The organism is Paraburkholderia podalyriae (assembly GCF_014397785.1).
Taxonomy (GTDB): domain Bacteria; phylum Pseudomonadota; class Gammaproteobacteria; order Burkholderiales; family Burkholderiaceae; genus Paraburkholderia; species Paraburkholderia podalyriae.
On the sequence record NZ_VZQQ01000019.1, the window covers coordinates 56,989 to 114,167 of the forward strand.

The 57,179-nt window shown below is 62.4% G+C and carries 50 protein-coding genes, 3 tRNA genes and 1 pseudogene (2 of these 54 only partly in view); 27 read left to right on the forward strand and 27 right to left on the reverse strand.

The window, feature by feature from the left end:
- The 4 genes from F6X42_RS22445 to F6X42_RS22460 form a co-directional block, all read right to left on the reverse strand.
- Positions 1-147 carry the 5' portion of a VirB3 family type IV secretion system protein gene (locus F6X42_RS22445; protein WP_026226266.1) on the reverse strand. 132 nt of this gene lie to the left of the window's left edge, so only the first 147 of its 279 coding nucleotides appear in the window; the start codon lies at positions 145-147; its stop codon lies beyond the left edge, outside the window.
- A gap of 107 nt (positions 148-254) precedes the next feature.
- The gene (locus F6X42_RS22450; RefSeq protein WP_187636301.1) at positions 255-677 is read right to left on the reverse strand and encodes a hypothetical protein; all 423 of its coding nucleotides are present in this window, start codon (positions 675-677) and stop codon (positions 255-257) included.
- Complete coding sequence (locus F6X42_RS22455) at positions 670-1,719, reverse strand: TadA family conjugal transfer-associated ATPase (RefSeq protein WP_187636302.1); 1,050 nt, start codon at positions 1,717-1,719, stop codon at positions 670-672. Before F6X42_RS22455 ends, F6X42_RS22450 begins: the two co-directional genes overlap by 8 nt.
- A complete protein-coding gene (locus F6X42_RS22460) occupies positions 1,716-2,246 on the reverse strand; it encodes a lytic transglycosylase domain-containing protein (RefSeq protein ID WP_187636303.1) in 531 nt (176 codons plus the stop codon). Before F6X42_RS22460 ends, F6X42_RS22455 begins: the two co-directional genes overlap by 4 nt.
- A gap of 649 nt (positions 2,247-2,895) precedes the next feature.
- Between F6X42_RS22460 and mobH the strand changes: the two genes are divergently transcribed.
- From mobH to F6X42_RS22480, 4 genes are read left to right on the forward strand one after another with little or no spacing between them, the layout of a single operon-like run.
- Entirely contained in the window at positions 2,896-5,043 is a 2,148-nt protein-coding gene (gene mobH / locus F6X42_RS22465) for a MobH family relaxase (RefSeq protein ID WP_187636304.1), read from the forward strand.
- Between the two features lie 22 nt (positions 5,044-5,065).
- Positions 5,066-7,213, forward strand: coding sequence for a type IV conjugative transfer system coupling protein TraD (traD, locus tag F6X42_RS22470; RefSeq protein WP_187636305.1), 2,148 nt, complete (start codon positions 5,066-5,068; stop codon positions 7,211-7,213).
- Positions 7,214-7,227: 14 nt separating this feature from the next.
- The gene (locus tag F6X42_RS22475) at positions 7,228-7,926 is read left to right on the forward strand and encodes an IncC plasmid conjugative DNA transfer DtrJ family protein (protein ID WP_187636306.1); all 699 of its coding nucleotides are present in this window, start codon (positions 7,228-7,230) and stop codon (positions 7,924-7,926) included.
- Entirely contained in the window at positions 7,890-8,249 is a 360-nt protein-coding gene (locus F6X42_RS22480) for an SET domain-containing protein-lysine N-methyltransferase (RefSeq protein WP_312892888.1), read from the forward strand. Before F6X42_RS22475 ends, F6X42_RS22480 begins: the two co-directional genes overlap by 37 nt.
- Positions 8,250-8,257: 8 nt before the next feature.
- Here the strand turns inward: F6X42_RS22480 and F6X42_RS22485 are convergent, their stop codons facing one another.
- A complete protein-coding gene (locus tag F6X42_RS22485; protein WP_187636307.1) occupies positions 8,258-8,470 on the reverse strand; it encodes a helix-turn-helix transcriptional regulator in 213 nt (70 codons plus the stop codon).
- 1,023 nt (positions 8,471-9,493) lie between these two features.
- On the opposite strand from F6X42_RS22485, the gene F6X42_RS22490 reads away from it, so the two are divergent.
- The 7 genes from F6X42_RS22490 (at position 9,494) to F6X42_RS22520 (ending at position 17,471) form a co-directional block, all read left to right on the forward strand.
- A complete protein-coding gene (locus F6X42_RS22490) occupies positions 9,494-10,825 on the forward strand; it encodes a TRM11 family methyltransferase (protein WP_246530181.1) in 1,332 nt (443 codons plus the stop codon).
- Positions 10,826-10,834: 9 nt separating this feature from the next.
- Positions 10,835-11,800: a phosphoribosyltransferase-like protein gene (locus F6X42_RS22495; RefSeq protein ID WP_187636309.1), complete on the forward strand. Its 966-nt coding sequence runs from the start codon at positions 10,835-10,837 to the stop codon at positions 11,798-11,800.
- The gene (locus tag F6X42_RS22500) at positions 11,797-13,824 is read left to right on the forward strand and encodes an ORC-CDC6 family AAA ATPase (RefSeq protein ID WP_187636310.1); all 2,028 of its coding nucleotides are present in this window, start codon (positions 11,797-11,799) and stop codon (positions 13,822-13,824) included. The genes F6X42_RS22495 and F6X42_RS22500 overlap by 4 nt, the downstream gene beginning before the upstream one ends.
- Entirely contained in the window at positions 13,817-14,803 is a 987-nt protein-coding gene (locus F6X42_RS22505) for a hypothetical protein (protein WP_187636311.1), read from the forward strand. Before F6X42_RS22500 ends, F6X42_RS22505 begins: the two co-directional genes overlap by 8 nt.
- A gap of 46 nt (positions 14,804-14,849) precedes the next feature.
- Complete coding sequence (locus F6X42_RS22510) at positions 14,850-15,725, forward strand: hypothetical protein (protein ID WP_187636312.1); 876 nt, start codon at positions 14,850-14,852, stop codon at positions 15,723-15,725.
- A 94-nt stretch (positions 15,726-15,819) separates the two neighbouring features.
- Positions 15,820-16,419, forward strand: a complete 600-nt coding sequence (locus tag F6X42_RS22515) for a hypothetical protein (RefSeq protein WP_187636313.1) — start codon at positions 15,820-15,822, stop codon at positions 16,417-16,419.
- Positions 16,416-17,471: a thiamine-phosphate kinase gene (locus tag F6X42_RS22520; protein WP_187636314.1), complete on the forward strand. Its 1,056-nt coding sequence runs from the start codon at positions 16,416-16,418 to the stop codon at positions 17,469-17,471. The genes F6X42_RS22515 and F6X42_RS22520 overlap by 4 nt, the downstream gene beginning before the upstream one ends.
- A gap of 418 nt (positions 17,472-17,889) precedes the next feature.
- Here F6X42_RS22520 and F6X42_RS22525 read toward each other — a convergent pair whose 3' ends face one another.
- From F6X42_RS22525 to F6X42_RS22535, 3 genes are all read right to left on the reverse strand, one after another.
- Entirely contained in the window at positions 17,890-19,173 is a 1,284-nt protein-coding gene (locus F6X42_RS22525; protein WP_187636315.1) for a tyrosine-type recombinase/integrase, read from the reverse strand.
- A 164-nt stretch (positions 19,174-19,337) separates the two neighbouring features.
- Positions 19,338-19,424, reverse strand: a tRNA-Leu gene (locus F6X42_RS22530).
- A 224-nt stretch (positions 19,425-19,648) separates the two neighbouring features.
- A tRNA-Leu gene (locus tag F6X42_RS22535) sits at positions 19,649-19,735 on the reverse strand.
- Between the two features lie 405 nt (positions 19,736-20,140).
- Here F6X42_RS22535 and rnr point away from each other — a divergent pair.
- The 5 genes from rnr to F6X42_RS22560 all read left to right on the forward strand — a co-directional run bounded on the left by rnr (position 20,141) and on the right by F6X42_RS22560 (position 26,907).
- The gene (gene rnr / locus F6X42_RS22540) at positions 20,141-22,636 is read left to right on the forward strand and encodes a ribonuclease R (RefSeq protein ID WP_187636316.1); all 2,496 of its coding nucleotides are present in this window, start codon (positions 20,141-20,143) and stop codon (positions 22,634-22,636) included.
- A 132-nt stretch (positions 22,637-22,768) separates the two neighbouring features.
- On the forward strand, positions 22,769-23,521 hold the full coding sequence (gene rlmB, locus F6X42_RS22545; RefSeq protein ID WP_187636317.1) for a 23S rRNA (guanosine(2251)-2'-O)-methyltransferase RlmB: 753 nt from the start codon (positions 22,769-22,771) through the stop codon (positions 23,519-23,521).
- A gap of 189 nt (positions 23,522-23,710) precedes the next feature.
- A complete protein-coding gene (rpiA, locus tag F6X42_RS22550) occupies positions 23,711-24,406 on the forward strand; it encodes a ribose-5-phosphate isomerase RpiA (protein ID WP_187636318.1) in 696 nt (231 codons plus the stop codon).
- A gap of 352 nt (positions 24,407-24,758) precedes the next feature.
- The gene (locus tag F6X42_RS22555) at positions 24,759-25,988 is read left to right on the forward strand and encodes a glycosyltransferase family 4 protein (RefSeq protein ID WP_187636319.1); all 1,230 of its coding nucleotides are present in this window, start codon (positions 24,759-24,761) and stop codon (positions 25,986-25,988) included.
- A 496-nt stretch (positions 25,989-26,484) separates the two neighbouring features.
- Positions 26,485-26,907 (forward strand): helix-turn-helix domain-containing protein, encoded by a 423-nt coding sequence (locus F6X42_RS22560; protein WP_187636320.1) that lies wholly within the window; start codon positions 26,485-26,487, stop codon positions 26,905-26,907.
- Positions 26,908-27,073: 166 nt separating this feature from the next.
- Here F6X42_RS22560 and F6X42_RS22565 read toward each other — a convergent pair whose 3' ends face one another.
- The 7 genes from F6X42_RS22565 to F6X42_RS22595 all read right to left on the reverse strand — a co-directional run bounded on the left by F6X42_RS22565 (position 27,074) and on the right by F6X42_RS22595 (position 36,263).
- A complete protein-coding gene (locus F6X42_RS22565) occupies positions 27,074-28,459 on the reverse strand; it encodes an undecaprenyl-phosphate glucose phosphotransferase (RefSeq protein WP_187636321.1) in 1,386 nt (461 codons plus the stop codon).
- Positions 28,460-28,495: 36 nt separating this feature from the next.
- Complete coding sequence (locus tag F6X42_RS22570) at positions 28,496-29,230, reverse strand: Crp/Fnr family transcriptional regulator (protein WP_187636322.1); 735 nt, start codon at positions 29,228-29,230, stop codon at positions 28,496-28,498.
- Positions 29,231-29,858: 628 nt separating this feature from the next.
- On the reverse strand, positions 29,859-32,513 hold the full coding sequence (locus F6X42_RS22575) for a glycosyl hydrolase 2 galactose-binding domain-containing protein (protein ID WP_222945677.1): 2,655 nt from the start codon (positions 32,511-32,513) through the stop codon (positions 29,859-29,861).
- Between the two features lie 50 nt (positions 32,514-32,563).
- Positions 32,564-33,637, reverse strand: coding sequence for a DUF1839 family protein (locus F6X42_RS22580; RefSeq protein ID WP_187636324.1), 1,074 nt, complete (start codon positions 33,635-33,637; stop codon positions 32,564-32,566).
- Complete coding sequence (locus F6X42_RS22585; protein ID WP_187636325.1) at positions 33,634-34,707, reverse strand: amino acid--[acyl-carrier-protein] ligase; 1,074 nt, start codon at positions 34,705-34,707, stop codon at positions 33,634-33,636. Before F6X42_RS22585 ends, F6X42_RS22580 begins: the two co-directional genes overlap by 4 nt.
- Entirely contained in the window at positions 34,708-36,015 is a 1,308-nt protein-coding gene (locus F6X42_RS22590) for an acyl-CoA dehydrogenase family protein (protein WP_187636326.1), read from the reverse strand.
- On the reverse strand, positions 36,012-36,263 hold the full coding sequence (locus F6X42_RS22595; RefSeq protein ID WP_187636327.1) for an acyl carrier protein: 252 nt from the start codon (positions 36,261-36,263) through the stop codon (positions 36,012-36,014). The genes F6X42_RS22590 and F6X42_RS22595 overlap by 4 nt, the downstream gene beginning before the upstream one ends.
- 373 nt (positions 36,264-36,636) lie before the next feature.
- Between F6X42_RS22595 and F6X42_RS22600 the strand changes: the two genes are divergently transcribed.
- Positions 36,637-37,170, forward strand: a complete 534-nt coding sequence (locus tag F6X42_RS22600) for a GNAT family N-acetyltransferase (RefSeq protein WP_187636328.1) — start codon at positions 36,637-36,639, stop codon at positions 37,168-37,170.
- 18 nt (positions 37,171-37,188) lie between these two features.
- Here the strand turns inward: F6X42_RS22600 and F6X42_RS22605 are convergent, their stop codons facing one another.
- Complete coding sequence (locus F6X42_RS22605) at positions 37,189-38,658, reverse strand: oligosaccharide flippase family protein (protein WP_187636329.1); 1,470 nt, start codon at positions 38,656-38,658, stop codon at positions 37,189-37,191.
- A gap of 320 nt (positions 38,659-38,978) precedes the next feature.
- Between F6X42_RS22605 and F6X42_RS22610 the strand changes: the two genes are divergently transcribed.
- The 4 genes from F6X42_RS22610 (at position 38,979) to F6X42_RS22625 (ending at position 44,149) form a co-directional block, all read left to right on the forward strand.
- Complete coding sequence (locus tag F6X42_RS22610) at positions 38,979-40,838, forward strand: alpha/beta fold hydrolase (protein ID WP_187636330.1); 1,860 nt, start codon at positions 38,979-38,981, stop codon at positions 40,836-40,838.
- Positions 40,839-40,852: 14 nt separating this feature from the next.
- Positions 40,853-41,899 carry a mannose-1-phosphate guanylyltransferase gene (locus F6X42_RS22615; RefSeq protein ID WP_187636331.1) on the forward strand — a complete coding sequence of 349 codons (1,047 nt, stop codon included), beginning with the start codon at positions 40,853-40,855 and terminating at the stop codon, positions 41,897-41,899.
- 381 nt (positions 41,900-42,280) lie between these two features.
- Positions 42,281-43,000, forward strand: coding sequence for a FadR/GntR family transcriptional regulator (locus F6X42_RS22620; RefSeq protein ID WP_187636332.1), 720 nt, complete (start codon positions 42,281-42,283; stop codon positions 42,998-43,000).
- A 102-nt stretch (positions 43,001-43,102) separates the two neighbouring features.
- The gene (locus F6X42_RS22625) at positions 43,103-44,149 is read left to right on the forward strand and encodes a Gfo/Idh/MocA family protein (RefSeq protein ID WP_222945678.1); all 1,047 of its coding nucleotides are present in this window, start codon (positions 43,103-43,105) and stop codon (positions 44,147-44,149) included.
- A 34-nt stretch (positions 44,150-44,183) separates the two neighbouring features.
- Here F6X42_RS22625 and F6X42_RS22630 read toward each other — a convergent pair whose 3' ends face one another.
- The 7 genes from F6X42_RS22630 to F6X42_RS22660 all read right to left on the reverse strand — a co-directional run bounded on the left by F6X42_RS22630 (position 44,184) and on the right by F6X42_RS22660 (position 49,561).
- The gene (locus F6X42_RS22630; RefSeq protein WP_187636333.1) at positions 44,184-44,843 is read right to left on the reverse strand and encodes an amino acid ABC transporter permease; all 660 of its coding nucleotides are present in this window, start codon (positions 44,841-44,843) and stop codon (positions 44,184-44,186) included.
- A gap of 184 nt (positions 44,844-45,027) precedes the next feature.
- Positions 45,028-45,822 carry a cystine ABC transporter substrate-binding protein gene (locus F6X42_RS22635; RefSeq protein WP_187636334.1) on the reverse strand — a complete coding sequence of 265 codons (795 nt, stop codon included), beginning with the start codon at positions 45,820-45,822 and terminating at the stop codon, positions 45,028-45,030.
- 111 nt (positions 45,823-45,933) lie between these two features.
- Complete coding sequence (locus F6X42_RS22640; RefSeq protein ID WP_187636335.1) at positions 45,934-46,956, reverse strand: quinone-dependent dihydroorotate dehydrogenase; 1,023 nt, start codon at positions 46,954-46,956, stop codon at positions 45,934-45,936.
- Positions 46,957-47,067: 111 nt separating this feature from the next.
- Positions 47,068-47,904 carry an arginyltransferase gene (locus F6X42_RS22645; RefSeq protein ID WP_187636336.1) on the reverse strand — a complete coding sequence of 279 codons (837 nt, stop codon included), beginning with the start codon at positions 47,902-47,904 and terminating at the stop codon, positions 47,068-47,070.
- Positions 47,905-48,005: 101 nt separating this feature from the next.
- Complete coding sequence (gene aat / locus F6X42_RS22650; protein ID WP_187636337.1) at positions 48,006-48,743, reverse strand: leucyl/phenylalanyl-tRNA--protein transferase; 738 nt, start codon at positions 48,741-48,743, stop codon at positions 48,006-48,008.
- Positions 48,744-48,752: 9 nt separating this feature from the next.
- On the reverse strand, positions 48,753-49,298 hold the full coding sequence (locus tag F6X42_RS22655; RefSeq protein WP_035494591.1) for an NUDIX hydrolase: 546 nt from the start codon (positions 49,296-49,298) through the stop codon (positions 48,753-48,755).
- Positions 49,299-49,484: 186 nt separating this feature from the next.
- Positions 49,485-49,561, reverse strand: a tRNA-Met gene (locus F6X42_RS22660).
- Positions 49,562-49,797: 236 nt separating this feature from the next.
- On the opposite strand from F6X42_RS22660, the gene F6X42_RS22665 reads away from it, so the two are divergent.
- Positions 49,798-50,295 carry a heme-degrading domain-containing protein gene (locus tag F6X42_RS22665; protein ID WP_187636338.1) on the forward strand — a complete coding sequence of 166 codons (498 nt, stop codon included), beginning with the start codon at positions 49,798-49,800 and terminating at the stop codon, positions 50,293-50,295.
- Positions 50,296-50,354: 59 nt separating this feature from the next.
- Here F6X42_RS22665 and F6X42_RS22670 read toward each other — a convergent pair whose 3' ends face one another.
- Complete coding sequence (locus F6X42_RS22670; protein ID WP_187636339.1) at positions 50,355-50,735, reverse strand: hypothetical protein; 381 nt, start codon at positions 50,733-50,735, stop codon at positions 50,355-50,357.
- An 89-nt stretch (positions 50,736-50,824) separates the two neighbouring features.
- Positions 50,825-51,016, reverse strand: coding sequence for a hypothetical protein (locus tag F6X42_RS22675; protein WP_187636340.1), 192 nt, complete (start codon positions 51,014-51,016; stop codon positions 50,825-50,827).
- Between the two features lie 285 nt (positions 51,017-51,301).
- Here F6X42_RS22675 and F6X42_RS22680 point away from each other — a divergent pair, with 285 nt between their 5' ends.
- Both F6X42_RS22680 and F6X42_RS22685 read left to right on the forward strand, forming a co-directional pair.
- Positions 51,302-51,589: a hypothetical protein gene (locus F6X42_RS22680; RefSeq protein WP_187636341.1), complete on the forward strand. Its 288-nt coding sequence runs from the start codon at positions 51,302-51,304 to the stop codon at positions 51,587-51,589.
- 198 nt (positions 51,590-51,787) lie between these two features.
- Positions 51,788-52,072: a DUF1488 family protein gene (locus tag F6X42_RS22685; protein ID WP_187636342.1), complete on the forward strand. Its 285-nt coding sequence runs from the start codon at positions 51,788-51,790 to the stop codon at positions 52,070-52,072.
- 34 nt (positions 52,073-52,106) lie between these two features.
- Here the strand turns inward: F6X42_RS22685 and F6X42_RS22690 are convergent, their stop codons facing one another.
- On the reverse strand, positions 52,107-53,081 hold the full coding sequence (locus F6X42_RS22690) for an NAD-dependent epimerase/dehydratase family protein (protein ID WP_187636343.1): 975 nt from the start codon (positions 53,079-53,081) through the stop codon (positions 52,107-52,109).
- A gap of 146 nt (positions 53,082-53,227) precedes the next feature.
- On the opposite strand from F6X42_RS22690, the gene F6X42_RS22695 reads away from it, so the two are divergent.
- Positions 53,228-53,989 (forward strand): TetR/AcrR family transcriptional regulator, encoded by a 762-nt coding sequence (locus tag F6X42_RS22695; protein WP_187636344.1) that lies wholly within the window; start codon positions 53,228-53,230, stop codon positions 53,987-53,989.
- A 44-nt stretch (positions 53,990-54,033) separates the two neighbouring features.
- Entirely contained in the window at positions 54,034-55,182 is a 1,149-nt protein-coding gene (locus tag F6X42_RS22700; protein ID WP_187636345.1) for an enoyl-CoA hydratase/isomerase family protein, read from the forward strand.
- 64 nt (positions 55,183-55,246) lie between these two features.
- On the opposite strand, the gene F6X42_RS22705 is transcribed toward F6X42_RS22700, so the two are convergent.
- Positions 55,247-55,672: a hypothetical protein gene (locus tag F6X42_RS22705; protein ID WP_187636346.1), complete on the reverse strand. Its 426-nt coding sequence runs from the start codon at positions 55,670-55,672 to the stop codon at positions 55,247-55,249.
- Between the two features lie 412 nt (positions 55,673-56,084).
- Here F6X42_RS22705 and ssuD point away from each other — a divergent pair.
- Positions 56,085-57,179: pseudogene (ssuD, locus tag F6X42_RS22710) on the forward strand (FMNH2-dependent alkanesulfonate monooxygenase); it runs 67 nt beyond the window's last position.

Here is a 57,179-nt window from a genome sequence, read left to right on the forward strand (position 1 = left end):
CACGGCGAGCCACAATACGGGATGCGTGACCAGCACCGCGAGCAGTACCCAGCCGTTGCGCAGGCCTGCGGCGAACGTGATGACGATGGCACCCTGCGCGATGCACCATTTGCGGTCGATGCCGAGCAGCAGGAACTGTTCGAGCATGGTCTTTCGAACGCGCGCGGCGAGTGGATCAAGTGGATCCAGCGGATCGACAGAGCCGACGGATGCGTCACGTGCGTCGGGGCGATGCGTATCCATGCCGGACCTCGTCAGATGGTGCCCGTGCAGGCGGCGCCGTGGTTGAACACCTGGGCCCACAGCAGCGGCATGTTCAGGATCGCGAGCGTGCCGAGCACGCCGCGCAGCACATGCGTCTTGATGTTGCTGCGACCATCGTCGAGCAGCCACAGCACGATCGAGCCGACGAGCGCCGAGAGCGACACGACCTCGAGCAGCTCGTTATCGAGAACGTCCTGGTACACGGTGCACAGCCCGCCGTTCCAGATGCCCGCGTGCGCGATGGTCGGAATTGAAGCGAGCCAGAAGGCCGTGAAGAACAGGCGCAGTGCGCTGTGATGACGGGTGACAACGGTTCGCCACGCGTCGCGCAGATCCACACAACGGTTGCGAAGCGCGGTGATGAAGAGACGGGCGGCACGGAGCCACCGGCCCCGTTGACGTGATTCATGCATGGGCCAGATCCTCGTGGGAGGCGAAGCGGGAGAAAAGGCAACGGGTCTGATAGCGGCCGTCCCCTGCACAGAGCACCTCGCGAATTTCGACCGGGCCGCGCACCGCGCCCTGGCGTTCTGCATGCACGAAGAACCGGAACGTGGAGGCGATCTTCTGGCGTAGGTCGTCAATCGACAGGAGCCGCCCTTCGTCGCTCATGCGGATGAGCGACTCCAGCCGCGCGGGGGCGGTGTCGGAAGAGTCGGCATGGAACGAGACGATCGAGCCGGGGTGCCCGGTGTTGAGTGCTTCCATCAGGTCGAAGGCTTCGGCGCCACGGACCTCGCCGACGATGATGCGGTCAGGGCGCACGCGCAGCGAAAAGCGCACAAGGTCGCGGATGGTGATGCCGAGATTGGTCTCGAACGCGACGTGATTGGGCGCGTGCACCTGCAGTTCGGCTGTGTCCTCGATCGTGATGACGCGGTCTTCCTGAGGCATCGCATCGATCATCGCGTTGAGCATCGTGGTCTTGCCAGATGAGGTGCCACCGGAGAACGCGACGTTGATCCGCTCGCGCATGACCCATTCAAAGAACTCGCGCAGCGCGGCGCCGCCCGATGCGAGACGGCTCAGTAGCGCGGTCTTGCGGCGGCGCGCGGCGGGCGACTTCGTATCTGGCAGCACGTCGAATGCCCCGCTGCGCTCGTAATCGGCGAGTCCAATGCGGCGGCGCGTGTGCTTGCGGATCGACATCATGTCGCCATGGACGGCCACAGGATGCCGGGCGGCGGCAATGCGCAGACCCGGCAGTCGGGCATCGAGCAGCGGCGTCTGCTCCTTGGCATTAACGTTGGCGAGAATCGTGATGGCGCGATCCAGTGCGTCCGGATCCAGGTCGCAGCTGGGGACGTACGTTACTGTCCCATTGCGTTCGACAAAGATCGCATCGGCGCGGTTGATCATGATCTCCTGCACGTCCGGATCGGCGAGCATCAGTTGAATCGGGCCGAGGTAGTCGTTCAGTACCTCGATCGCGTATTCGTACGTGAGCCGGCTCATCGTCCAGCTCCCCATGTCGCGTGCCACGTGATCGGCCGGAACAGCTTCTCGATCAGCCCCGGGTCCTGCACCGCGAGCGGAGTGGCCGGCGCGGACGGCAGGGGCGGGGCCGTGTTGAGTGCGCGATAGACGCGGCGCGCGTAGGCAATGCGCTTCACGTGTGTGCCGGCGTTATAGGCGCCCACGGCATCCCACGTCAGGCCGAGATGGCGGAGGTTCTGCGACAGGACCCACGCGCCGACGTAGGCGTTGGTGCAGCGGTCATGGAGGTCCGCACGCGAGATCCTGAAGTGCGAGAGCGTAGCGAGCCACCGGCTGTTGATCTGCATGAGGCCGATGTCGGTCGTGCCGTCTGCGTTCAGGTGGACGACATTCGCGCGCTGTCCGGATTCGATGGTGGCAATCGCGCGCACGAGCCGTGCGTTCACGTGATGAAACCGCGCGGCGTCGTCGATGCAGTCGGCCCGGGCAGTAGCGGCCGAGCCGCAGAGCACAGCACTAGCAAGAACGATCCCTACACGCTTCACCTTGACCTCGTCTGTTCGTGGCCGTGATCCGGTGACCACGACCTGGCCGCGCCAGCCATCAGAGAAAAAGGACCTGCCGGGGCGCGGGGAGCACCCCGGCAGGCCAACAGCGCGCGTCGGCCCAGGGGGAAGGACCGACGGGTTCACTGTAGGCAGCGAAGACGCGCGACTGAGCCGGATGCCTGCCCGTATTCGCAGTTGGGCGAGCAGGTTTCTCGGGGGCCGCATATCGGCCTGTTTCGCGTGGGGCCACCCGTCCAGCGCAATGCAAAGGCGTCTGCAGAAGGCTGCAAAGGCAAGGGAAACAAAGGACGGATCAAAGGGAAGGGCCCAATCCAAAGGCCGCGGGTGAAGCTGGATGAATCGCCTCACCCGCTCAAACGCGCAAACGGCGAAGGGCAAAAAAGGGGAGCTGCAGCAACGGACAAAACGCCACGGCCTTTGCCGCAGAAGGCCGGGAAAGGACAGGCGGCGGCGCGTAATCGGGGCCATCTGTCCAGCAGCATGACTGCGCGGCGCGGCACGTTCTCGTGCAGCCATTTGCGGCAGGCGCTGCGGGCCAGTGCGTACGGTTGAACCATGCGACGCGTTGAGTCGCGCGCCTCATGACGAGCTCAGTCCCGTTCTCCCGTTCTGCTGGAAACCCGACATGGCTTTTGCCAATGCCCTTAACTGGTTGAAGTTGCCACGATCGTCGATGGTGCCGGCTACGCCGCCGGCTGCACCGCCCGCGCCGCCTGCCAGGCGAGGCGTGCCGCCTTCGCCGCAGTATCTGCCGGTACTGGGATTCCGTGAGCTGATTCAGCGAACGGGTGTGGAGGGGACAGTCCGGCGTATCGCCAGCAGTCTCGGGCTGTCGCCTGAGAGTGAGCAGCGTGACCTCGAACCATTGCTGCAGCGGCTCACGGAATTTGTGCAGCTCCTGCCCGCGTCCGAGTCGCATCATCACGCGCAACCGGGCGGCCTGCTAATCCATCTACTCGAGGTGGCGCGCTATGCGCTGCATTTCCGTGAGGGGTACCGGTTGCCGCTCGGGGCGAGTCCCGAAGACCAGATGCAGCATCAGGCGCGGTGCAGTTATGAGGTGCTGGTCGGGGCGTTGCTGCACGACATCGGCAAGCCGCTCGCGGACCTGAAAGTCGAACTGGCCATCGGGCATGACGTCCGTCCCTGGGTGCCGATGGCCGGCAGCATGAACGAGCAGGGTGGCGCGTGGTACTGCGTGGATTTCCCAGCGCCCGGTGAGCGCGATTACGGTGCCCATTCGCGTCTTGCCATCGTGCTGCTGCAGCGCCTCGTGCCACCAGCGTCGTTGAGCTGGCTGGCCCAGTATCCGCCCGTGCTGCAGGAACTGGCTGCATACCTGTCCGGAGAGGCCAGCTCGAAAGACAGCGCGCTCGCGAAGATCGTGGGTGACGCGGATCGCCGCTCGGTCGCGGAAAACCTGCTGGCCGGTCCCCGTACGCGGTTTGCCTCGGCGCGCGCGGTGCCGCTGATCGAGCGGCTGATGGAGGGGCTGCGACGGCTTGTGGCCGAGGGCGGTATGCCGCTCAATCGCGCCGGCGCGACCGGCTATTGCGACGGCGAATCGCTCTGGTGCGTGGCGAAAACGCTGGCCGAGGCCGTCCGGGCTTACCTCGCTTCGCATGAGCAGCAACAGAGCGGCGCGGCAGGGATTCCGGCGGACAATAACCGGCTCTTCGACACCTGGCAGGAATACGGTGCGCTTGTGCCTACGCCGGAAGGCGGTGCCATCTGGACGATCGCAGTCGCGATAGGCGCATGGAAGCAAACCTTCACGGTTCTGCGTTTTCCGCTTGATCGGCTCTACGCCGAATCTGCTCACTATCCGCGCGCGCTGCCTGCGGGCTCGGTTCAGACCATCGAAGTGGGCGCCGAGCGGACCCCGGCGGCTGAATGTGTCGACCGCGCTGATGATGGTGTATTGGACGCGCGCGCAGAGCGTCACCGGGAAGGGCCGTCCCCGGTCGGGGACCCGGTGACGACGGCGGTAGATCAAACCGTCGACGCGCCAGACGCCGCGGCGTCAACAGCGCGCGAAGAACCGGATCGGCGGGATCGGCATAAAGCGGACGATGACTCGCCTGCGTCGCAGGGGCGGGCCGCTTCTGATACCGGAGCTTCGTCCATGAACGACGGCGAGCCGGCGTATCTGCCGGACGCAGAGAGCGCTGCCGTGCTCAGTGCCGAAGCGGTCGCGGCGCACGGCAAGGGCAACGACGATGCACCCATACCGAACCAGGTCAGTGCCCCGGTTCGCCCGCGCGAGAAGGGGCGGGTTCCGTCGCGATCCATTCCCGCTCGGGCGGGTGCCCGGCAGCTGCGGCCGAATGCGGAACGATTCATGGCCTGGGTGCAGGAGGGAGTTGCTACGGGCGGGTTGCCGTACAACGAATCGATGGCCCGTGTGCATTTTGTGCCGGAAGGCATGCTGCTTGTGACGCCGGCGATCTTCCGGGATTTCGCGCAGGCTCATCCCGGCGCGATCGAGCAGACGCCCACCGAAGATGGACGGACCCCGGAGCCGTGGAAGCAACTCCAGCGCGATTTCCAGAAATCCGGCTATCCAGTGACAGCCGATGCCGGCGGCGCAGGCCGGTCCTATCTGCTCCACTACACCATCAAGGGCGCCGGCGGCCGGCAGCTATCTGTGATGCTCGTTCCCGAGCCGGAGCGGTTCTTCAATCCCGTGCCGCCGCCGAACGCGATGATCCAGTCGAAGCAGAAGGCGGTCGCAACGGAAGAGGCGGATTTGCCTCAGTCGTCTGAGGTGTGATCGGGGCATCGGGACAACGGCGATGGCGTATCCGGTCGAGAACTTCTTTCGCAGGCCCGTTGAACTGCTGTCCTCCGTGGCTGCGCTCGCAGTGACCGGCATCCTCTGGTCCCACGCGGCGCTCTTCCTTATCACGCCCGCCACGGGTGGCGTCACGACCCTTGCACTCCTGTCACTGGCCTGCGTTCGCGGGCGACAGGCATGGCGGCTGATCCGTTTCCAGCGCAATCTCCGACGCCTACCACAATATGTGATCCCTGCGGGCGCTATCCCGTGCTCCAGCAAGGAGGTCTTTCTCGGGCGGGGCTTTCGCTGGAGCGTCATGCACACGCAGCGCCTGTATCAGGCCCGTTTTCCCGAAAACCGCCTCCTCCTTGCACGCAATGACCTGTACGACCGGGCGCGGGATCATGAGCGTCGGTATCCCGATAGCCGGTTCGCGCGCGTAACCCGTCGCGAGGTATGGTGGAATCCGGTCGCGCCGTTGCCGCCGGTCGGTGGCGATCCCGCGCTGCATGGCGTCGAACCTGACGAACGCGACATCTGGTTCGACATCGGCGAGCGTGTGGGGCACATGGCGGTGCTCGGCACCACGCGCGTGGGCAAGACCCGGCTGTGCGAGGTCCTGGTTGCCCAGGACATCCGCCGCGGCGATATCGTGATCGTGTTCGATCCGAAAGGCGACGTCGACCTGCTGCTTCGCATGTACGCCGAGGCGAAACGTTGCGGGCGGGAGAGCGAGTTCACGTTTTTCCATCTGGGCTACCCGGACAAATCCGCGCGCTATAGTCCGATTGGCACGTATTCGCGGATTACTGAGGTGGCGACGCGCATCGCCGGCAACCTGCCGAAGGAGGGGCAGTCGGCCGCGTTTCGCGACTTCGTCTGGCGCTTCGTGAACGTGATGGCGCGCGCGATGAGTGCGCTCGGCATCCGTCCGACCTACGAGATGATCTACCGGAACGCAGTGAACATCGACGCTCTCGCGTTACGGTACTTCCGCTTCTGGCTCGACCGGGATCACCCTGCATGGAAGGAGGGACTGGAGCCGCTCGACAAGGAAGAGGCGAAGCAGGCGATGCGGCTGCAGCGCAATCAGGAAGTGCTGCAGGTCGCGAACCTGGTCCGGCAGCAGGGCTGGAGCGATCCGATTGCCAACGGCCTGCTGTCGGTCATCAGCAACGAGCGGTCGTACTTCGACAAGTTGGTCTCGTCGCTCTATCCGCTCCTGGAAAAGCTCACCACAGGCAGGACCTCGGAACTGCTGTCGCCCGACTACGACGACCCTCACGATCCGCGCCCGGTGTTCGACTGGAACCGGGTCATGGACCGTGGCGGCGTCGTGTACGTCGGACTGGATGCGCTATCCGACTTTGAGGTCGCGGGCGTGGTCGGCAACGCGATGTTCGCCGATCTAACATCGACCGCGGGGCGCATCTACAAGTACGGGCATGGCTACGGGCAGAGCACGGCGGGCGGCCGTCGGCGTGTGTCGATCCACGCCGACGAGTTCAACGAACTGGTGGGCGACGAATTCCTGCCGATGGTCAACAAGGCGGGGGGCGCGGGTTACCAGGTTACCGCCTACACGCAGACGAGCGCCGACCTTGAGGCAAAGATTGGCTCACGCGCGAAGGCCGAGCAGATCTTCGGGAATTTCAACACGCTCGTGATGCTGCGCGTGAAGTACGTGACGACCGCGCAGATCCTGACCGACCAGCTTCCGATGATCGATGTGAAATCGCTCACGCTCGCCTCATCGGCGACGGACGCAGTACGGCGCGGCGAGGGTGTCCACTTCACGGCGCAGACACACGATCAGATCTCAGTACGACAGGTGCCGATGCTGCAGGCATCCGACCTGACGCAGTTGCCCAAGGGCCAGGCGTTTGCGCTCATTGAGGGCGGCCAGCTTGTGAAGGTGCGCCTGCCATTGCTTGAGGCGCATGACCCCATCATGCTCCCTGGACTGGACGACGTGGTGGCGGACATGCGGTCCCGCTATATGTCGTACGTCAACGCCGTGTCGCCATTCGACGATGCGGGCGGCGTGTCGCCCGATGCCATTGGTGGCGCGGTGGGCAGCTTCATGCCGGTAGATGCGGATGTAAGGCCGCGAACCTCGACCTCCGGTCCTTGGGCCGTGGAAGGCAAGGGCGCCGGGTTCTGACGATAGAGGCGAGCATGGTCGCGAAAACTCGGGACGACAATGCCGACGGTGTGAAGTCGTTTTTCTGGGTCGTCGATCTGTCGATCCATCTTGTGCTCTGGCTGCTGCTGGCGAGCATCCTCGCGGTGCTGGCGGATCTTGCCGCTGCGCACACGTTGTGGCGCGACGATCCGGTGGGCGGGGTGCAGGAACTGCTGCGCTATTACCTGAACGAGACGACCGATCCCGGGCTGGCTGGGCGGGCGGCGGACGCCGCGTACTGGGGCTGGTTCGGCTGGACCGGCGTCGATGCGTCGGCGCGGGCATGGGAGGCGGGCGTCTTGGCGTCAAATGGCCTCGGCTCTTACCTTCGACCGGCGTTTTCCGGAGCGACGCGCGAGGCGCTCATAGTAGCGATGTACGGTGTCAAGCTCTTCGGCGTTCGCATCGCGATGCTCGTGATGACGATTCCGCAGTTCGCACTGGCGATTGCGATTGCTGTGCTTGACGGGTTGGTGGCGCGATACGTGAGGCGTGCGCAGGGCGGGCACGAGTCGGCGACCCGCTACCACCACGCGAAGCACTTCCTGACATTCGGCGTAATACCGTTGACTGCGGTCATCTGGCTCGTCGCGCCGGTACGGCTGCCGATTTATCTCGTCTTCTGGCCGGTGTCAGTCATGATGATGATCGCGGTATGGAACATGGCGAAGTACTTCAAGAAGTACACGTAGGTTGCGACTTGCCGCTCTATACTCCTGCGATGAAAAAAGCGAATACACAGGGCATTGCGCGACGTGTAGTCGTTCGACGTTCATCCGTGCATGGGCATGGCGTTTTCGCGTTACGCGCACTCGACGCCAATTGCAAGGCGGTCGAGATCGAAAACCACGTGTTCATTCACGCGTCGACTGCGATCGCACCCGGTGAGGAACTCTTTCTGGATTATCAGGTGGTCGTTGATGAGCCAGCAGACGAAGAAGCCAGACCGGGCTATATTTGCCGGTGCGGCGCGTGGGGATGCCGTGGCACGATGCCGGGTGTGGCCGCGTCGTGATGTGCCCGTCAGCGGCCCGAGCGCAGCGCCGGCGACGATCGCTCTCGCGCCGCGGTGCGATTCGCGACCCACGCTTCCAGTTCCGATTCGCGCCAGCCGGTTGCACGTTCGCCGATGCGGATGGGCCGCGGGAATTCTCCGCGGCTGATCATCGCGTAGATGGTGGCACGACACAGGCCAATCTTTTTCACAACGTCCTTCATGCGCATGATCTGATCCATGGCGCATACCCTCCGTTTCCTGACTGGTTCTGATTATCCCCGCATCGTTCCAGCCTTCAATGGACCAACGTCAAGAGAGAAATGAGATGCCATGAGCAAGCGTGAGGGCAACTGGCAAAACCCCGGACAAGAGTGACTGCTCTTGTTACTCACGGTTACAATATTCGTCGTCGCACCACGTGCGAAAGTATGGGTGTTGACGAGGCGACCGTGGAGCAATCCGCTCACATTGAAGGGGCTCGGCGATCACTTCAAAGCGCAGACGCTTGTCTCAGAATGTCCGGCGGCTCCAGCACACGGGGCATTGGCCTTGGCGAGGTTCCACGCCGTCGGACCTATGGCGCCAATACCGATGGCGGCCGAAAGACCTGCGCGCACTAGGTCGCGTCGTTTGCCCGTCCGGGAGAGGGGGCGACGGGATGCTAGTTGTGGCGACGTGGATTCACTGGGGGCCGGACCGGATTCTTATCTAGACTCGGGCGTCCGGAGAGTCTTTTTGCGACTCGAGAACGCGAAGCTGAATACGCTGACTTACCGCTCTACGACAGCCAAATCTTTTTTCGTTTGATCTTCATTGGTGGAGGCAAAGTCGCAAACGACGAAGGAGCGCTTCACATGAAATCACGCGACCTCGTATGCAAGACGAGATGTTGCTGTATCTCTGTATCGAGCATCAAACGGCGTTAGGCGCAACAAACTCGGGACAGTCTTGTGTCGAGAAGTGTAACGAGGTTATAGGAGGTTTTTGTGCGGAGCTGGCTTTCACCATAGGGTGAACACAAAACAAGACTCCTATCACACGTTTGAGGCTTCGTCTAGACTCACTCCCCGTGAGATAATGAGCTGTGCAGGAAGCTGCGAGCCGCGTGTCTTTGCCTCTAAGGTAGGGTGAGGCGGTACTTCGATGCCACACCGAATACAACGAAAAGATGTGAACCAATGCACGCGAGTCAACGCATACTTAGGGCGCCACCAGCAAGTCAAAAGAAGAACGTGCCATCTGCGCCTGTTCTGGACACGTCTATGCTTCTCGAGCGTCTCTTGCACGATTTCGGTAAGACGGGGGACCCGGTCGAGGTCGATTTCAGGGCGCTGGTCAATTGGCTGAGAATGGGGGATCAACAGACCCACCACATGCACCCTTACCCCGGGAAATTGCTGCCTCATATCGCGCACTTTTTCTGCGGTGCGCGTACGCTTGGTGGTGGAGTTGCCACTGTCTTGGACCCTTTCTGCGGTTCTGGGACCGTGGCACTGGAAGGGTCACTCGCTGGATGGCGGCCGTTGGTAGCCGATGCGAATCCGCTCGCTCTACTGATCACGAAGGTCAAGACGAAAGCCTTTCGAGTATCAGCCTTGCGAACCGCGATGAGGGACTTGATGGCTCGCGCGAGGCGTTACCGCACTGGCCCGGTAGTTTCGATCGTCAATGAGGTCCTCTGGTACGACCCAAGAATCAAGCGTGATCTGGAACGTCTTCTTCGAGCAGTTGATGAGGTAGCCAATGATGATGCACGCGACTTTTTCAAGGTTTGCTTTTCCGTAACGGCAAGAAAACTGAGTTTCGCCGATCCCACCGTTGCAGTTCCTGTGCGCCTCAAGGCAAAGCCACGGCTGCGTCCTGAGGCGCGGGCACAGATCGAGAGTCAGCTACAACGCCTCTCGGCAGCGAACGTGTTTGATGAGTTCGAGCGGATTTGCGAGGCTAACGTGGCCCGGGTCGAAGAGGCCAACTGCACAAATCCGACTCGATCCATGGCCGTTCCGGTGGGGACTGACGCCCGTCAGCTTCGCGAACCCGGAAGGGTGGGGAGTAGACCGATGAGCGAAGGTAGCGTCCCACTTATCATTTCGTCGCCTCCATATGGGAGCGCTCAAAAATATGTCAGGGCAACGAGCCTCTCACTAAATTGGCTGGGTCTAGCGGGGCCAGGAGATCTGCGTGCACTGGAAGGCGCTTCGATAGGCCGCGAGCATCTCCGTTTGTCGGAGGGAGTGGACAGCGCTGATGGACTTCCCCAAGCCTATCTCGATCTCGTGACCGAGATAGGTGAGATCAACTCCGATCGGGCAAGGATCACGATGACCTACCTTGTGGAGATGCGTCAAGCATTGACTGAAATGGCTCGCGTCATCGCGGAAAAAGGAAAGATCGTGCTGGTTGTGGGTAATAACCAGGTGTGCGGACTCCCCCTGCGTAATGACAATTTTTTTACGCAGATACTGGAGGGTCTTGGTATGCGGCTTGAGCTCAGTCTGGTAGATCACATCAAATCACGCGGCCTAATGGTGAAAAGAAATAAGACTGCTTCGGTGATTTCGAGGGAAAGTGTCCTTATGTTCGGAAAGCGTTGAGGCCTCGCAATGACGCATGAAGAACTGGAATATCACCTTCGCGAGATGATTGAGCAAGTGTGGGATAGCGAGATTCGGTGGCCGTATATTCGCGCGTGGCTAGAAAATTTTACTGGCGCATGCCTTGATGTAGATGCAGAACGGCGATTGGCTTTGTTTGTGCTCGGTCGCTTCATGTATTTCAGTCGACGAATGGTCCGGGAGATGCTTCGGTCAGCATATCGCGATCATTTCGAGGCGCCGATGCTTCAGCGCATCAGGAGAAATTCGCAGCATAGCTGGAACTTTGAGGCGATAAGGAAGCTGTATGCACGCGAACTCTCTGCCACTCGATTTGTTGGGGTTGGAAATCCAGCGGAAAGCGGGGCACATTTGCTATATTATTTTCGGCAAGTCAATTATTTGCCGAAAGGTCTATTCGCAGACCTGGCGGGAGCTTTTTTTCCTGCGTCTGATGCTAATGGAAATATCTCGTATAAAGCGAGAGAGTCGTCGGTAACTCGTTATGTGTTCTTCGACGATTTAGTGGGATCTGGAACGCAAGTTACCAAGGAACTCAAGCCACACATTGATCTGATTAGGGCATCAAACCCTACTGTAGAGCTACGGTTCTTGTCACTGTTCGCCACGACGAAAGGATTGGTCACGCTCAGCGATGCAAATTTTTTTGGCGAGGCTGTTTCTTGTCTGTTCGAATTGGATGAGTCATTTAAGGCATTTGAGGAAGCCTCTCGTTATTTTGGCTCGGGACAAGATTGGTTCTCTATCGATGATCTAAAGCGAATGGCAAAGGTGTACGGTAAGAAAATTTATCCGAACTGGCCATTGGGCTATAAGGATGGGCAATTGCTACTAGGGTTTTCGCACAATACTCCAAATAACACTGCTCCGATATTTTGGAATGAGGGGGGACGTGCTCCGTGGAACCCTGTTTTTCTGAGATATGATAAGCGCTACGGGCGAGGCTTGGTATGAACAAGGTTAATCCGTTCGCCCTCATAAAGGCATCAGATATCTCCTATGAGCAAATCAATTCGCTGTGGGTAAGCGTTGGTGATTCGGCTATCGATGAAATAATTGAGCCACGATCGCGCGTTTCCAAGTTCGTACTTGGCGGGAAGGGCACAGGTAAAACACACATCCTTCGCTACTTTTCTTATCAAGCCTTGTGTCTACGTCATCAAGGGCAGAGCGGAATTTCAGTTCTGCGTCGGAATCGGTTTCTTGCGGTTTTTGTGAGAGCGAACGGCTTGGACGCATCCCGGTTCGAGTCTCCAACAGACACAAAGGCGAAATGGCAGGCAGCGTTCGCATTCTACTTTGAGATTCGTTTGGTCGAGGCGGCACTTGAGGTTCTCGCCCTCGTTCGTGCTAATTCGCCGAATGAAGATTTCGATGATGTAAGATTTTTGGATCAGTTGAAGCCTCATATCACTGATCCGGTTGCAATCAATTGCGAAACTTTCGATCAATTTCGAAAATGGATTTCGACGGAAAGAAGAAAGGTAGATCAGGCAGTCAATAATGCTGCCTTCTCCGGCAAGCTTGAAATATCAGTTCCATTCTCGCTTGGCGAGATTTCTCTTAATATTGGTGCATATCTCGGAAATTGGCATCATGAACTCGGAAACTTGCCATTCATCTATCTCGTCGACGAAATAGAGAATTTCTCAGCGGCTCAACAAAAGGTTGTAAACGCGCTAATACGATACGGCGAAGGGCGCGCTACTTTCCGCGTTGGCGGTAGGCTCTATGCCGTCAAGACATATGGAACATTGTCCAATGGCGAGGAAAATAGAGAGGGCGCTGAATTCAAAACTGTATTCCTCGATAATATCTTGCGTGACTACAAGCATTATCCGAAGTTTGCTAGGGAGTTCATTCATAAGCGACTCTCCGCTGCAGGATTGGGGCAAGATGTTCTCGAAGGTAAAGAAGACTTTGACCCAAAAGAATTTTTTCTTGATGTTGAGTCTCGTGGGTATTATTCGAACTTTATTTTTGACCTTTTCGGTTCCCTAGACGATTTGCCGTATGAACGATCGTTCCATGAAGTATTGAGATCTGTCGCGCGCCCGTCTCGGTTGACGGAGCGCGAGATCACTGCGATTATGAGTGCGCTGCTCTCGGATTTTCCGATTTTAATCCGTAAGCTTAATATACTGCGCTTTGTTAAGCGCGCTCGAAGCGGTGAAAATCTGGTCGCCGTCGCGACTTCGATCGCCGCGGATGCGCAGACGTTTTTACACGGAGTGGATGCGCATTCCCATTCGTATCGAAATGCGTATGGGCATTATTCCGGAGATCTTCTAGCGCAGCTCTGTAGAGAGGCCAAGCGGCCTGGTGGTGTTCCGTATGCCGGGTTTGAAACGTTTGTGAAGATGTCGTCCGGGAATCCGCGGAATCTGCTCGTATTGTTAGGAAAGATCTATCAAATTCTTGCCTTCAAAGAGGAAGGCTTTTTTGATGGAAGGCCCGCGACTATTGACGTGCAAACGACAGCCGCTTCAGAGGCTGCGAAATTTATGTTTGAGCAGGACACAAACTTCGGAACTGCGTCGGACCTGGCGCGGGATGCGGTGTCGCGACTCGCAACTTTACTTAGAGCGGCCCGCTATGCACTTAACATTCCGGAAGTGTCTCCGTTAGCGGTAAGTTTCGAAGAGGACGTGATGTCGGAGCAGGCGCGCGCGACGTTGAGGCACGCGCTTCATTTCTCCTTCCTGTTTGAAATCGACGACGGTCGGCCTGATCGCAATAGTGAGGCAGTTAATCGAAAGGTGCAACTCAATCCGATGTTGTCGCCTCGATGGGGATTGCCGCTAGGTCGCCGCGGCGATCTAAAGTTGGGTGCCGAGCTTCTTAACGCAATTTTTGAGCGTGAACGAGCAGAAGAATTTAAATTTCTAGTGAAAAAACTCGAATCAAAGTGGAATAATCCGTTCTCCCGGCAAAAAGATTCAGGGCCTCGTCAGGAGGAGCTTTTCCCTCATGATTGATTATGCCTGCTTTTATCGGCGTGCAATTCGTCGCGAGAATATAGAACGGGAATTGACGAAATACGATGTATTTGTGTCAGCCTTTAACGCAAGTGATCGCGTGAGAACCGTTTTCGACCGGGTACGGGCTGATAAGAAATTTTGGCTTGTTCATCCGGAATATTTGTACACGGAGGTCGAACGACCTAGAAATGCGCCAGCCATTTGTCCCGAAGGAACGGATGAAAGTATTCAGGTAAAGGAGCTGCTTGAGGAGGTTGGAGATTTAACTGGGAAAACCGTCTGTATCGATATAACCGGGTTTATGCGGCATGTATTGGCGTTCCTGGTTGCCATGCTTTCCCACATTGGAGTGAGAGAGTTTACGGCCCTTTATTCTGAGCCGGACGCATATACCAAGCAAGAGCATACGCGATTTGCGACGACTACTAGCGGGGATGTGAGGTCAATTCGCGGTATGGGAGCGGTCGGGGTGGCGGGGCTTGCCAGCGGTGCAACAGATCGAGACTATCTTATTCTTGGAGTGGGGTACGATTATAAGCTAATTAATGAAGTGACGACCTATAAGGATAGCTCAACCGTATTTCCGCTCTTTTCGTTTCCTTCGCTGAGCGCGGATATGTACCAGCAAAGCGCCATAAGCGCCGCGAAAAGCGGTGGAATCATTCTGTCTGACGACTGGACGGCGAAGCGGCGGTTTGCTCCCGCTAACGATCCCTTCTCTACCGCGAGCGTTGTTCAGGAAATGGTGGCCGAAATCGAACGTGCTTGTCCTGAGGCTGAAATTGCGTTGTCTCCACTCGCAACAAAGGTGCAAGTGCTTGGGTTTGCACTTTATTGGTGCCTTGAAGGGAAAAGTAAAGGCACGGTAAGCTTATTGTTGCCGGAGTGTTTGACCTACTCCAGGGAGACTAGCTCGGGGCTACGAAGGCTGTGGAGTTACACAGTCGAGCTTTTTGGGCCTCTGGCGCAAGGGTAGTTTCAAATAATGTGCTAGTTCGCGCAAGGAGCATGTCGAGGTGACCATGTGGAATAAAATCAAGAAAATATCAAAAGTTAAAATAAAGAGCAAACACAATCAGATCCCGGAATTTTTGTTGTTTAACAGCAAAACGCTTAAGGCTGTTATCGCTGGGCGCATACGCGATGTGGAGTCGCGGAGTGGTGGATGGCAGGGTCCGCTTAGTATTTTCGTAACATTATTGGCGACTTACCTTGTTTCAGACTTTAAAGATAAATTCGGGGTTAGTGCTGCCCAATGGGCTGCCTTAGCGATTTTCTCCATGATTTTAACCGGGCTCTGGACTCTTCGAGGATTATGGCGATTGACCTTCAGGCCATCGGTTAATGGTTTTCTGTATGAGCTTTATGAAGAATCGCTTACTAAGCAAAGCCGGAGAATCGTTTTTATATTTAAGGCGAAGGACGGGGATGGGGTAGCGAAAGTATTGGCATATCGTGACCCGGTGTGGAATTGCTATTTACTTCCGAATGTTCGACGTAGTGAAGTTCCGGACGATGACTCCAAGTTAGCTGATATTCTGCACGGGAGATTTGGGGGAGGTGGGAGCGGTTGCTTTGTTGTTACTAATATTGAAGATTGCGAACTAGTATCAAATAAGGTTTCTAGAAGATCTGGGCGCTATACTACGTATAGTTTCGACTTCTTTAGTGTTGTGGTCTGCGATAAATTGAAAGGTCGATTTTCGGCAAAGTCGTTCCAGGTGGGTGAAAGTATCTTGTATGAGTGGCTTTCTTTGGATGAGCTGTCTGCGGATCAGGCGACGGTGCAAGGTAACGGTGATATATTGAATTTTCTGTGCGAGAATTCGACTGAATTGCTTGGAAAAGCAACGCCATTGGCAGTGAATGTGCCACTTGTGGGGCAGGCGGATGAATAGGCTATTTGACTATCTCTATGAAAATAGAGACCGTGTGGTACAAAGTCAGGAACTCTGTGAGGTTCTCGAAACGTCCGTGAGTAAGGAGGACGTATTGAGTTATGCCACTAGAGCGCTCTCTAATTCGGAGGGGATCTCGAAATCGTTTCTGTATGGCGCGCAACATCAACTTGGATTTTTCAAATTCGTCGTATTCGAATCGGCTGGTGCATTTAATAGAAGGGTTCGTTTCAATTTTTGGTCGAACGGTGAGGCTGAGCATCTTGATGTTCACGACCATGCATACGGGTTTGCGTCGAAGATAATCGCAGGGACGCTTGAGCAGCACAAATTCACGGAAAAGGCGTCGGGTGATCGCTACCGAAGATTTGCGTTTCACTCAACCGATCATTCTTGTGATCCGATGGAGTCGGATGTAAAGAATGTGCACATTAGCCGGATAAGCACTTCGTTGTTCCATTCCGAGAACGTCTATTATTTGTCAGCGACGGAGCTGCATTCGGTTCGAGCGCTCGGCGGGCCGGTGGTCACGGTTCAATTGCAAGACGTAGTAGTCGAAAAGATTGTGAGCGTGTTCAGGCCGGAGCGGATATCTCGTGATCGCTCGTCGGACTTTGCTCGCCCACTGAATGAGCGTGAAATGGGCGCGCAACTGCAATCGATGGTTGCAGCGATCGCGGAGGAGGATCAATGAAATTGAAAGCTATGCATGAGAAGCCATTTATTGCCGAGCTGCTCTCTGGGCTGATCACTGATGCAAATTTTGTTAACGGCTTTGGTCAAGACGCGAGCGTGATGGATATCGGCTTTGGCGATACGGCGATTGCATTGAAGATCGATCGCGCAGCGAAGCCGATTGCCGCTATTAGGGGATGGACTGACTACTCAATGTGGGGCGCACTGGCGGTGACGGCCAACTGTAGTGATTTACTTGCGGTAGGGGCTCGCCCGAAGGGGTTCATGATCTCGATGAGTCTCCCGGGCGACTGGAATGCGGTTGATGCGAAAAAAATTGTCTACGGCGCGCAAGAGGAGTGCACGAAAAATGGTGTTGCGCTTCTCGGGGGGGATACAAAGGAGTCTAATGAACCACATATTGTCGGCTGCGCATTTGGTCTGGTGGACCGTTCAAAGATCCTCAGTCGTCGTCGTGGACAACCAGGTGATCTTCTGGTGCTAGCTGGGTCGCTCGGCGGGTTCGTTGGGGCCTATTTGAGCCTTGATGCAGGTGTTCGTGGCGGGGCGGCCGCGGAGTACGTAACCTATTTGGCCAAGCCATCAGCGAGGTGGGCTGACGCTGAATTCATTAATTCGAGCGGACTGGCAACTTCGGGGACTGACCTAAGTGATGGTTTGTATGAAGGCATTTTGAATGTGGTTTCTGACGGAGCAGGGGCGGTGTTAGATTTGGAGCGGCTTCCATATCATAAATTTGCTCACCAAGCTAATGCGATATTCGGTGTTCCGCTCATAAATCTATCCTTTAGCGTCGGTGATTGGTCAATTCTCTATGCCGTACCGGAAGAGCATCGACAAGCTATTGAGAGGGCTAAGAACCTAGGTTGCAACTTGACTGTTATCGGAAAAATCGACGGACAGTCTGGAGTTAGAGCGCAATCGAGTCATACCGGAAAGCGATACATAGTCCAAGGAATAGTGAACCAGCATTTTGATCACCGATTGGAGGACGAAGGCAGTTTCCTGGAGAAAATACGGACCAACGTCGGGCTATTAGAGATCGGATAAGATCTGCGCGCTACGGCCATCACGTCTAGGTTGGGTCGCGTCAGCGTAGTGTGAACTTGACTTCCGTCGTGGGGATGCAGCATGACGCCCGGTAAGACCGTTGGATGCGTATCACTGGATGTGACGACGACACAGGCAATCGTTACGACCAAGGCCAGTGTCAGCTCGTCGGCAATGCGGTCGCGCACCTGCGGACGAACTTTTCCTTGGGCGAGCTGTACGAGAGAAGTAGATCGTTTGGTAGACGGGCGGACGCACCAGCTCCTAATGTAGGCGCACAATGGAGCACACAGGGGTGTACGCCTTACTGTGTGATGCCTGCGCGGATGTCCGGATTGTCGACCATTGTTGGCTTCGCAGGCTCAGTTGAAATGGTTGAATCTTGACCGCATGCAAACGTATGCGCGGTTTTGTTTTGTCAGGCTGCGATTTCGTCATTGCCGAGCGTTGGCGGCGCAGAGGTCGGTCGCATGGACGTTGTGTTGACCCGTTGGGCAAATGATTGTTGGTGGATGGGGTGCATGCCTGTTTTGAGCGCATCAAGGTAGTCGGCGTACCACTGAATCATCGCGCGACGTTGAACTAGATATTTGGCGTGGTTGTAGTCGCCGGCAGTGCCTTCCTCGAGATGGGCTAGCTGCGTTTCAACGTGATCTTTTGTCCATCCGTGCTCGCGAAGAAGGGTGCTCGCGGTATGGCGAGTGCCGTGACCGACCATGCGACCCTTGTAGCCAATCTTCGAAAACACGAGGTTGATGGTGTTCTCGCTGATGACTTCGTGCTTCGTGCCGATACTGGGGAAAACGTACTGGTGACGGCCTGTCAGTTTTTTGAGCTCCCTGAGCGCCTTGACCAGTTGCGACGGGAGTGGCGTCACGTGGCTGCGCCGCATCTTCATCTTCTCTGCGGAAATTGTCCACAGCGCGCCATCGAGATCAACCTCGGTCCATTCAGCGTAGCGGACCATACCGGGACGGCTTGCCGTCCAGATCGTCATCCAGGCAGCGACGTAGGCGATGAGGCGACTCGTTGATTTCTCGAGCGCACGCAGGAAATCGGGCAGCTCCGGTTCGAGGAGGTGGGGATAAGGTTTTGCTTTTCGCGCGGGTTTCGCAATGACCTTGAGCTCGGATGCGGGATTGAACTCGCACTGGCCGCGTGCGATGGCCTGACTGAAGATTTCGCGTAGCCAGCCGCGGGCCTTCTTCGAGACATTAAGGGCGTCGCGCTTTTCGAAGCGTTCCTGAACGCGGGCGCAGTCTGCGCGCGTGATGTTCACTAGTTTGATCGAACCGAGCTCGGGCAGGATGTCCTTGTCGAGGTACGTCCGGATCTTGTCCAGCGTCGAGGCGGACCGACCCGCATCCTGTTTGCTCTTGTACCAGAGTTCAGCAGCTGCCCTGAACGTGCCGTCGTCGCTGGTATCCGCCCGCTGCCGGTCTATCCGTCGTTTCGCGCGCGGATCGGCGCCGTCGGCGACGAGCGTCCGGTATGCCGCTGCCTGCTGCCTGGCTTTCTGAAGCGTGACGTCGGGGTAGCGTCCCAACGAGATACGCGGTTGCTTGCCGTGCAGGCGGTAGCGGAAATGCCAGAACTTGTTGCCCTCCGGCGTGACCCAGAGGATCAGCCCGTCGCCATCGGCGACACCGTAGGGCTTTGGCCGGGGGCGGGCTGCTTCGACTTCGCGGACTGTGAGAGGCATGGTGAGTACATTGCGTGATCTCGAACTTTCAATGTACTCAAAAACGTACTCATATGCACGTGGCTCGCCGTGTTCCGACTTGGACGACAATAAACAAAAAACCCCGCAAATTCAATGATTTACGGGGTCTTCTGGACTTCTCTGTACTACGCTAAACAGTCTTGTGGTGCCCAGGAGAGGACTCGAACCTCCACGGTGTTGCCACCGCTAGGACCTGAACCTAGTGCGTCTACCAATTCCGCCACCTGGGCACGTCTTCAAACTAGACCGCTAGTTTAGCAAGATGATTAAGTTTGTCAATTCCTGCTTCAAACAAACCTGCTTGTCTCATCCGCCCGGTTGAACGCGCAGCGAAGTGATGCAATCGCTACCGAGCCACCGTCCTGCTCATCCGGCAATCGACAAAACAATGATCTCGACTACCAAGGCCCTACACAAAAAGAAAGCCGCCCGAAGGCGGCTCTACTTTCGAATCTGGTGCCCAAGAGAGGACTCGAACCTCCACAGTGTTGCCACCGCTAGGACCTGAACCTAGTGCGTCTACCAATTTCGCCACCTGGGCAGGTGATGAACAGCAAAGACCGTCATTATAGCGACAGGTTCAGACGTGTCAAGCGATTCGCCAAACACAGTCGAAGCTCGCGGCGAGCCGCCGCACTACGCGTCCGGACGACCGCCGCAGGCCCGCCAGGCGCCCGACACGGGTGTTAGAATGCCTCGCAGTACTTCATTGACGCGATGCACATCCGGTGTCACGAGCGAGTGTCGACATGCGATCACCCAGACGCGCGTCGGCTTGGCGTTGAATCAGCTGGACAGCGGCAGTTTCCGGTGCAAATCGCAGTAGAGCAGCAAGCAGCAGGTGCAATGACCGAGGCAGCGCAGCCGCCCTGCAAATACAGTCGAGCGCGACTGCGCGCATTACGCAAACGCCTTCCAGGCCGGACCACATCGCCGACCGACGTCCATGCAACGAGAAAAAATCATCGACAAGCCCTTGAGCAAATTTCCGTATCCGATTCCAAGCCGCGAAGAAATCCTCGGCGTGCTGCGCACGAGTGAAACGCCGCTTGCCGCGAACGACATCGCCGAAGCCCTGTCGATCAAGCGCCAGGAGCGCGAAGGATTTTTCAAGCGTCTCGGCGCGATGGAGCGCGACGGCCAGATCCGGCTCGATCAGCGCAATCTCTATCAATTGACGCATCCGTCGAACTTCGTCGCGGGTCGCGTGCAGGGGCATCGCGACGGCTACGGCTTCCTGATTCGCGACGACGGCCAGGACGACCTGTTCCTGCCCAATGGCGAGATGCAGAAAGTCATGCACAACGACCGCGTGCTCGCGCGCATCGTCGGCTATGACCGGCGGGGGCGGCCGGAAGGGCACATCGTCGAGGTCACTGACCGCGCGAACAAGCGTGTGATCGGTCGTCTGCTCAACGAAAACGGCGCGCTGATCGTCGCGCCCGAAGACAAGCGCATCGGCCACGACATCCTGATCACGCAGAACACCCGCAAGGCGAAGGTCGGCCAGGTCGTGGTGGTCGAGCTGACCGATTTCCCGAGCCGGCATTCGCAGCCGCTCGGCCGCGTGGTCGAAGTGCTCGGCGATATCGACGACCCCGGCATGGAAATCGAAATCGCGGTGCGCAAGTACGGCGTGCCGCACGAATTCAGCGAGGCGGCGCTCGGCGAAGCGGCCAAGCTGCCCGACGAAGTGCGCCCGGCCGACATCCGCCATCGCGTCGATCTGCGCGACGTGCCGCTCGTCACGATCGACGGCGAGGACGCGCGCGACTTCGACGACGCCGTCTATTGCGAGCCCGTGAAAGTCGGCCGCGGCGATGGTTTCCGCCTGATCGTCGCGATCGCGGACGTGTCGCATTACGTGCATCCGCAAGGCGGGATCGACACCGACGCGATCGAGCGCAGCACGTCGGTCTATTTCCCGCGCCGTGTGATCCCGATGCTGCCGGAAAAGCTGTCGAACGGACTGTGCTCGCTGAATCCGCAAGTCGACCGGTGCGTGCTCGTGTGTGACCTGATCGTCACCGCGCGCGGCGACGTGAAGGCGTATCAGTTCTATCCGGGCGTCATGCATTCGGCCGCGCGGCTCACCTACACCGAAGTCGCCGCGGTGCTGAAAAACACCAAGGGCCCGGAAGCGATCCGCCGCGCCGCGTTGCTGCCGCAACTGCAAAATCTGTATGGCGTCTACAAGGCGCTGTTCGCGGCGCGCCAGAAGCGCGGCGCGATCGACTTCGATACGACGGAAACGTATATCGTCTGCAACGCGCAGGGCAAGATCGAGCAGATCGTGCCACGCACGCGTAACGACGCGCACAAGCTGATCGAGGAATGCATGCTGGCCGCGAACGTGTGTGCGGCGGATTTCCTGAAGCGCAACAAGCATCCGGGCCTGTTCCGCGTACACGCGGGCCCGAGCGCGGAAAAGCTCGAGAACCTGCGCACGTTCCTGCGCGGCATGGGCCTGACGCTCGGCGGCGGCGACACACCGCACGCGAGCGACTACGCCGCACTGATGGCACAGATCCGCGACCGGCCCGACGCCTCGATGCTGCAGACGATGCTGCTGCGCTCGATGCAGCAGGCGGTCTACAGCCCCGACAACATCGGCCACTTTGGTCTCGCCTACGAGGCCTACGCGCACTTCACGAGCCCGATTCGCCGTTATCCTGACCTGCTCACGCATCGTGCGATCTACGCGATTCTGCAGGGCCGTAAATATCAGCCGCAGCCGTCGCATGGCGTCGAGCTCAATACCGCGCTGTCGCCGCGCGCCCGCGCGATGCAGCAAGCCGATGAGGAAAAGCGCGGCGCCCGCGCGCGCGGGAACAACGTGGCGATCTGGGAAGAGCTCGGGCTGCACTGCTCGGCGAACGAGCGCCGCGCGGACGAAGCATCGCGCGACGTCGAAGCGTGGCTCAAATGCTATTTCATGCGCGACAAGCTCGGCGAAGAGTATGGCGGCATGGTCAACGGCGTCACGTCGTTCGGCATTTTCGTGCAGCTCGATTCGCTGTTCATCGAAGGTCTGGTGCATGTGACCGAACTCGGCTCCGACTACTTCCAGTACGACGAGATCAAGAACGAACTGCGCGGCGAGCGCACCGGCATTCGCTATCGGCTGTCGGATCGCGTGCGGGTGCAGGTGAGCCGCGTCGATCTCGACGCGCGCAAGATCGACTTCCGACTCGTGCGCGATACGCCGATCAAGCCGCCCGCGGCACGCGGCATCGCGGCGGACAAGGGTGATGGCAGCGGCCCGCGCCTGCGCGCGTTGCCGTCGGCGGAAAGCGGCCCGTCTGTACAGGGTCCGCGGCGCAACAAGGCCGCGCCCGCGCAGAGCGCGGCGGTCAAGGAGGCGCGCGCGGCGCGTGGCGCGGCGAAGAAGCACGGTGTCGCGACCAAGGCGGCGCCGAAGCAGGCACGCAAGAAGCGCTGAGATTGTCACAGCGCCGGGACCGCGCGCAGCGGGCACTTGAATGGGTGCCGGTTGCGCGCGGTCTGCCTTTTGGTTTCATATTCATCACAGTGGCGCGCGCCGAACGCGCGCCCAATCAAAGGTTGTTCAGTCATGGCACGTCATAAGGTTTTATACGGTTTCCACGCAGTGACCGCGCGCATTCGGCACGATGCGTCGACTGTCGAGGATGTCTATTACGACGCGACGCGCAAGGACCGTCGTATGACCGAATTCCTGCATGCCGCGAAGGACGCGGGCGTGCGTCTGATCGCAGCCGACGAAACGCGTCTGTGGGGCCTCGCGCGCACCGAACGTCATCAGGGCGTGGTCGCGCGCGCGGGCGATCTGCCGCTCGCGCAGAACCTCGCCGAACTGCTCGACGGCATCAGCGGTTCGCCGCTGATTCTCGTGCTCGATGGTGTGACCGATCCGCACAACCTCGGCGCCTGCCTGCGCGTCGCCGATGCGGCCGGCGCGCACGCGGTGATCGCGCCGCGCGATCGTGCGGTGGGACTGAACGCGACCGCGGCGAAGGTCGCGAGCGGCGCGGCCGACACGGTGCCGTACATCACCGTCACGAATCTGGCGCGCGCGCTGCGCGAGCTCAAGGATGCTGGCGTGTGGGTGGTCGGCACGGCCGACGACGCGGGGAAGAGCGTCTACGAAACGGAGCTCGACGGGCCCGTGGCGCTCGTGATGGGCGCCGAAGGCGAGGGCATGCGGCGTCTGACGCGCGAAACTTGCGATGTGGTCATGAACATTCCGATGGCCGGGACGGTGGAGAGTTTGAATGTGTCCGTGGCGAGCGGGGTGTGTTTGTTCGAGGCTGTGCGGCAAAGGTCGGTGAAGAATCCTGAATCCTGATTGAGATGGGCCCCGAACAGCCCGTGGAACTCAGGGTACGAATTTTCGTCGATCATTTCACCAGGTACGATGTAAGTAATACGGCATTCCGTTGCTAGCGCGCTCCACGGCAAGCGGCTGGCCTCCGTCGAGCCTTCCCCGCGCCGCTCCGGTAAACTAGTGGTTTTTCACGCTTCTCCCGTCTCTCCCATGACCCAAGACGAACTCAAACAACTGGTCGGCCAGGCCGCCGCCGACTACGTGAACGCCAACGTGCCGCAAGGCTCGGTGATCGGCGTCGGCACGGGCTCCACCGCGAACTGCTTCATCGACGCGCTGGCCGCCACCAAATCCCGCTATCGCGGCGCGGTGTCGAGTTCGCTCGCCACCACCGCGCGCCTGCAATCGCACGGCTTCAAGGTGCTCGATTTGAATGAGATCGACTCGCTGCCGGTCTACGTCGATGGCGCCGACGAAATCGATCACAGCGGCGCGATGATCAAGGGCGGCGGCGGCGCGCTGACGCGCGAGAAGATCGTCGCGTCGGTGTCCGACGTGGTCGTCTGCATCGCGGATGCGAGCAAGGTCGTCGAGACGCTCGGCAATTTCCCGCTGCCGATCGAAATCGTGCCGATGGCGCGCACCGCGATCGGCCGCCGCGTGACGGCGCTCGGCGGCGTGCCCGTCGTGCGCGTGACGAAAGAGGGCGTGCCGTTCATCACCGACAACGGCAACGAGATCATCGACGCGAAGGGCTTGAGCATCAGCGACCCGCGCACGCTCGAGGCGCATATCAACGCATGGCCTGGCGTCGTCACGGTCGGCCTGTTCGCGGGTCGCGGCGCGAATCTGTGCCTGCTCGGCACGGACACCGGCGTGCAAACGATCACGTACGACCAGAACTAGGCGGACTGCATCTCTGTTCGCGCTGACGCGTGTGAGCCGTTCCAACGGCTCACACGCGTTTTTTATTGCGGCCGTGTCGCACGATCTCGGCGACACCGCCCGCCACGGCGGCATTCGCTCGTACCCGGCAAAAAACGCCTGACACCGTGCGCAGACAATTCAGCGCTGACGCCGCCGCACGACTTCGCCGCGCACGGTGCGGTGTCCGTGGTTTCACAGGGGCGAACGGACTGTCTGAACGACTCGCGTACTGTCGCACGTCGAATGTGGGCACGCGCACGCACAGCCAGCAGCGTGGCACATACACTGTTCTCTGAGGCCAGGTGGCGTATTGCGACAGATAGGACGGAATATGAAAGTGGCGATCGTGCACGATTGGCTGGTCGCTCCCGGCGGCGCCGAGAAAGTGCTTGAGCAGATCATCGAGTGCTTTCCCGACGCCGATGTTTTCAGCGTCGTCGATTTTCTGGAAGATCGCAAGCCGCTTGCCGGCAAGCCGGTCACCACGTCGTTCATTCAACGTCTGCCGTTTGCGCGCACTCGCTATCGCGCCTATTTGCCCTTGATGCCGCTTGCCGTGGAACGGTTCGATCTGTCGAGTTACGACCTGGTCATCACCAGTTCTTGCGCGGTCGCGAAGGGCGTGCTGGTCGGTCCTGATCAGACGCACATCAGTTACGTGCATTCGCTGATGCGGTATGCGTGGGATCTGCAGCATCAGTATCTGCGCGAAGCGAATCTGCTGCGCGGGCCGAAGTCGTGGGCCGCGCGCGTGTTGCTGCATTATCTGCGCGGCTGGGATGCGCAGTCCACGAATGGTGTCGATCGTCTGATCGCGAATTCACAATCGGTCGCGCGGCGCATGATGAAAACCTATCGGCGTGATGCCGCGGTGATTCCGCCGCCGGTCGATGTGAACGAATTCGAACTGCGCACCGAGAAAGACGATTTCTATCTGACCGTGTCGCGGATGGTGCCGCGCAAACGCATCGATCTGATCGTCGAGACGTTCAACGCGACCCCGCAGCGCAGACTGATCGTGATCGGCGAAGGGCCACAGATGGCGGCGCTTCGCGGGAAGGCCGGGCCGAACGTGACGATCCTTGGCTATCAGCCGTTCGGCATACTGAAGGACCATCTGGCGCGCGCGCGAGCCTTCGTGTGCGCGGCCGAGGAAGATTTCGGCATCGTGCCGCTCGAAGCGCAAGCCTGCGGCACGCCGGTCATTGCGTTCGGCAAGGGCGGGGCGCTCGAAACGGTGGTGCCGGTCGGCGACCCGCATCCGACCGGCGTCTTCTTCGCGCGCCAGACGGCCGTGTCGATGCTCGACGCGATCGACCGCTTCGAGCGGCTGAGCGCGTACATCACGCCAGCGGCATGTCGGGCGAACGCCGAGCGGTTTTCGGCTGCGGTATTCCGGCGCGCGTTCATGGCCGAGGTCACGCGCACGATCGCGGCGGGCGCTCAGGGTCTGCCGGCGATGGAACGCGGGGAGCAGGTGGAGCGGGCGGAGCCCGATCTCGCGATCCGGGAATTCGGCATGACCAGCGGCACTACGCCGAAAAGCAGGTGGAGGCACTGAGGTGAGAGTCTTTCGCTGTCCTCGCCTCGTGGGGTGTTCGATAGGAGAGCAAGAAGTTTTCGTCGTCATGCAGTGACTTCGCAACGGGCAGTAACGAGCCGTTCTGACCAACATGTGTCCGGGCGGCTATTGGTGTGGGCGCGTGCGTTGCGCGCTTTGTACCGGCTGCGCGTATCGCGTATCGCGCGATGCGCGCCGCCTGTGCAAGGCCAGCTGCGGCGCGCCATTGTCAAGCAGGCAGGGTTGGACTTCAAAAAACGACATCGGGGTGCGCGCCACGCGCTACGAGCGTGATATTCGCTGGCGCGGCATGCCTCGCGTGGCCATAACGACCTGAAGCAGACGTTCGCTCTCGTGACCGCTGAATTGCCTCACTGCGAAGTTCGCCGTGCGGGCAACCCGGCGTGCCACGGCGATTCACTACAACAGGCAGTCGTCATTCGCGCGTCATCGATTAACGTGCGGACGGCTTTTGGACGAGGACGAATTTAAACACATGAATGCCGATCGCCTTCCGGGACCCTTTCCCGACATCTCCGCAACCTGGGCTGCGCTGAAGAGCCAGTTGCCGATCACGCCGATTCGCACCGAAGAGGATTATCACCAGATGGTGCGCGTCGCAAACTCGCTGTCCGATCATCTAAGTGGCAACGACAGCGATCCGCTCGCCGATCTGCACGCGATCGTGACGGAACTGATCGGTCACTGGCAAGCGCGCAATCTGACGATTCCAAAAGCGGAGCCACGCGAGGTGCTGCGCCATCTGCTGACCGCGCATGGGCTCAAGCAGAAGGATCTGGCCGGCATCGCGTCGCCGACCGTGGTCAGCGATATTCTCGCGGGGCGCCGCGCGATCAGCAAGAAGGTCGCCAAGGCGCTCGCGGTGCGGTTTCAGACCGACGTCAGCGCGTTCCTGTAGAAGCGGCATCGCGCGCGGCGGACCCGTTCATGACAGGGTCCTGCGCGGCCGCTCATTTTGCGTCAACGACGGTGGCTGTCGATCGGGCTGCCGGAGTCGGCATTTCTATTTGCAGCGACGTGTGCAAGGTGTTCTTCTTCGGGTTCGGCTTGCCCTGATGGCATGCTCAGAACGCGTTGCGCCCGACGAAGCCCTTGAAAATCGTGATGAAGACGATCTTCATGTCGAACCAGAACGACCAGTTCTGGATATAGAAGAGATCGAACTTCACGCGCGCTTCCATCTTCTCGACCTTGGTGGTCGCGCCGCGATAGCCGTTGACCTGCGCCCAGCCGGTGATGCCGGGCTTGATGCGGTAACGGTGCATGTAGCCGTACACCTGGTCCTTGTACAGGTCGTCGTGTTCGACCGCATGAGGACGCGGACCCACCACCGACATCTGACCGAGCAGCACGTTCAGAAACTGCGGCAGTTCGTCGACACTCGTGCGGCGCATGAAGCTGCCGAGCTTCGTCACGCGCGAGTCGTTGCGGGTCGCCTGCGTGATCTGGCCGTGCTCTTCCTGGTGGACGGTCATCGAGCGGAACTTGTAGATGCCGAACGGCTGGCCGTCGACGCCCTTGCGGATCTGCCGGAAAAACACCGGCCCCGGCGAAGTGAGCTTGATGCCGATAGCGAGTACGACGAACACCGGCGCGAGCGCGACCAGCGCGAGCGCGGCGAACAGGCGGTCGAACATCAGCTTGGGCCACATTTGCGGCGGCGAGAACGGCGTCGCGCTCAGATTCAGCGTTGGCAAACCGACGACATCGACGATCGCATGATTGAACAGCGACAGACCGCGCACATCAGGAATGAAGCGCAGATTGATGAAGTCGTGTCTGAACGTGCGCGTGAAGCGGTAGATCGTGTGTTCCTCGGAAAGCGGCAACGCGAGCCACACTTCGTTCACGCGTTCATCGCGCACCTTCGTCGCGAACGCCTCCAGATCGGTCAGCACGGGTAGGCGGGTCAGGCGCGCGCCATACGCGTCGTGGCCTTGCACGCTGGTGTCGAACACGCACACCGGTTTGAAGCCGGCTTGCGGCGCATGCTCGAGATGCGCGAGCAGCGTGCGCGCAAAACCCGGTGCGCCGACGATCGCGACGGTGCGCGCGTTCATGCCGCGGCGACGCACGAAGCGCAGCACCACGTGGATGATGCAGCGGGTCGCGATGATCAGCGCCCCGGAGATCAGCGTCGAGTAACCGAGCCACAGGCGCGACACCGCATCCATCCGATGCAGCGTGAACGCGAGCAGGAGCGCGGTCGCGACCACCACGAGCCACGCCGCGGCGATTCTCGCGAGCACCGGCGCGAGCGCCTTGCCGCGCCAGGTCTCATAGACCCCGAAGCCCGGAAACAGCAACAGAACCAGTACACATTTGAACGCGATCAGAAGGCGCTCGGTATCGGCCAACGCGATTGGCGCAGAGAAGCGCATCCAGTGGGCGAGCAGACCGCCCGCAATCACGAAGAGTGCGTCGAGACATCGAGCAGTAATCCTGAACATTGGCAAATCGAACCCGGTCATCGAGCGCCGTGCCGCTTATTCGACGGTCTCGGCCTGGCGCAGTCGCGGCAGCAGACGATCGAATTCCCGCTTCACGAGACCGTAGCATTCGCACGCGCGGGCTTCGAGGCCCTTGCGGTCGAGCACCTTGATATGACCGCGGCTATGATGAATCAGGCCTTCGTCGTGCAGCTTGCCGGCCGCTTCGGTGATGCCTTCGCGGCGCACGCCGAGCATGTCGGCGATCAGCTGCTGCGTGACGGTCAGATCGTTCGATGCCACGCGGTCCACTTCGATCAGCAGCCAGCGGCACAGCTGCTTGTTGAGCGCGTGATGGCGATTGCACGCGGCGGTCTGTGCGACCTGGGTCAGAAGAGCGTGCATATACAGCAGCATCAGGCGGCGCAAAAAGTCGGAGCGTGCGAACTGTTGCTTGAGCGCCTGCGCGCTCATCCGGTAGGCGAAGCCGGCGCATTGCACCTGCACACGGTTGGGCATGGTTTCGCCGCCCGTGAGAACCGGCACGCCGGTCATGCCTTCGCGGCCGACCGCGGCGATCTCGACGGAACTGCCGTCTTCCATCGTCGAGAGCATCGAGACGATCGCGGTGGTGGGGAAGTACACGTGATGGATCCGTTGACCCGAGTCGCACAGCAGTTGCTCGGTGCGCAGATGAACCAGTTCGAGATGGGGTGCTAGCGCTTGCCATTCGTGCGACGGCAATGCGCCCAGCAGATGGTTACCGTGCAGATCGGATTGAAGTGTCAACATGATCGGTCCTCTCATGAAAGTCGCGCTTCGCGTGACTCTCTCCGTTTCTTTGATCCGATGCTGCATCCTCGGAACTGGTTGCCTCGCGACCAGTTGGGATGAACAGCGTCGGCCCCGTTTTAGGCCTGTCTGCCGCCGCCTCTGTTGTTGCGCTCGTGTGCGGTAGCACTCTGTTGCGCTTGGGTAATAGCGAGGACCGTGCCAACGTTAGGGAGAAGGCGTACTGGTGCGGCGCAGCGAAGAAACCCTTAGCGCGTCGCGAGGCGAAAAGCGGCTTTTTGTTTCAATTCTGTACACCGTCGCCGGATGGGGAGTGCATCGTATGAAAGCTTTGGCTTTCGGGGGAATCCCTTGATAGCTCGGGCCTCACGGGTAAAAACAGTCTGGCTGTCGAAGCTGTCGCAGATTTGAACCTGGCGCCGCATGCACGTTTTGAAGCACTCCTCGTGCAATGGCGAAAATGATTCAGAAGTGTTAAATGGAATACGTACGTTGTCGCACGCAACGCCTTTCAGATGCGCGAACAGTCGCGTTCGAGCCGACAGTGAGTGCTCCCGGCAGACAGTTCGAGACGTGCGAAGCGAGCTTTGACGGGCTTCGCGGGCATGCAACTAGTTCGGAATGACGACTAGCCGTAGAAGATGGCGGATAGCGCATTGATCGCGCGGACTTCGCCTTGGGGTGCCGCGCATGTTTCATCAACTATAAAGGCGACGTTTGATGCAGTTGCAACGACTTCTTGCGGCGTCGCCGCGAAAGCGGTCGGCCGCAGCGGTTCGAGCGCAAGAAGCGGCACGATGCAGCGCCGGTTGGGCGCGAGATGGAACCAGTCGCGCGCCGCGCGGTAGTGCGGATCAATGATATGAACGAAGCGCGCAAAGCGCTTCGCCTCGATCGCGAGTTGCCAGCCGTTGCCGTCGCCGCTACGTTCGACCTCGACCGTCATACCGAGGTCATCGCGCGCATGCACGCTACGCTCGGGCAGATGGAACGCTTCAGACACGATCTCGCCGCTCGCGGCATCGTATAGCGTTGCAATCGTGACATCGTGCGCGCGCGGACCGAAGCGGTACGCATGCGTGAAATCGAAGAACTGGCCCAGATGGGCGGCCGCGCTGATGCGTTGCAGGCTGCGCGGGGCAAGCGTCAGCGCGCGGCGCGCGGACGTCACCTTGACGCTGCCGTCGCGCAGACAGACCAGTTCGAGGTCGCCGCTAAACGTTTGCGCGCGCTCATTGATCAAATGAATGTCGAGGCCGTTCAGGCCTTCGTCGGTGAGCGTGACCTGCAATGGCTGCAGTGTCTGCGCGAAGCCGTGTAGCGCGCTTTTTGGCCGTCCAGTCACGTCGATCATGCCCCAGCCTGCGCCCGCGCGCAGATCCTGCAACTGCCACACGAGGCCGCCGCCGCACGCTGAGCCCGCGCGCCGCCATTCGGCGAAGACGTCGCCGATCAACTCGACGACCACCGCGCGCGACAGATCCAGATAACGCGCCGGGTCTTCATAGCGCAAGCGTGCCGGCTCGACGCCATAGAGCGTCTGCACATAATGGTCGCGCACGTCGTCGAAATCCCAGCCTGCGCCGGCGTCGCGCGGCACGGCGGCTTTCCAGCGCGGATCGTGCGTATGGATCGTGCCGAGCGCATCGTGCAGCGTCGCGTCGTCGGGGACGTTGGCGAACGCCAGACATTCGGCGGCGAAGCGGACCTGTGCGCGGCGCACGTCGGCGAGCGGGCGCTGATATGCGCCGACGCCGTAGTAATGCGTGACGCCCTCGTTAGTCGAAAATGGCCACGGTCCGCCCGATGGCGAATTGCTGACATAGGGGACGTCAGCGCGCTCGCGCGCGACGAGCGCGGGCAACAGCTCGGTAAACAACGGTTGCGCCCGCCGTGCCGCGGGCAGTCCGAACATCGCGGCCTGCTGGTCGACCTCGCTGCCGCCGCACAGCACCGCGAGCGACGCGAAGCGACGCGTGCGAGTCAGGAACTGGCTCGCTTCGCGTTCGATCAGTTCGCTGAACGCGGCATCGTTTGGATAGTCGAAATTCGCCAACGCGAAGTCCTGCCAGATCAGCAGGCCGTACTCGTCGGCGAGCGCATAGAACAGATCGGACTCATAGAGCATCGTGCCGCCAACGCGCAGCATGTTCATGCCCGCGGCGCGCGCAAGCTCGAACGTATGGCGCAATTGCGCCTCGGTGCCCGCGAGCGTGACGAGATCGGCGCTGGTCCAGCATGCGCCGCGGCAGAACACGGGCACTTCATTCACGCGCAGTGCGAAGTCCCCGCCATCGGCGCCACGGTCCACGTCGATCCGACGAAAGCCGATCGAGCCCAGAGAATGAGACATCGCGTCGCCGTCGGCGAGTTGCAACGTTAGAGGATATAAAGTGGGCTCTCCGTGCGTATGCGGCCACCAGCGTTTCGCGTGGGGCACGCGCACGTTGCCGGCGAGTGTATAGGCATCGCGCCATTGCAAGGACGAAACATGGTCGCCGCAAGACAGTGTCGCGCGGCTGACGGCGAGGTCGTGCGGGTGCACGAAACGTAACGTCAACGAAACAACCCCATCCTCGCGCTCGAGCCGGCTGCTCAGATCAATCGTGTCGAAGGCGTGCGGCGCGTCGCCGAGCATCTCGACCGGACGCCACGGCCCGACCGCCTGAATCGACGGACACCAACCGGGCATATGGCCGAGCAGCGTGGTGCGCACGTTGCGAAGCGTCGGTGGCGACACGAGCCGCGGCCGCCAGCGTGCGCGCGAGCGTTTGGCCGCCAACGCTGGCGTCAGCGAGCGAAAGTACAGCACGAGCGTTGCGCGGCCATCCAGCTCGATGTCCAGATCATGGGCGATGAACATCGATTCGGAATCGAGCCGCTTCGCATCGTCGAGCCACACTTGCGCGAGCGTCGCGAGTCCATGAAAACGCAAGCGGCGCCGCCCCGTGCCGATCAGCGTGACGCGATACCAGTGATCGTTGAACGCGAGCTGGGGCGGGTGATCGACGTCGAGCATTCCCGCGCCGCGCCGTGCGCTCGCGACGGTGCCGGGCACCTGCGCGGCGAGCCAGCCTTGCGCTGGCAGATCGGCTGGCGACTGATAGGCATGCGGCGGGGTGCTCAGACATGCCCAGCCGGTGTCGAGCCGTTGCGGCCATAGCGAGGGCGCGAAGATCGCAGTGCTTGCCTCGTGCGCTTGCGTGATCGCGCCAGCCGCGCGCGGACGGCCGGCGGCGCCCTCGTCAGCCGCCGGATCGAGTGTCGATACATCCACGGTCAATTCCCGGAAAAGCCGCGCGGCAGATGCGCGCGTATCAACGCATCAACGCTTTAGCGCACCAGAGCGGCTAGCGGCGGCAGCGTTTTTTCATAAGCGCTTTCGAGCACATCGAAGCAGTCTTCGCAGCTATCGCGACGGCCGCGCGCGATCGCGCGAATGAGCCGGAATTGCATCACCATCGACTCCGACGCGATGCGTTGCGCGGCGGCCGGTATCGTCGGCGGGATCTCGAAGCCCTGTGCGAACAGCCACTGCAGATACTTCGACAGGAACTCGAAGTTCGCGCCGAGCTGCCGCATCAGATTGAACGAGTACAGATGGAAGTACGCCTCGTCGCGATCGAACAGCGTGTCGAGATGCGCGGGAAACGCGGCACGCCATTGCGATATCGGATTGGTCAACGGGCGCCGTTCCAGGTGCGCGCACAGCAGTTCCGCCGACGCCTCCGCGAGCGCGGTGCCTTCAAGCGCGGGCCGCGCCTGCTTGGCGAACTCGACATAGGGAAACAGCAGATCGGGCTGCGCGGTGAAATGCGGCAGCTTGCGAAACACGCCATCGTAGTCGTCGCCCTCGAGCCGGTGATAGCCGGTGTTGTGGAAATAGCCGAGGCGGCGCGCGGCGGTGTCGACGAAGTCGATGCCGATCGTAGTCTTCGGATGCTCACTGCGATACGAGGTCGCGCGCGTATCGGGCAGGTAGTAGCCGTCCACTTCGACGAGTACGGTGTGTCCGCGCAGCGTCTGCGCGAGCACGCGTTGTTCGAGCGAGTCGTAGATCGCGAGCTCTTGCACCTGGATGCCATACAGGCGTCCGAGATCTTCGAGCGGAAACTTGAAGAACGTGAACTGATCGCCTTCGAAATCCTGCGTGACCGTAAACGCGAGCGCCGCGCGCGGATCGAGCCCGAAGCCGTGCAGCAGCTCGATCCACAGATCGACATAGCAGTTGGTCTCCTGCCACACGCGGTCGCCCTGATGCAGCGCGTGCGCTACATGCTCGCGCAACTGCGTGCCGGCGCGGGGCGCCGCGCCGGTCTGCTGGTCGATCGGCAGATCGCCCGCGCGTCGCGACAGGGACGGGTTGGCGAGCGCGCCGTCAAGCGCCGGGGTCGGCGATGGGGTCATGCGCGCTCCCCGGCGACGGCTGCCGTTGGCGTCGATTGCGCCGCCTGCAACGCATCCGCGACGCGGGTGTCGGTATCGCCCCACAGCAGCGCGCGCACGTCGTCGGGCCACGCGTTGACGTCGAGCCCATGATGACGGAACAGCGCGAGCGTGATGCGTTCCATGCCGAAGCCGACGCAGCCCGTATGCGCGGTCGCGCCGTCTTCGGAGGCGATCTTCCAGATCGCGCCGAAGTGGTCCATGTGATAGTTGAACGACAGGCAGGCCGTCTTGCCGCGCGGATCGGCGACCGCGATCAGCAACTCGAACTTGAGCGCCTGCGAGCGCTGGCTATCGGCGACGATCTTGCCGCCGCGGCCGAAGAACGGATCGTTCGCGAGATCGACTTCGACCGGCAAGCGCAGCAGCTTCACGAGCAGCGAGCCGCGCTCGATCCACATCTGGCGGAACGCCATCACCTGCTCGGGGCTGCCGAGGCGCACGTACTCCCGTTGGCGGAACATCTGCATGCGCCCCGGATCGAGCGACGGCTCATGGCGGAAACAGTACGACAGCACGTCGACCGTGCGGCCGCCGGCGGGCAGGGGGCCGCGCCGCGCCATCACCGGATAGATCGGATAGCAGGCGGCCGGCGTCAGCACGACGCGCGTCGGTTTCTGTTGCGCGAGCCATGCGTCGCTGCGATCGTCGTTGCTGTCGGCCATCGCATCGTCGAGCGCGCGCAGCAGACGGTGGTGGCCCATGTCGTTGCCGCAAAACGAATGGATGGTGCCCGCGAGATTTGGAAAGCTCTTCAGGTACTCGCTATCTTCGAAGTCGGTGCGGCGCATCGCGGGCGGAAAACGCAATACTTCGGGAAGCTGATCTTTTCCCAGCTGCGTAATCGCCGCGTTCAGACGGTCGATCACGTCCTCGAAAATCTGGCTGCGGCCATACAGCCCGTTTTCACCGGTATCGATCAGCAGGCCGGCGGCCAGCATCTCGTCGCGCAGCGTGAGCGACGGCCCCAAGTCAGCGGTGGCGGCCGCGGCGACAGCGGCGCGAGCGGCGGTATCGGTCATCAGCTTCATTCAGGGTCTCCCCGGCGCGGCAGGACGTTGTGCGAGCAGCAGACTCGCGATGTTCTGCGCGATCCGGTCGTTATTGATCATCAGCGGCGCCGAGTGCAGGTCGCGCAGATGGCGGCCGACGCTATAGGGCGTGCCGTTCTTGTAGCCCGCCATGCCGCAGATCATCAGCACCTGCTGAACGACCTGTAGCGCGGTGGCCGAGATGCTGGTCTTCAGCGTGTTCATGTCCGACGCGAAACCGAGCATCGCCGCGAGCGGGGCGTCCGCGGGCGTCGCGCCATTGCGTGCCTGATGCGCGGCGCGCGCGGCGTCTAGCGCGACCGACAGACGCGCCTGCATCATCTGCAGCAGGCCGACCGCTTCAGCGAGCCGCAGGCCCGCCGGCGGCATCGTGCCGGGCTTCGCGCGCGCCTGCGCGCGGAAGAACGCCTTGGCGCGATTGACCGCGTCGATCGCGATGCCGGTCCACACCGACGCCCACAGCGTGTGCGACACGGGCAGCATGGTCTGATCGGCGATGTCGGCGAACGGTGTCGCGAGGATCTGTTCGGCCAGTCCCGTCGCGACGAGCCGGAAACCCTCGCTGCAGGTGCCGCGCATGCCCATCGCGTCCCAGCCGCCGCGCCGCTCGAGCTGCGTATCGGCGCGCAGCGCGACGATCAGCAGCTGGTCGGACGCGGCCGCGTCGGCGGTGCGTCGCGCGGTCACGAGAATGCCGTCGGCGTGCGCGCCATACGAGATCGTCGGGGCCAGCTTTTCGATCCGGAAGCGCGCGCCATCGAGCTCGACTGAACACGCGCTCGTGCGCATATTGCCGCCGATCGTCTCTTCCGACGTCGCCGACGCGAGCAGCCATTGCTGCTCGGCCAGCTGCGCGAGCAGGCGCGCTTGCCAGGCCGAAGCGCCGCGATGCGAGTCGATGCACGCGACCTGGATCTGATGCATCGCATAGATCATTGCCGTCGATGCGCAGCCCTGCGCGAGCGTTTCGCAGATCGTGCCGATCTCGGCAAGCGACAGGCCTGCGCCACCGTAAGCGGTCGGCACCATCGCCGACAGCAAACGCTCGCCCTTGAGCGCGTCGAACGCCTCGACTGGGAAGCGCGCCTCGCGGTCCACGGCATCCGCATGCTGCGCGGCGATCGCCGCGCAACGATGCGCTGCAGCATGCCATTCGGGACCGGTCGCGAGCGCGGTCAGCGCCACGGTGGCAGCGGGCTGGCCATCGCCGGTCGGTGCGTCGGTAGTCGTATTCGCGGCCGCTCCGGAGGCCGCCGCGGCGGCCTGATCCAGCAGCGAAGCACTCATGCTGCCGCCTTGGCCTGCTGCAACTCGGTCATCGCGGCGGCCATCGAGTCGATGCTCGAGAACAGCCGGCGCGTCAACATACGGTCAGGTATTTCGACGTTGAATTCGTCTTCCATGGCAAGCATCAGATGCACGGTCGCGAGCGATGAGAGTCCGGCAGCATAGAGGTCGGCGTCGTCGGCAAGGCTATCCACCGGAACGTCCAGGCGTGCGGATTCGGAAAGGATGCGTCTCAAAGCAGTCTTCATGCAGTGTTCCCCCTTATGGTCAAAAGGTCTGCCGATGGGTGCCGCGATCGAACGATCGTCGGCGCCTGGTTTTCGTATGTAAGGTACTGGCGGTGAGATGACCGCGGCGCGCGCGTGCGCGATGTTGCAGTGCCGTGATGCAGGTGGATGTCTGTCAAGCCGTCTGCGATAACGGGCGCACTGGGTGAGTGATGCGCTTCATTGACTCGTATTTAAGAATTGTCAAGCCCGAGCGTCAGTGCGATGGCGCACGGAAGCACATCTTTCGCGCACGTACCGTGTAACCCATGATGAGGGACCGTGATGGATCGACCTGCCGTCACGCGCGGCAAGCATCGCCGGTTCCGTCGAAATCTTGTCCACCGGGGGCGTGATGAATTGGAAAACGCTGGAGTTCGATCAGCTATCCGCACGTGAGTTGTATGTCGTGCTGCGTGCGCGCAGCGCGGTATTCGTCGTCGAGCAGTCGCATGTGTGTCTCGACCCGGACGGCCGCGACGAGCAGGCCTTGCATGTTTTCGCGGTCGAGGACATGGCGCGGCCGATGCCGGTGCTCGCCTATGCGCGGGTGCAGCCCGGCGATTCCGAAGATCCGGAAGTCACGATCGACAAGGTGCTGACGAGCCCGCTGCGGCGCGGCGATGGTACCGCCGAAATGCTGATCGAGCGCGTGCTCGAAGCGGCCGTCGAACGCTGGCCGGGCCGCGCCACGCGCGTGAGCGCACCGCTTGACTTGCGCGGGTTCTACGAGCAGTTCGGTTTTCGTAAGACGGAGGGGCCGTACCTCGAACACGGCGTACCGTTCATCGGTCTCACGCGTCAGTTGCGCGGCGCTGCGGCGCGCTTCGGTTCACGGCGCCGCGAACGCGGCGACGCATCGTTCGTCGATACGTTCGAGCTGTTGTGATGCCGCGCGCGCCGCGGCTCAGCCTCGCGCCCGTCCGGACGACGGCACGACACGCAGCCAGAGCCTGTAAAGCGCGACGCGCAGCTCGCTCGATCCATGCAGCGACATGCCGAAGTTCGCTGCGCTCAACACGAGCGCGACGACGATCGCCGGCAGCAATGCGCTGATCGAGTCCGCTAGCGCAAGCGCGACCAGCAGAAACGTCAGATGCGCGAGCAGGTTGCGCACGATCGTCCACGCATGCAGCCGTGAAAACGCGAGCAACACTGAATAATCCAATAGCGCTTTCAGCACGACGACGACCGCCGCGCCCATGATCCCGAACCAGTGGATGCCGCACCACAACGCGCCGGTGAAGAACGGCAACTGCAGCCAGCTGACGCTCGCCACCGCCGCCGGATGAGTCTGCGCCTGCAACAGGCTGCCGAGGATGCTCGACTGGCCGCTCAGCCACACGCCGAGGATCAGCACGCTGGCGACCGGCGCCGAGGCAGCGAGCTGCGCTCCGAGCCACAGCAGCAGGAACGGCTTCAGCGCGAACAGCGCGACGATCACGCACGGTGTAAAAGCCCCGTTGAGAAACGCGAGCGCGTGGTGCGCGAGCGCGTCCGCATCCTCGCGCGACGCCGCCGACAGCCGCGGAAACAGGGTTCGCACGATCGCGAGCGGCAGCAGGTTCAATCGATTGATCAGGTTTTGCGGCGTCGCGTAGTAGGTGACGAAGCGCGCGCCGAGCAGCCCGCCGACGAACACGCGGTCGAGCGTCGACGCGATCATGTTGGCGCCGGAAAACATCAGCAGCCAGCGGCCGTAGCGGAACAGCCCGAGCATCAGGTGCCATTGCGGCATGCGCATCCGGCGAATGCCGAGCGCGCGAATCGCGGCCACGCCGAGCAACAGACCCGCGACGAGACGCGCGATCACGGCGGCCGGAATCACGATCGCGAGCGACGGCGAAAAGCAGAAGATCGCCGCGATCGGCAGCAACTGGAATAGCGCGGTGCCGAGCGTCTGGTTGATGTTGTAGCTCCGGAAGCACTCGACGCCGGTGATCGCGCCCGCGAACACCCAGGTGACGTTCGCGATCGGCACGGCGACCGCGATCCACGGCAGGCTCGCCATCACTTCATGCTGGAACGTCGGCTCGATTTTTACGCCGTAGGTGATGTAGACGATGGTGCCGGCATAAATCAGTGCGCCGCCGATGATGCCGGTGCCGAGATTCATAAACCACGCGCTCCAGAAAATCGGTTCGATCGAATCGTCGTTGGCCGCGCGAGCCTTGGCGATCTGGTTTTCCGTCGCGAGACTGGTGCCCAGATCGAGGACGCTGAAGTAGCCGATCAGCGCCCACACCAGATTGATCACCCCATAACGCTCGGCACCCAGCAGATGAATGTAGGTGGGCACGGTCACGAGGGAAACGAAGGTCGGCGCGACGGCTCCGGCAAAGTTGATAACGATGTTCCTGACGATGCTTCTTTCCATGTTCCATTGTCCGGCCGTTGAGGGGCGAGCCTATCGTGTGATTTTTTCGTCGGCGCTGTCGCTGGACAGCGGCCCCTTCGCGCGGACTCGGGCGGCGGCATCAATGCGTCGCAGGTCTTGCATCTTGCCCCCAGGTGCCGCGTGACTGTGTGGGTGGCCGTACAGATAGCCGCGATCAGGCGGGGGTTAAATGTCAAAGGTCATCGGGTAGCGCGGTGGTTGGCCGCGAGGAGTCCAGACCAACGTGGCGGGGCGCACATAATGGCTAGAGCGATTTTTGTTGTAATTGCCTGAAAGAAAGATCCCGTAAGGAGCGGACTGTGAGACCGATCGTCTTCGACGGCAAATTCGGCTGGTTGCATTCAGCCCACGGCCCGGATGGCGTTGTGATGTGTTCCCCGTTTGGCTACGACTCGCTGTGCACGTATCGCGGCATGCGCCGGCTCGCCGAGCACCTCGCCGCGCGCGGCATGCCGGTGTTGCGCTTCGACTACCCGGCGACCGGTGATTCAGCCGGCGATCCGAACGACCTCGGCCTGTGGCGCGCATGGATCGACAGCGTCAAACAGGCGGTCGCGCTACTGCGCGCAGCGACCGGCGTCGAGCGTGTCAGCCTGTGCGGTCTGCGTCTTGGCGGCATGCTGGCCGCGCTTGCCGCGCAGGAACTCGGCGATGTGCACGGTCTCGTGCTGATGTCGCCGGTGCTGTCGGGCAAGACTTACCAGCGCGAATTGCGCGCGCATTACCGGCAGTGGCTGAAGTTGCCCGAGGCGATGGATTGCGTCGCCGAGCCCGATACCGGGGAGTTCATCGAAGCCTATGGTTTCCGGATGTATCGCGACACGCTCGACAGCCTGCGCACGGTCGATTTATCGCGAGACACGACGCGGCCCGCGGCGCGCGTGCTGCTGCTGGATTCGCTCGACCCCGCGCGGGTCGATGCGCTCGCCGCGCATTACACGGAACATGGCGTCGACGTGGAGCGTCAGTCGTTCGACGAATACGGCCGCTTCATGATGGAGGCACTTCAGAGCGAGATACCACACGCCGCGTTCGAATCGATCGAGAACTGGCTCGTGGCGGGCGGTGCGCGGCCTCGAAGCACGGCGAGCGTGCCCCAGCGAGGCGAAGAGCCGGCGGGCGGCCATTATGTCTCGCCGGGCCTGCACGAAACGCCGGTGTGGCTGAACGACGGCAAGGTGTTCGGCATCTACTGCCTGCCCGACGGCGCCGCGGCGGCAAGCGCGCCGGCGGTGCTGCTGCTCAATACAGGCGCGGTATCGCGGATCGGCAATGGGCGCTTCGGCGTGCATTTCGCGCGGCGCCTCGCGCGCCTGGGCATCGCGTCGCTGCGCATCGACGTCGGCGGTGTCGGCGACAGCATGCCGTCGTGCGACACGCTGAGTCTCGACGCGCTGTACTCGCAGTCGAGCGCCGCCGATGCCGCGTGCGCATCGCGCTGGCTCGCCGCGCGCGGTCATGCGGGCGCGCTGCTGCTTGGCATCTGCTCGGGCGCGTACACCGGCCTGCATGCTGCGACGCGCGAACCGGCGGTGGTGGGCGCGGTGATCGTCAACGTGCAGAAGTTCAGATGGCATAACGTCTGCGACGAACACGGCAAGCCGATGATTCCGGTGTCCGCGTTCGGTTCGACGCGCAACTACATGCGCTCGATGAAGCGGCCGGGCAAATGGCTGCGCGTGCTCAAGGGCGATACGGGCGGCTGGGGCATCGTGCGCGAGCTGGTGGTGCGCCAGCTCGCACGGACCGGCGAAACGCTGGCGGACCGGATCGAGCAGCTGTGCGGCCTCGAGTTCGGCGCGCGTGACGAGCGGCACCTGTTCACCAACCTCGATGAGCGAGGCGTCGACACGCACCTGGTATTCGGTGTGCTCGACGAAGGCGTCGAGGAGCTCGAGCGCTACTTCGGCGCGCGCGGCGCGCGGCTCGCGCGCTTCATGCGCATTCACGTGGCCTTCTGCAAGCACACGGATCACGCGATCCTGTCGTCGGTGGCGCAGCAAAACATCATGTCCTACGTCGAGAACGTCTATCGCGACGGCTTCACGAAGCTGCGTCTGCCCGACAGCGCGACGCTCGACGTTGAGCTGCACAGGACGCACCCGGAGCATGAAGAACACCGCGGCGCGGGTGCGTTGCGTCCGTTCGGAGAAGCATAGGGAGCGCGCGCGAAATGAACCGCATCGTTGAGCCGGGTAATCCGCTCGCGCCGCAGGCCGGGACCGCCGCCGCGCTGCACGAACTGACCGTGCAACCGGTGATTCTCGCCGGCGGCTGCGGTACGACGCTGTGGCCGCTGTCGCGCGAACGCAATCGGAAGCAGCCGATCGGGCTGATGGGCGATCAATCGTTGCTCGAAGCGACGCTGCGCCGGCTCGACGACGCATTCGACCCGGCCGCGCATGACGCGGCGCGCGCCACGCCGCCCGCCGTGCCGCTGGTGGTTTGCACCGAGGAACTGCGGCTGCCGACGCTCGAGCGCGTCGAGCTGTACCGCAAGCCGGTGCGCATGCTGCTCGAACCGGTGGCGCGCAACACCGCGCCGGCGCTGAGCGTCGCGGCGCTCGCCGCGCGCGCGTCGGCCGCGGCCGGCGACGATCCGATCCTCGTCGCGCTTTCCGCCGATCATCTGGTCGCCGATCACGCAGCGTTCGGCGCGGCGCTCAACGAGGCGCTCACGCACGCGTCGCGCGGCGCGATCGTCACGCTCGGCGTGCCGCCGCAGCGCGCGGCGACCGGCTACGGCTATATCCGCACGGCCGCGGCGTTGGGCAAGCGGGGCGCGCGGGCGATCGAGCGCTTCGTCGAAAAGCCCGATGCCGAACTGGCCGAGCGTTACTTCGCGTCGGGCGAATACTGGTGGAACAGCGGCATGTTCGTGGTGCGCGCGTCGGTGTGGCTCGACGCGATCGGCCTGTGCCGTCCGCTGATCGCCGCGGCCTGCAAGGACGCATTCGCGGGCGCCAGCGTCGACGACACCGGCGCGTTGCATGTCGCGCGCGACGCGTTCGCCGCGTGTCCGTCCGACTCGGTCGATTCCGCGGTGATGCAGCACATCGGCACCGACGCGCGTCTCGTCGGCGTGACGGTGCCGCTCGACGCGGGCTGGTCGAACGTCGGCGCGTGGGACTCGGTGTGGGATGCGTCGACCAACCCGTCGACGTTCATTCCGCTCGGCGTCGCGCATCGGCTCGACAGTCCTGGCAAGACGCCGCTGTAAATCATCGAGGTGCAGTCGGGCGGTTATCCCGGCGAAGACGACACCGTGCGTTTCGACGATTTCGTTCGCTGGAACACGCAGGCGTCTGACCGCGTCCGCGCAAATCAGACAATTTCATCTCACCAACGTGCGAATGCGCACGAATTAAACCCCACAACGCAGGCACGCTTTGACGGGCGAGCTTTGTGCCTGGCGAAACAGATCGCGTTACACGAAAGAAACAAATCTTCAGAGGGATAACCCTGTCAGGAAGTGTCCCACTGGCGCATCGGTTTCGAAGCTAGCAACGTATCGGAAAACGATCCTATTTGCATAACAACGATACGTACGGGCCCTTCATTAACAGGCCACGCGGGGTCAACACCGCTTCGGGGATATGTCATGGAACACGCAAACAAGGATCGCTCGCTAGTGAGCAAAGTCATGGACGGGCTCGTCAGCGGCATCGTCGAGGAGAAGTACGGCGCGATACTGCCGCCGCAGGATGTGCTGTCGAAGGAATTCGACGTGAGCCGCACCGTGATGCGCGAGGCGCTGTCGATGCTGCTCGCGCGCGACATGCTCGACGTGCGGCCGAAGATCGGCACGCGCATCCGGCCGATGAGCGACTGGCGCATGATCGACGAGGACGTCGTCAACTGGCGTTTTCGCGCGAAGCCCGATCCGATGTTTCTGCGTGACGTCATCGAGTTTCGCATGCTGATCGAACCGCGCGCGTCGGCGCAGGCGGCGGCGCGCGGCAATGCCGCGGACGTCGCGGCGATTCGCGAGGCGTTCGAGGCGTTTCGCGTGATCCGTCCGGCCGAAGCCGGCTATCAGGAAGCCGACGAGCTGTTCCATACGCGTGTCGTGATCGCGAGCGGCAATCAGTTCTTCAAGCAGATGGCGGCGATCATTCGCGGCGCGCTGTCGACCGTCAATCCGATCGTGCACGACCGGGAAGGGCTGTGGGAGACTGCGATCGCATCACATCAGCGCGTCGTCGAGGCGATCGAGCGGCGTGATCCGAAAGAGGCCGAGATCGCTGCGCTCGCGATGATCGATTACTCCGCCGAGGACCTCGGCGGCCGGTTTTCCGCCGAGCCGCCTGCGCGGGTGTGAATGCGGGTGTAAGTGCGGCGGTGAGCACGGGCTGAGCGTATCGGTGAGCGTCATCGGCGACAATAGCGGCTGTTTCGAACCGCATGGACCCTTGCACACACGATGACAGATACCACAGCGGCAGCGCACGCTGCCACCGCCGGCCCGAGCCATCAGGCAGCGCAGCACCCCACTTCATCGCGCGAGATCCGCTGGGGGATCGTCGGCACCGGCCGGATTGCGCGCCGCTTCGCGCAAGGGCTCGCCTACGTGCCGCGGACGCGTCTCGCCGCGCTGTGGTCGCGTCGCGTGGAACCGGCGCGGGCGTTCGCCGACGAATTCGGCGGCGCCGTGTGCGGCAGTTTCGACGCGCTGCTCGCGAGCGGCATCGACGCGCTCTACATCGCGACGCTGCAGGACAGCCACGCCGACTACGCGATCGCCGCCATGCAAGCCGGGCTGCACGTGCTGTGCGAAAAGCCCGCGTGCATCAATGGTCCGCAGCTCGAGCGCGTGCTCGAAGCCGCGCGCGCTTCTCAACGGCTCTTCATGGAAGCGATGAAGCCGCCGTTCTATCCGCTCTATACCCGCTTGCGCGAGCACCTCGCGGCCGAGCCGATCGGCGAGGTCGGCCTCGTGCGCGCGGGCTGCTCGGTGCCGGGTGTGCCGGACGATCATCCGTCGCTGTCGTTCGAGCATGCGGGCGGCGCGTTGCTCGATATCGGCATCTACGAGATGTTTCTCGCGGTGGACTGGCTCGGCGCGCCGCGCGACGTGCAGACCTTCGGCCGGCTTGGCGCGACCGGCGTCGATACGTTCGCGAGTCTGAACAGCCAGCATGAGCGCGGCGGGATCGCGCAGCTATTCTGCGGGCTCGATCTGCATGGCAAGGGCGATGCGCTGCTGATGGCCAAAGGCGGCCACGTGACGCTGCATGAGCCGTGGTGGAATCCGTCGCGCGCGACGATCCGTTACGCGGATGGCCGCGTAGTCGAACTCGACGAGCCGTTCGAAGGCGGTGGTTTGAACTACGAGACCGCGCACTTTTGCGAGCTGATTCGCGCGGGTGTGCTGGAGAGTCCGCTGATGCCGCACGATACGTCGCGACAGATGATCGCGATGGCCGACGCGGCGCGCGCAGCGCTCGGACTCAGGTTCGCCGCAGAATGAGCCGCTGCGGTGAACCACAACGCGCGGGCGGCGCTCAGTGCCGCGTCGGCAGCGACAGACGCCGTTCGTACCAGCGCTGCGCCCACTCGAGCACCTGGCACAGCACCCAGTACACGGCCGCGGCAGCAAGATAAAGCGGCAGCGGCTGATAGGTCGACGCGATCATTTCCTGCGCGCTGCGCAGCAACTCGGTCACCGTGATCACGGACACGAGCGAGGTGTCCTTGATCAGGCTGATCAGGCTGTTTGACAGACTCGGCACCGCGATGCGCAGCGCCTGCGGCGCGATCACGTAGCGCAGCGTCTGACGCCGCGACAGCCCGAGGCTGTACGAGGCGAGCCACTGGCCCTGGTGGATGCCCAGAATCGCGCCGCGCATGCTCTCGGACAAATACGCGGCGACGTTCGCCGACAGCGCGATCACGCCGGCCGGTGTCGGATCGAGTGATATGCCGAAGCTCGGCAGACCGTAATAAATCACGAAGATCTGCACGAGCAGCGGCGTGCCGCGCATCACGCTCACATAGACTCGCGCAATCCAGTTCAGCGGACGGCTGTGGCTGATGCCCATCAGTGCGAGCACGGCGCCGCCGATCAGGCCGAAGATCATCGACAGGATCGCGAACTTGATCGTCAGCAGCGCGCCTTGTGCGAGCACCGGCAGCGATTGGAGCAGCAGGGATGTGATGGACATGGGCAGTGTTCTTATTGGCGCACAAAGCGCACATCATAAACTTTGGCGCGCATTAAGGCGCGGGTCGCTCGATGCGGCTTGGGGTATACGCGACGAGCGGTTCGGGTCCTGGGCCTCGCGCTGCGCCAAAAACGCGAAGGGCGGCATCGAGCACGATGCCGCCCTTCGTTTCACTCCACGCGCGTTACTTGATCGGCTTGCTGACGTCGATGCCGAACCACTTATCCGAGATCTTCGTGAAGGTGCCGTCCGCTTCGAGCTGGGTCATCGCGTCGTCGATCGCCTGCGCGAACTTAGGGTTGCCCTTCCTGAACGGAATGCCCGACGGGTTGCCCGGACCGACGTTCGCGCCGGTGCGCAGCGGCAGGTTCGAGTTCTTCAGCAGGTACGCGAGCATCAGCCGGTCGTTCAACGCCGCGTCGAGCCGGCCGGCGGCCAGATCACGCAAGTATTCGGGTGCGCCCGGGTAGGTCTTCACGTCGATGCCCGGCACTGCTTTCGCCATGTCCATGTAGTTCGTGCCGAGACCGACGCCGAGCTTCTTGCCCTTCAGGTCTTCGAGCGAGTTGAACTGGCGCGTGTCGTTCTTGCGCTGGATCAGCTGTGCGGCCGAGTACGTGTACGGCTGCGAGAAGTCGAGCGTTTGCTTGCGCGCGTCGGTGATGCCGACCTGGTTGACGATCACGTCGAACTTGCCCGCCTGCAGACCGGCGATGATGCCGCTCCACTCGGTCGTGACGAACTCCGGCTTCACGCCGAGTTTGGCCGCGACCGCCTTGGCGATGTCGACGTCATAGCCGATCAGCTCGCCCGACGGCGCTTTCGAGTTGAACGGCGGGAAGGTCCCTTCGAGACCGATGCGCAGCGTGTCGCGTTGCTTGACCTGGTCGAGCAGGTCTTCCGCGTGCGCGGCAACGGCGGTCAACGACGCGCCGATCAGCGCGGTGGCGAGGAGCTTTTTCAGCAGGCCAAATTTCATCGTGTTCCTTTTCGTACGTCTGACGTTTTGACGGTCGAGAGCATAGCAAGCGAGACTATCGCAATCTAAATACCGTTTGTTTATGTCTATATACGCCGGCGGCGCGGATACTTAGCGCAATGCCTGCGCGCATTCGGCGACGAGCGCCGGACCGCGGTAGATGAAACCAGTATAAAGCTGCACTAGCGACGCGCCGGCCGCGAGCTTCGCGCGCGCGTCGTCGCCCGAGAAAATGCCGCCGACGCCGATGATCGGCACCGCCTCGCCGACTTCGGTGCGCAGCTTGCGGATCACCGCGTTCGACGCGTCGAACACCGGCTTGCCCGACAGGCCCCCCGCTTCGTCGCCGTGCTGCATGCCGGTGACGGCGGTGCGCGACAGCGTCGTGTTGGTCGCGATCACGCCGTCGAATTGGTGGCGCAGCAAGGTGTCGGCGATCGACTTGATCTGCTCGTCGTCGAGATCCGGCGCGATCTTCAGCGTGAGCGGCACGAGCTTGCCGTGCAGATCGGCGAGCCGTTGCTGCTTGTCCTTCAGCGCGGCGAGCAGCGCGTCGAGTTCGTCGGCGCCTTGCAGCTGGCGCAGGTTTTTCGTGTTCGGCGACGAGATGTTGACCGTCACGTAGCTTGCGAACGGATACACGCGCTCCAGGCAGTACAGGTAGTCTTCAGCGGCGCGCTCGATCGGCGTGTCGGCGTTCTTGCCGATGTTCAGACCGAGAATGCCGCGATAGCGCGCGGCCTGGACGTTCTTCACGAACTGATCGACGCCGGCGTTATTGAAGCCCATCCGGTTGATCACCGCGTTCGCCTGCGGCAGCCGGAACATGCGCGGGCGCGGATTGCCCGGCTGCGCGCGAGGCGTCACAGTGCCCACTTCGATGAAGCCGAAACCGAGCGCCGCCAGACCGTCGATGCATGCGCCGTCCTTGTCGAGACCCGCGGCGAGTCCGACCGGGTTGCGGAACGTGAGGCCCATCACGGTACGCGGCGCATCCGGCACGCGCGCCGCGAGCGCGCCGGCGAGGCCGGTGCGGCCGGCGGCGCCGAGCATGCGCAAGGTCAGATGATGAGCGTCTTCCGCGTCCATGCGAAAGAGTTGGGCGCGAACGAGCGGATAAAGGGAACTGAGCACGGGATGAGGCCGGACGGCCGGAAAATGGTAACCCGCTATTTTACCGGCTTTGGGCTTTGATGAGACTGGTAGGGCGTTGCTGGCGATGACCGCGACTCGACGATGCGTCGACTACGGCCTGAGCGGCCCGCGTCGCCCATGCATCGCGAAATCGACCGGCGGCAGCTCGATGCTGGCCGGATCGAGCACGCGCCACGCGCCGTCGATCAAGCCTTCTAGCGGCCGGAAATTCGCCTTATAGGCCATTTTCGGGCTTTCGCGAATCCAGTAGCCGAGATACACGTACGGCAGGTTCAGGCTGCGCGCCTGCTCGATCTGCCAGCAGATGTTGTAGGTGCCGAAGCTCGCGTGCGGCAGGCTCGGCTCGAAGAACGTGTACACCGACGACAACCCGTCGCCGAGGATATCGATCATGCTGATCATGCGCAACGCGCCTTGCGCATCGGGGCGCCCATCTTCGGGCCGCAGCGTCGCCGGCTCGCGAAACTCGACGAGCCGCGAGTTGATCCGGCTTTGCAGCAGGAATTGCTCGTACTGGTCGCGGCTGTCGCGATCCATGCCGCCGCCCGCGTGGCGCGCCGACTGGTAGCGCATATACAGCGCGTAATGCTCCTCGTCGTAGTGCAGCGGCGCGACGGTCGCAATCAGGTCGCCGTGCTTTCTCCATACACGACGCTGCGTGCGGTTCGGCTGAAAACGCTCGACCGGCACGCGCACCGGCACGCACGCGCGGCAGCCGTCGCAATACGGGCGGTAAGTGAACACGCCCGAGCGCCGGAAGCCTGCCTTGACGAGCTCCGTGTAGACGTCCGAATTGATCAGGTGACTGGGCGTGGCGACCTGCGAGCGCGCGATGCGGCCGTCCAGGTAACTGCAGGGATAGGGCGCCGTTGCATAAAATTGCAGCGCGGAAAGCGGAGAAAGAGGCAGCTCATTGGGATGAGTCACGTTGGCAGCTCTCGAAGCGTCTCTGGTAATGCAAACCCGGCGCGCCCGGCGGTTGATGCCGCCATTCGATGGGCGGCGGACCGGATTCGGCCTGATTTTTCCTACGCCGCCCGCGCGAGGACGTCGAGCAGGGCGGTCTTGTCGAAGCGCCACGGGATGGCCGGTGCGCCGACAGACGCGCGAACATGCGCGACGAACGCCTTGCGCGCTATCTCGCGGCCGCCGAGCGACGCCAGATGCGACGTGTTCTGCTGGCAGTCTATCATTTCTATTTCGTGACGTCGCAAGTGGCCGACCAGCGCGGCCAGCGCCATTTTCGAGCCGTCGGTGACGTCGGTATACATTGATTCGCCGAAGAACATCCGGCCGAGCGACACGCCATACAAACCCCCGACACGCTTGTCCTCGAACCAGGTTTCGATGCTGTGCGCGTCGCCCAGGCGGTGCAGCGACGAATAGGCTTCGACGACCTCGGCGGTGATCCACGTGCCGCGTTGGCCGCGGCGCGGCGCCTGTGCGCACGCGCGCATCACGGCGGCGAAATCTTGATCGACGCGGATTTCCCACGCGTCTTCGCGCAACACGCGCTTGAGGGTCTTGCGCAGCGATGGTGACAGTTTGAACTCGGCGGGGCGCAGGATCATGCGCGGATCGGGGCTCCACCACAACACCGGCTGGCCGTCCGAATACCACGGGAAAATGCCGCGCCGGTAAGCGTCGATGAGGCGCGACGGCAGCAGATCGCCGCTCGCCGCGAGCAGACCGGGTGCGCCGCTCGCGGCGCCGAGCGCGCGCTCGACGGGCGGAAACGGATCGTCAGCTCCGAGCCAGGGAACCATGCGCGCCGCTCAACCTTCGCGCAGGGAGCGGAAGATGTCGCCGGTATGCAGGCCGAAACTGCCGGCCGCCCGGTCGGCGAAAAAAAAGCGCAGCGTCTGGCCAACGGTCGGAAACGCGATCTCGTCCCACGGAATCTCGTGCTCCTCGAAGAGCTTCACTTCGAGGCTTTCCTCGCCGGCGGCGACGTCGAGATCGAGCAGCCGCGCCATGTAGAACAGGTGCACCTGGTGCACGTGCGGCACGTTCAGCAGCGAAAACAGGTTCTGCACCTCGACGCGCGCGCCGGCTTCCTCGAGCGTTTCGCGCGAGGCGGCTTCGGCCGTCGTTTCTCCCATTTCCATGAAGCCGGCGGGCAGCGTCCAGTAACCGTAGCGCGGCTCGATGGCGCGACGGCACAGCAGCACTTTGTCGTCCCACACCGGAACGGTGCCGACCACGTTACGCGGATTCTGATAATGCACGGTGCCGCAACTGCCGCATACGAAGCGCTCGCGATTGTCGCCCGGCGGAATGCTCAGACTGACGCCGTGGCCGCAGACAGAACAGAATTTCATTGGAAAGGGGACGAGAAAGGGTGATAGGAGTTTATCACCGGGGCGGGGGATTACTGAGGCACCGGCGGCGCGACAAGACGAGGCCAGTTCGGATTGCCGGGTTGCGGCCGGGTTGCGGTATGCCAGGCCACAAAAACAAAAAAGGGTTACACGCCAATGCGTTGTAACCCTTCAATGATTTCGTTTTGGTTGCGGGGGTAGGATTTGAACCTACGACCTTCGGGTTATGAGCCCGACGAGCTGCCAGACTGCTCCACCCCGCGTCCGTCGAAGAAAAAATTATAGACCAGCCAGACAGCCAGCGCAATAGCCATGTAAGGATTGGCTTCATTGCGCTTTGCCCGCCCGCGCGACGTCACTTCTCGACAAAGCTTCGGAAAGCCGCGCGCGGACGCTGCGCTAGAAGACGCTGCGCTAGAATTCAAACCTCCGCGCGGCTCGCCCGATCGTCACGACGGCGGCCCCTTCGACTCTGATCCTCCGACCCGTTCTGAACCTCATGGATATCGCTCACGATCTGCAGATCATCGCCATTCAGGAAAAGACCCTCGTGTTTCCCCGCTTCGATGCCGACCGCGCGTGGCAAGTCGGCGCATATCTGCACGAGGTCGCGAAAGCGCGCGGCATTGCCGCCGCGATCGACGTGCGCACGTTCGGCCAGCCGCTGTTCTTCAGCCTGCTCGACGGCGCGACGCCCGACAACGTCGACTGGGCGCGCCGCAAGGGCAACACCGTCGCGCATTTTCGCCGCAGCTCGTACGCGATCGGTCTGAAAATGCAGCTCGCGGGCGCAACGCTCGTCGACAAGCACGGCCTGCCGGCCACCGAGTACGCATCGCACGGCGGCGCGTTCCCGCTGACGGTGGCAGGCGCGGGTGTGATCGGTTCGATCACGGTGTCCGGTTTGCCGCAGCGCGCCGATCATGAACTCGTGGTCGAAGCGCTGTGCGCGCATCTGGGTCACGACTACGGCAAGCTCGCGCTCGCGAAGAGCTGACGCGATGCGTGTGCTCCCCGTATGCGCTGCTCGTCATTGCCGGCAGCAAGGAAATCGGCTTACTTGCAGCGCACGATCATCGAGCGGTTTTTCACATTGGCGGACACCACGTTCGTGACGCTACCTCCGGCGGTGCCGCCTTCGTCGTTATCTTTCGACACGATGTCGTAGCCGGTTGCGCCGCAGGCCTTACCCGCTTGCACGTAGCACGAGGCCCAGCTCGAGCCGGCGTCGGCGCCGCTGCAGTTGACCGCGAAGCCGGTCTGGCCATTCGGCAGATTGATCAGCGTGGTCGTGTTCGACGACGCGCAGCCGCCCAGTCCCGCGGCGAGCAGCAGCGCGGCGGCCGACAGCGACGCGCGACGCACGAGGGCAAGCGCGGCGCTGGATCGAAGGCGGGGGAATCGGCCGGCGCGCCGCGGTTGCGTCGTGAATTGCATCGTGTTGTGTCCTTTCATTCAGATAGAGGGGTCTGCCGGGCTGGCGCGGCCGTGGTCGGCTGTTGCGGAACGCGATGGCGGGCCACGGGTCAGGTCGCTTCGACCTTGATGCCCGCCGCACTGACGAGCCGCCGGGCTTCCGCGCCTTCTTCAGTGGCCGCGTCCTCCCAGATGCTGATCGCTTTCGGGATGTCGATGCCGTGACTTTCGGCGTACTCAAACCAGTGGTTCGCCGCATCCGGCTCGGGCAGTTCGTGATTCTGCAGAAAATATTTTCCCATATTGTGCTCGCTGGGCTCGAAATGACGTCGTAACAGGTACCAATGCGACAGCATGGAGCATGCCGGTCTGGGCGCTTCGACCGGCGCGCGCGGCCGAACTGCGGCGCGGTTCCACAGCGGTGCGAGGGCGCGTCGCGCGGCAGAACTTATCGCGCCGGGACGCGCCTTATCGTAATGGGGCGGCCCGCTCGCACTCCCGGGACAGCGGCGCGCCGCATGCTGAAGCATCAAGGCGGCGCCGTTGCGACTGGCGCCAACTTCCCAACCGTAAAGTGGAGGACGAAGATGGCTGAACGGGTCAGTGGCCCTTATCGCGGCTATTACATCAGCGCCGCCGCGCGCCTCGTGCCAGGGGGCAGCACGTCGGGAACCTCGCGCGACGCGCACGCCAAAGCGGATGGTACTTACGTCGGCACGGTCAGCCTCGCCGAACTCGGCCCGGACGATCCGCATCGGATGGAAACGCTGCTGGAACTCGGCGACCGGCAACGGTTCGGCAGCGAAGAAGAGGCGCTCGCGTTCGTCGAACGGGCGGCGCGCGAGTATGTCGACCGATTGCTGGACGGGCAGTGAGCGCGTCGGCGAATCCCCCGCAAAGGGCCGGCCGAAGCGCTCGCGAGAGCAGCGCGCGTTGGCCGCGATCAGGCGTCCGCGCGCGCTGGACCGTGATCCGGCGGCGCGAGTACCATAGCGGGACCCGCGAGGATCGGTGGTACGCAGCGGCCTTTCGCGCGGATTACGTTCCCGCCGCCACCTTCTGACGAAGCGACCATGGAAATCCGTTTTCTCGCAGACGCGCCGGCTTACCGCGACTCGAACCTGACCGTCGTCTTTTCCGCCCTGGTGGACGGTGAACCGGTGCCGTGCGCGATCTCGGTGGAAGCGCTCGAGGATCATTTCGGCGCTTACAGCGAAGACCTCGAAGGCTGGCTGCGCGCGTTCGATGCGGGGCGCCCATGCATCGAGGCCGTCGCGCGCGAGCATTTGCAGATCAGCAACGGCACGCCCGTGCTGCTCAAGAGTGGCCACTTTCCGCCGGGGCGGGTGGCAGTGTGACTTCCTCTCACCCACGCATTGCCACAGCTTGCCGCTAATTCACCCCGCGTGCCGGCACTGTCTCGCGCGCCGCTTCGAAGCACCGCCGGATCCCTTCCTGATATGACGTTTTGCCGAGCGGCCCGATCAAATTCGCCAGCGCCGTATCATCGAGCACGACTGGCTCCGTCATCAGATAGTTCATCTCGACGAGTTCGCGCATCAGCGGATTGAACAGCCCGAGCACGCGCAGCATGCCCTTGCCGGCCACCATCAGCTTCGGCTTGCGGCCCGCGAGCGCGTGCGCCTCGCGCGCCACCTCGCGCTGCGTGATCGTGCCGGCGCCCGCGAGATGCCACCATCGTCCGTAGGCCTCGGGCGTGCGCATCAGTCGTTCGACCACTGGACCGAGATCCGGCAGATAGATGAATTCATGCGGTACGTCGATGGGACCCAGCACCTGCGCGCGCCTGGCCGTAGCGGCGCCGACGAAGACACCGTGCAACAGACTGCGCTCAACCCCCGGTCCGTAAAAATCGGGCAGTCGCAAGACCAGCGTTTGGAGACCTTTGTGGCCATGCGCGGCTAGTACCCGCTTTTCCTGTTCGAGCCGCATGCGGCCCTTGAACGTGTGCGGCTCGCGCGGATGGTCTTCGCGGATCGGGTTGCCGCGCGCGCGGCCATACGGGTACACGGTGCCGATCAGAATCAAGCGTTCGACGCCCGCCGCCGTCACGCCGGCCAGCGTTTTCTCCATCAACGGCGGGTGTTGCGCGAACTGGTGGTACGGCACGCCGACGAGGTAGATCACGGTCTGCAGACCGGCGGCCGCGGCGCAGACCGAGGCGGGGTCGTCGGGGTTCCAGGTGACGATTTCCGCGTGCGGGTCGTCACCGAAGGTGCGTTGCAGCGCCTCGCGCGAGCGGCCGACCACCCGATAGTCGCAGCCCGCCACGCCAAGCGCCGCCGCGATGCTTTGCCCCGCCGCGCCAGCGGCACCGAACAAACCGACCTTTCCCATGGCTTGCATGACGACTCCCTGACAGGGCGGCGCGACGCCGCCGCGTAATTTGGTGACTGCGGAATTTGACAGATGAAAACTTACTGAACATCGTTCATTAAACGGTGTTCAGTTTAATTTGACTTTTCAGTTTGTCAACCTGAAAATTGCGAATCATGGGAATCGCCGAACGAAAAAACCGCCAGAAACAGGCGCTGCGCGAACGCATCCTCGATGCCGCGCGGCGCATCGTCGTGCGCGAGGGTTTTGCCGCGCTGTCGATGCGCAAGATCGCCGACGCGATCGAATATTCGCCCGCCACGTTGTATCTGCATTTCGAGAGTCGCGATGACATCGCGCGGGCCATGTGCGCGGAAGGTTACGCGCAGTTGCTCGCGACGTTCGTGCCGCTCGTGCAAATCGCCGATCCCGTCGAGCGGCTGAAGGCGCTCGGGCGCGCGTACGTCGCGTTCGGCGTCGAGCATCCGGAAACGTATCGGCTGATTTTCATGGAGGATCCGAGCTATACGGGCGCGGCGCTGGGGCGCGCGCCTGGCGTTGGCAAAGACGACGACTCCGGCGACGCCGCGCTGCAGATCATGATCGCTGCGCTCGACGAGTTGCGAGTATCGGGGCGTGTATCGGCGTCGGTCGCATCGATGGACCCGACTGTCTGGGCCGAGGCGTTGTGGGCGAGTCTGCATGGCATTGTCGCGCTGAATCTCACGTGCCCGGTGTTTCCGAGTGCGCCGCTCGACACGCTGGTCGGCGTGACGCTCGACGCGTGGCTCGGCGAGCCGCAGGCCGTACGGGCTGGCGCTTCGACCAGCGCCGCCGTCCGCGGCAAAAAAACCGCCGCTCGGCACCATCGCTCCTCCGCCGGCTCCGCGGACACGGCCCCCGAGCCTGCCGCCAAACGCAAAGCGGCAGGGCCGTGATAACGTTCAGTTCCACGTCATCCAGCGCCGCCGCGCAGCTCTCCATGTCCACCTCCGCCTCGCCCGCCGTTAGCGACGAAATCGCGACCCACGTAGCCAACCGCATCGGTTTCATCGAACTGGAGCGGCCGAAAGCGCTGAACGCGCTGTCGACCGGCATGATCCGCGCGATCCATGCGGCGCTCGACCAGTGGCGCGAGGACCCCGAGGTGCTCGCCGTCGTGGTGCGCAGCCAGCACGCGCGCGCGTTCTGCGCGGGCGGCGACATCCGCTTCATGTACGAGGCGGCGCAACGCGGCGACCAGCAGGCGCGCGACACGTTTTTCAGCGAGGAATACCGCCTCAATCACGCGATCTTCGTGTACCCGAAGCCGTATATCGCGTTGATGAACGGCATTGTGATGGGCGGCGGCATGGGCATTTCGCAGGGCGCGCATCGCACCGGCGGCCTGCGCCTCGTCACCCAATCGACGAAGATGGCGATGCCTGAAACGCGCATCGGCCTGTTTCCCGACGTCGGCGCGAGCTGGTTTCTCGCGCGCACGCCGGGCGCGATCGGCCGCTATCTGGCGGTAACCGGCGACACGCTCGGCGCGGCCGACGCACTGTACGCGGGCCTCGCCGATGCCTACATCGACGACGCGGCGTTGCCCGCGCTCATCGATACGTTGCGCCGCGAACGGTTCGAGCGCGGCGCGGATGTGCTCGCGTGCGTCAAGCGCGAGACGCTCGCGTATGAGGTCGCGCCGCGTCCCGAGGACAGCGTGCTGGCGAAGGCGCGGACGTTGATCGACCGGCATTTCGCGCTGCCCGACGTGGTTCGGATACTCGCGTCGCTCGAACAGGAACGCGAGCGCGGCGGCGACGCCGCGGAGTGGGCCGAACAGACGATCGCGGTGCTGCGCGAGCGCTCGCCGCTGTCGATGGCGGTCTCGCTCGAAGTGGTCACGCGCGCGGAAGGGTCGATGGCCGACGTGCTGCGCGTCGATCTCGATCTGACGCGCTCGAGCTTCCTGCTCGGCGATACGGTGGAAGGCATACGCGCGCGCCTCATCGACAAGGACAATGCGCCGCGTTGGCGTTTCGCGCGCATCGAGGACGTCGAGCGCGCCTACGTGGAGAAGATGTTCGAGAGCCCGTGGCCGGCCAACGAGCATCCGCTGGCCGCTCTCTCGGGGGAGAACGCGCGCTGAACGCGCGGCCTGTCGATCCCGCGCGCGCGAATCTACGCGTTGCGCGAATTCCCGCGCGACGCGCTTACTCCTCTGCCTCGCTCGCCATGAACGCGCGCATGAATACGAGCGCGCCCCAGCCCCACATCGCATTCGCCGCGAAGCCGACGGCGAGGCGCGGCAGCATGTTGCCGCTCGGCCAGATGCCGCGCAGCGGATCGACGACGAACACGCTCGCCGCCGTCAGCACGATGCCGCCGAACACGAACGCCGGTACCCACGGCGCGTGCCGGTGCGGCGCGACGCGCAGCAGCCAGGCCATCAGCACGGCCCAGCACGCGCTCCAGATTGCGTTCGCGATGAACTCAGGCAGGCCGAGCGGCAGAAACGGCGCGGTCGAAAAACCGCTGGGATCCATCATGCCGGCGGCGTGCATCAGCGCCAGCGTCGATTCGCGAAAGAACAGGGAAGCCAGAAAACCGGCGACGAACGGCAGAATAATTTTTTGCATGCATTGCACCGGCAACGTACAGGGCGACGCGAATCGCAAGACCTGTACCGGGTGATTGGAAACGAGCGCCATTATATCGACCGGGGTAGGACCGGCCGGGGCCGCGTGTATAAAGCGCAACAACCGTATGCGGGAGCGCCGGGGCAAATCACGAAAGCGGAAATCCTAAGCTCAAAAAAATCGTTCAAAAGCCGTGGACCGCTCCATAGACTGTTCCCTCATACAGACGGCGCGGGTGTCGCCGTCATCCGTTGAATCGAGCGCATCACGCGCACGTTGATGGCCTGAGTCCATCGTCCGTTTTTCAATCCTTTGACACGTCGCAGCGCCTTGCCGGTTGCCGGCTCGATGCGCGTGGCCGGCGCTCGCGCGCACCGTTTTCATTCCGTCAAGCATAGGCAGGAGCAACCACATGAATGTGTTCTGGTTCATTCCGACTCACGGCGACAGCCGCTATCTCGGTACGTCCCAAGGCGCACGCGCAGCCGATTACGATTACTTCCGGCAGATCGCCGTCGCCGCCGATACGCTCGGCTACGAGGGCGTGCTGCTGCCGACCGGCCGCTCGTGCGAGGACGCCTGGGTCGTCGCGTCGAGCCTGATTGCCGCGACGCAGCGGCTGAAGTTCCTCGTCGCGATTCGCCCTGGGCTGTCGTCGCCGGGGCTCGCCGCGCGCATGGCGGCGACGTTCGACCGGCTGTCGAACGGGCGTCTGTTGATCAACGTGGTGACGGGCGGCGACGCGGCTGAATTGGCCGGCGACGGCGTGTTCGTCGATCACGACGCGCGCTACGAAATCACCGACGAATTCCTGCATATCTGGCGCAAGCTGCTCGCGGCGTCGCACAGCAACGAAGCGATCGATTTCGACGGCGAGCATCTGCAGTCGAAGGGCGGCAAGGCGCTGTATCCGCCGGTGCAGAACCCGCATCCGCCGCTGTGGTTCGGCGGCTCGTCAGCGGCCGCGCACGATATCGCGGCCGAGCACATCGACACCTATCTGACGTGGGGCGAGCCGCCCGAAGCGGTCGCGAAGAAAATCGCCGACATTCGCGCACGCGCCGCGGCGCGCGGCCGGCAGATCCGCTTCGGCATCCGTCTGCACGTGATCGTGCGCGAGACCGAGGACGAAGCGTGGGCCGCGGCCGACAAGCTGATCAGCAAGCTCGACGACGACACGGTCGCGCGTGCGCAGGCCTCGTTCGCGAAGATGGATTCGGAAGGGCAGCGCCGCATGGCCGCGCTGCACGGCGGCAAGCGCGGCGGGCGTGAGCAGCTCGAAGTCTATCCGAACCTGTGGGCGGGTGTCGGGCTCGTGCGCGGCGGCGCGGGCACCGCGCTGGTCGGCAGTCCGCAGCAGGTGGCCGCGCGCATGAAGGAGTACGCGGCGCTCGGCGTCGAGACCTTCATCCTGTCGGGCTATCCCCACCTGGAGGAATCCTATCGTTTCGCCGAACTCGTTTTTCCCGCTGCTGCCGCAACGAACGACCAGGCTCGCCAATGGGCC

Bases quoted from the DNA above. Each gene is read 5' to 3' on its own strand.
- F6X42_RS22450 (WP_187636301.1), bottom strand. From the start codon at position 677: ATGCATGAATCACGTCAACGGGGCCGGTGGCTCCGTGCCGCCCGTCTC.
- F6X42_RS22455 (WP_187636302.1), bottom strand. From the start codon at position 1,719: ATGAGCCGGCTCACGTACGAATACGCGATCGAGGTACTGAACGACTAC.
- mobH (WP_187636304.1), top strand. From the start codon at position 2,896: ATGGCTTTTGCCAATGCCCTTAACTGGTTGAAGTTGCCACGATCGTCG.
- traD (WP_187636305.1), top strand. From the start codon at position 5,066: ATGGCGTATCCGGTCGAGAACTTCTTTCGCAGGCCCGTTGAACTGCTG.
- F6X42_RS22475 (WP_187636306.1), top strand. From the start codon at position 7,228: ATGGTCGCGAAAACTCGGGACGACAATGCCGACGGTGTGAAGTCGTTT.
- F6X42_RS22480 (WP_312892888.1), top strand. From the start codon at position 7,890: ATGGAACATGGCGAAGTACTTCAAGAAGTACACGTAGGTTGCGACTTG.
- F6X42_RS22485 (WP_187636307.1), bottom strand. From the start codon at position 8,470: ATGGATCAGATCATGCGCATGAAGGACGTTGTGAAAAAGATTGGCCTG.
- F6X42_RS22490 (WP_246530181.1), top strand. From the start codon at position 9,494: ATGCTTCTCGAGCGTCTCTTGCACGATTTCGGTAAGACGGGGGACCCG.
- F6X42_RS22495 (WP_187636309.1), top strand. From the start codon at position 10,835: ATGACGCATGAAGAACTGGAATATCACCTTCGCGAGATGATTGAGCAA.
- F6X42_RS22500 (WP_187636310.1), top strand. From the start codon at position 11,797: ATGAACAAGGTTAATCCGTTCGCCCTCATAAAGGCATCAGATATCTCC.
- F6X42_RS22505 (WP_187636311.1), top strand. From the start codon at position 13,817: ATGATTGATTATGCCTGCTTTTATCGGCGTGCAATTCGTCGCGAGAAT.
- F6X42_RS22510 (WP_187636312.1), top strand. From the start codon at position 14,850: ATGTGGAATAAAATCAAGAAAATATCAAAAGTTAAAATAAAGAGCAAA.
- F6X42_RS22520 (WP_187636314.1), top strand. From the start codon at position 16,416: ATGAAATTGAAAGCTATGCATGAGAAGCCATTTATTGCCGAGCTGCTC.
- F6X42_RS22525 (WP_187636315.1), bottom strand. From the start codon at position 19,173: ATGCCTCTCACAGTCCGCGAAGTCGAAGCAGCCCGCCCCCGGCCAAAG.
- rnr (WP_187636316.1), top strand. From the start codon at position 20,141: ATGCAACGAGAAAAAATCATCGACAAGCCCTTGAGCAAATTTCCGTAT.
- rlmB (WP_187636317.1), top strand. From the start codon at position 22,769: ATGGCACGTCATAAGGTTTTATACGGTTTCCACGCAGTGACCGCGCGC.
- rpiA (WP_187636318.1), top strand. From the start codon at position 23,711: ATGACCCAAGACGAACTCAAACAACTGGTCGGCCAGGCCGCCGCCGAC.
- F6X42_RS22555 (WP_187636319.1), top strand. From the start codon at position 24,759: ATGAAAGTGGCGATCGTGCACGATTGGCTGGTCGCTCCCGGCGGCGCC.
- F6X42_RS22560 (WP_187636320.1), top strand. From the start codon at position 26,485: ATGAATGCCGATCGCCTTCCGGGACCCTTTCCCGACATCTCCGCAACC.
- F6X42_RS22565 (WP_187636321.1), bottom strand. From the start codon at position 28,459: ATGTTCAGGATTACTGCTCGATGTCTCGACGCACTCTTCGTGATTGCG.
- F6X42_RS22570 (WP_187636322.1), bottom strand. From the start codon at position 29,230: ATGTTGACACTTCAATCCGATCTGCACGGTAACCATCTGCTGGGCGCA.
- F6X42_RS22580 (WP_187636324.1), bottom strand. From the start codon at position 33,637: ATGACCCCATCGCCGACCCCGGCGCTTGACGGCGCGCTCGCCAACCCG.
- F6X42_RS22585 (WP_187636325.1), bottom strand. From the start codon at position 34,707: ATGAAGCTGATGACCGATACCGCCGCTCGCGCCGCTGTCGCCGCGGCC.
- F6X42_RS22590 (WP_187636326.1), bottom strand. From the start codon at position 36,015: ATGAGTGCTTCGCTGCTGGATCAGGCCGCCGCGGCGGCCTCCGGAGCG.
- F6X42_RS22595 (WP_187636327.1), bottom strand. From the start codon at position 36,263: ATGAAGACTGCTTTGAGACGCATCCTTTCCGAATCCGCACGCCTGGAC.
- F6X42_RS22600 (WP_187636328.1), top strand. From the start codon at position 36,637: ATGAATTGGAAAACGCTGGAGTTCGATCAGCTATCCGCACGTGAGTTG.
- F6X42_RS22605 (WP_187636329.1), bottom strand. From the start codon at position 38,658: ATGGAAAGAAGCATCGTCAGGAACATCGTTATCAACTTTGCCGGAGCC.
- F6X42_RS22615 (WP_187636331.1), top strand. From the start codon at position 40,853: ATGAACCGCATCGTTGAGCCGGGTAATCCGCTCGCGCCGCAGGCCGGG.
- F6X42_RS22620 (WP_187636332.1), top strand. From the start codon at position 42,281: ATGGAACACGCAAACAAGGATCGCTCGCTAGTGAGCAAAGTCATGGAC.
- F6X42_RS22625 (WP_222945678.1), top strand. From the start codon at position 43,103: ATGACAGATACCACAGCGGCAGCGCACGCTGCCACCGCCGGCCCGAGC.
- F6X42_RS22630 (WP_187636333.1), bottom strand. From the start codon at position 44,843: ATGTCCATCACATCCCTGCTGCTCCAATCGCTGCCGGTGCTCGCACAA.
- F6X42_RS22635 (WP_187636334.1), bottom strand. From the start codon at position 45,822: ATGAAATTTGGCCTGCTGAAAAAGCTCCTCGCCACCGCGCTGATCGGC.
- aat (WP_187636337.1), bottom strand. From the start codon at position 48,743: ATGGTTCCCTGGCTCGGAGCTGACGATCCGTTTCCGCCCGTCGAGCGC.
- F6X42_RS22655 (WP_035494591.1), bottom strand. From the start codon at position 49,298: ATGAAATTCTGTTCTGTCTGCGGCCACGGCGTCAGTCTGAGCATTCCG.
- F6X42_RS22665 (WP_187636338.1), top strand. From the start codon at position 49,798: ATGGATATCGCTCACGATCTGCAGATCATCGCCATTCAGGAAAAGACC.
- F6X42_RS22670 (WP_187636339.1), bottom strand. From the start codon at position 50,735: ATGCAATTCACGACGCAACCGCGGCGCGCCGGCCGATTCCCCCGCCTT.
- F6X42_RS22675 (WP_187636340.1), bottom strand. From the start codon at position 51,016: ATGGGAAAATATTTTCTGCAGAATCACGAACTGCCCGAGCCGGATGCG.
- F6X42_RS22680 (WP_187636341.1), top strand. From the start codon at position 51,302: ATGGCTGAACGGGTCAGTGGCCCTTATCGCGGCTATTACATCAGCGCC.
- F6X42_RS22685 (WP_187636342.1), top strand. From the start codon at position 51,788: ATGGAAATCCGTTTTCTCGCAGACGCGCCGGCTTACCGCGACTCGAAC.
- F6X42_RS22690 (WP_187636343.1), bottom strand. From the start codon at position 53,081: ATGCAAGCCATGGGAAAGGTCGGTTTGTTCGGTGCCGCTGGCGCGGCG.
- F6X42_RS22695 (WP_187636344.1), top strand. From the start codon at position 53,228: ATGGGAATCGCCGAACGAAAAAACCGCCAGAAACAGGCGCTGCGCGAA.
- F6X42_RS22700 (WP_187636345.1), top strand. From the start codon at position 54,034: ATGTCCACCTCCGCCTCGCCCGCCGTTAGCGACGAAATCGCGACCCAC.
- F6X42_RS22705 (WP_187636346.1), bottom strand. From the start codon at position 55,672: ATGCAAAAAATTATTCTGCCGTTCGTCGCCGGTTTTCTGGCTTCCCTG.